The sequence below is a fragment of the Mesorhizobium sp. WSM4306 genome, assembly GCF_007003975.1.
Classification (GTDB): Bacteria; Pseudomonadota; Alphaproteobacteria; order Rhizobiales; family Rhizobiaceae; genus Mesorhizobium.
In genome coordinates this window covers 56,306-113,976 of sequence record NZ_VFTC01000003.1, presented here as the reverse complement: position 1 = coordinate 113,976, position 57,671 = coordinate 56,306, and the positions used below count along the sequence as shown (strand labels likewise).

Annotated in this window: 49 protein-coding genes (2 of these 49 running past the window's edge); 27 read left to right on the top strand and 22 right to left on the bottom strand. The window is 63.3% G+C overall.

All coding sequences use genetic code 11. The annotated features are described in order from the left end of the window. The 9 genes from flgA to FJV77_RS06080 form a co-directional block, all read right to left on the bottom strand. On the bottom strand, window positions 1–199 hold the 5' end (the start) of the coding sequence (gene flgA / locus FJV77_RS06125; protein ID WP_185970208.1) for a flagellar basal body P-ring formation chaperone FlgA. It extends 317 nt beyond the left edge of the window; the window shows 199 of its 516 coding nt (coding positions 1–199); the start codon lies at window positions 197–199; the stop codon falls past the left edge of the window. A 6-nt stretch (window positions 200–205) separates the two neighbouring features. Next, window positions 206–994 carry a flagellar basal-body rod protein FlgG gene (flgG, locus tag FJV77_RS06120; RefSeq protein WP_112559336.1) on the bottom strand — a complete coding sequence of 263 codons (789 nt, stop codon included), beginning with the start codon at window positions 992–994 and terminating at the stop codon, window positions 206–208. Window positions 995–1,005: 11 nt separating this feature from the next. After that, window positions 1,006–1,341: a flagellar hook-basal body complex protein FliE gene (locus FJV77_RS06115; RefSeq protein ID WP_142865958.1), complete on the bottom strand. Its 336-nt coding sequence runs from the start codon at window positions 1,339–1,341 to the stop codon at window positions 1,006–1,008. After that, window positions 1,341–1,757, bottom strand: coding sequence for a flagellar basal body rod protein FlgC (flgC, locus tag FJV77_RS06110; RefSeq protein WP_142865957.1), 417 nt, complete (start codon window positions 1,755–1,757; stop codon window positions 1,341–1,343). Before flgC ends, FJV77_RS06115 begins: the two co-directional genes overlap by 1 nt. A 2-nt stretch (window positions 1,758–1,759) precedes the next feature. Further along, window positions 1,760–2,140 (bottom strand): flagellar basal body rod protein FlgB, encoded by a 381-nt coding sequence (gene flgB, locus FJV77_RS06105; protein WP_142865956.1) that lies wholly within the window; start codon window positions 2,138–2,140, stop codon window positions 1,760–1,762. Window positions 2,141–2,231: 91 nt separating this feature from the next. Beyond that, complete coding sequence (locus tag FJV77_RS32790; protein WP_246691153.1) at window positions 2,232–3,422, bottom strand: hypothetical protein; 1,191 nt, start codon at window positions 3,420–3,422, stop codon at window positions 2,232–2,234. After that, on the bottom strand, window positions 3,409–4,830 hold the full coding sequence (gene fliI, locus FJV77_RS06090) for a flagellar protein export ATPase FliI (RefSeq protein ID WP_142865955.1): 1,422 nt from the start codon (window positions 4,828–4,830) through the stop codon (window positions 3,409–3,411). The genes FJV77_RS32790 and fliI overlap by 14 nt, the downstream gene beginning before the upstream one ends. Window positions 4,831–4,833: 3 nt before the next feature. Next, complete coding sequence (flgF, locus tag FJV77_RS06085) at window positions 4,834–5,559, bottom strand: flagellar basal-body rod protein FlgF (RefSeq protein ID WP_142865954.1); 726 nt, start codon at window positions 5,557–5,559, stop codon at window positions 4,834–4,836. A 7-nt stretch (window positions 5,560–5,566) separates the two neighbouring features. Continuing rightward, entirely contained in the window at window positions 5,567–7,378 is a 1,812-nt protein-coding gene (locus tag FJV77_RS06080; RefSeq protein WP_142865953.1) for a DUF1217 domain-containing protein, read from the bottom strand. 143 nt (window positions 7,379–7,521) lie between these two features. Between FJV77_RS06080 and motA the strand changes: the two genes are divergently transcribed. The 6 genes from motA to FJV77_RS06050 all read left to right on the top strand — a co-directional run bounded on the left by motA (window position 7,522) and on the right by FJV77_RS06050 (window position 12,447). Continuing rightward, complete coding sequence (gene motA, locus FJV77_RS06075; protein WP_112559342.1) at window positions 7,522–8,397, top strand: flagellar motor stator protein MotA; 876 nt, start codon at window positions 7,522–7,524, stop codon at window positions 8,395–8,397. 35 nt (window positions 8,398–8,432) lie between these two features. Continuing rightward, on the top strand, window positions 8,433–9,365 hold the full coding sequence (locus tag FJV77_RS06070) for a FliM/FliN family flagellar motor switch protein (RefSeq protein ID WP_142865952.1): 933 nt from the start codon (window positions 8,433–8,435) through the stop codon (window positions 9,363–9,365). Window positions 9,366–9,397: 32 nt separating this feature from the next. Beyond that, a complete protein-coding gene (fliN, locus tag FJV77_RS06065) occupies window positions 9,398–9,787 on the top strand; it encodes a flagellar motor switch protein FliN (protein ID WP_112559344.1) in 390 nt (129 codons plus the stop codon). Window positions 9,788–9,831: 44 nt separating this feature from the next. Beyond that, on the top strand, window positions 9,832–10,848 hold the full coding sequence (locus tag FJV77_RS06060; RefSeq protein WP_142865951.1) for a flagellar motor switch protein FliG: 1,017 nt from the start codon (window positions 9,832–9,834) through the stop codon (window positions 10,846–10,848). 82 nt (window positions 10,849–10,930) lie between these two features. Beyond that, a complete protein-coding gene (flhB, locus tag FJV77_RS06055) occupies window positions 10,931–12,013 on the top strand; it encodes a flagellar biosynthesis protein FlhB (protein WP_142865950.1) in 1,083 nt (360 codons plus the stop codon). After that, window positions 12,010–12,447: a hypothetical protein gene (locus FJV77_RS06050; protein WP_142865949.1), complete on the top strand. Its 438-nt coding sequence runs from the start codon at window positions 12,010–12,012 to the stop codon at window positions 12,445–12,447. Before flhB ends, FJV77_RS06050 begins: the two co-directional genes overlap by 4 nt. A gap of 53 nt (window positions 12,448–12,500) precedes the next feature. On the opposite strand, the gene FJV77_RS06045 is transcribed toward FJV77_RS06050, so the two are convergent. Both FJV77_RS06045 and FJV77_RS06040 read right to left on the bottom strand, forming a co-directional pair. Next, window positions 12,501–13,271 carry a helix-turn-helix transcriptional regulator gene (locus tag FJV77_RS06045; protein WP_142865948.1) on the bottom strand — a complete coding sequence of 257 codons (771 nt, stop codon included), beginning with the start codon at window positions 13,269–13,271 and terminating at the stop codon, window positions 12,501–12,503. Beyond that, window positions 13,268–13,978, bottom strand: a complete 711-nt coding sequence (locus FJV77_RS06040; protein WP_142865947.1) for a helix-turn-helix transcriptional regulator — start codon at window positions 13,976–13,978, stop codon at window positions 13,268–13,270. The genes FJV77_RS06045 and FJV77_RS06040 overlap by 4 nt, the downstream gene beginning before the upstream one ends. Window positions 13,979–14,506: 528 nt before the next feature. Between FJV77_RS06040 and FJV77_RS06035 the strand changes: the two genes are divergently transcribed. Beyond that, window positions 14,507–17,404 carry a pitrilysin family protein gene (locus tag FJV77_RS06035; protein ID WP_185970207.1) on the top strand — a complete coding sequence of 966 codons (2,898 nt, stop codon included), beginning with the start codon at window positions 14,507–14,509 and terminating at the stop codon, window positions 17,402–17,404. Window positions 17,405–17,467: 63 nt separating this feature from the next. Further along, window positions 17,468–18,661 carry a TMEM43 family protein gene (locus FJV77_RS06030; protein WP_142865945.1) on the top strand — a complete coding sequence of 398 codons (1,194 nt, stop codon included), beginning with the start codon at window positions 17,468–17,470 and terminating at the stop codon, window positions 18,659–18,661. Window positions 18,662–18,698: 37 nt separating this feature from the next. On the opposite strand, the gene FJV77_RS06025 is transcribed toward FJV77_RS06030, so the two are convergent. After that, window positions 18,699–19,730, bottom strand: a complete 1,032-nt coding sequence (locus FJV77_RS06025; protein WP_142865944.1) for a histone deacetylase family protein — start codon at window positions 19,728–19,730, stop codon at window positions 18,699–18,701. Between the two features lie 24 nt (window positions 19,731–19,754). Beyond that, entirely contained in the window at window positions 19,755–20,615 is an 861-nt protein-coding gene (locus tag FJV77_RS06020; RefSeq protein ID WP_246691152.1) for a TetR/AcrR family transcriptional regulator, read from the bottom strand. A gap of 44 nt (window positions 20,616–20,659) precedes the next feature. Between FJV77_RS06020 and FJV77_RS06015 the strand changes: the two genes are divergently transcribed. From FJV77_RS06015 to FJV77_RS05980, 8 genes are all read left to right on the top strand, one after another. Beyond that, the gene (locus FJV77_RS06015) at window positions 20,660–22,327 is read left to right on the top strand and encodes an amidohydrolase (RefSeq protein ID WP_142865943.1); all 1,668 of its coding nucleotides are present in this window, start codon (window positions 20,660–20,662) and stop codon (window positions 22,325–22,327) included. Between the two features lie 137 nt (window positions 22,328–22,464). Further along, window positions 22,465–23,565: an ABC transporter ATP-binding protein gene (locus FJV77_RS06010; protein WP_142865942.1), complete on the top strand. Its 1,101-nt coding sequence runs from the start codon at window positions 22,465–22,467 to the stop codon at window positions 23,563–23,565. A 2-nt stretch (window positions 23,566–23,567) separates the two neighbouring features. After that, window positions 23,568–24,488 carry an ABC transporter permease gene (locus tag FJV77_RS06005; protein WP_142865941.1) on the top strand — a complete coding sequence of 307 codons (921 nt, stop codon included), beginning with the start codon at window positions 23,568–23,570 and terminating at the stop codon, window positions 24,486–24,488. After that, window positions 24,481–25,281, top strand: a complete 801-nt coding sequence (locus FJV77_RS06000) for an ABC transporter permease (RefSeq protein ID WP_142865940.1) — start codon at window positions 24,481–24,483, stop codon at window positions 25,279–25,281. Before FJV77_RS06005 ends, FJV77_RS06000 begins: the two co-directional genes overlap by 8 nt. A gap of 23 nt (window positions 25,282–25,304) precedes the next feature. Next, complete coding sequence (locus tag FJV77_RS05995; protein WP_142865939.1) at window positions 25,305–26,339, top strand: extracellular solute-binding protein; 1,035 nt, start codon at window positions 25,305–25,307, stop codon at window positions 26,337–26,339. A 62-nt stretch (window positions 26,340–26,401) separates the two neighbouring features. Next, complete coding sequence (locus FJV77_RS05990; protein ID WP_142865938.1) at window positions 26,402–27,598, top strand: serine hydrolase; 1,197 nt, start codon at window positions 26,402–26,404, stop codon at window positions 27,596–27,598. 33 nt (window positions 27,599–27,631) lie between these two features. Further along, window positions 27,632–28,813: a serine hydrolase gene (locus FJV77_RS05985; protein ID WP_142865937.1), complete on the top strand. Its 1,182-nt coding sequence runs from the start codon at window positions 27,632–27,634 to the stop codon at window positions 28,811–28,813. Window positions 28,814–28,937: 124 nt separating this feature from the next. Next, window positions 28,938–31,259: a Tex family protein gene (locus FJV77_RS05980; protein WP_142865936.1), complete on the top strand. Its 2,322-nt coding sequence runs from the start codon at window positions 28,938–28,940 to the stop codon at window positions 31,257–31,259. Here the strand turns inward: FJV77_RS05980 and FJV77_RS05975 are convergent, their stop codons facing one another. After that, window positions 31,260–32,171 (bottom strand): LysR family transcriptional regulator, encoded by a 912-nt coding sequence (locus tag FJV77_RS05975; RefSeq protein WP_142865935.1) that lies wholly within the window; start codon window positions 32,169–32,171, stop codon window positions 31,260–31,262. 108 nt (window positions 32,172–32,279) lie between these two features. Between FJV77_RS05975 and FJV77_RS05970 the strand changes: the two genes are divergently transcribed. The 11 genes from FJV77_RS05970 (at window position 32,280) to FJV77_RS05920 (ending at window position 47,544) form a co-directional block, all read left to right on the top strand. Beyond that, the gene (locus FJV77_RS05970; RefSeq protein WP_142865934.1) at window positions 32,280–33,476 is read left to right on the top strand and encodes an acyl-CoA dehydrogenase; all 1,197 of its coding nucleotides are present in this window, start codon (window positions 32,280–32,282) and stop codon (window positions 33,474–33,476) included. A gap of 106 nt (window positions 33,477–33,582) precedes the next feature. Next, window positions 33,583–36,951 (top strand): transglutaminase family protein, encoded by a 3,369-nt coding sequence (locus FJV77_RS05965; RefSeq protein WP_142865933.1) that lies wholly within the window; start codon window positions 33,583–33,585, stop codon window positions 36,949–36,951. 6 nt (window positions 36,952–36,957) lie between these two features. Continuing rightward, entirely contained in the window at window positions 36,958–39,369 is a 2,412-nt protein-coding gene (locus tag FJV77_RS05960) for a circularly permuted type 2 ATP-grasp protein (protein WP_142865932.1), read from the top strand. 1 nt (window position 39,370) lies between these two features. Next, the gene (locus tag FJV77_RS05955) at window positions 39,371–40,255 is read left to right on the top strand and encodes a transglutaminase family protein (RefSeq protein ID WP_142865931.1); all 885 of its coding nucleotides are present in this window, start codon (window positions 39,371–39,373) and stop codon (window positions 40,253–40,255) included. A gap of 152 nt (window positions 40,256–40,407) precedes the next feature. After that, window positions 40,408–41,334 carry a glycosyltransferase family 2 protein gene (locus FJV77_RS05950; RefSeq protein WP_246691151.1) on the top strand — a complete coding sequence of 309 codons (927 nt, stop codon included), beginning with the start codon at window positions 40,408–40,410 and terminating at the stop codon, window positions 41,332–41,334. Next, entirely contained in the window at window positions 41,331–42,215 is an 885-nt protein-coding gene (locus FJV77_RS05945) for a glycosyltransferase family A protein (protein ID WP_142865929.1), read from the top strand. Before FJV77_RS05950 ends, FJV77_RS05945 begins: the two co-directional genes overlap by 4 nt. Beyond that, window positions 42,205–42,963, top strand: a complete 759-nt coding sequence (locus FJV77_RS05940) for a hypothetical protein (protein ID WP_142865928.1) — start codon at window positions 42,205–42,207, stop codon at window positions 42,961–42,963. The genes FJV77_RS05945 and FJV77_RS05940 overlap by 11 nt, the downstream gene beginning before the upstream one ends. Window positions 42,964–43,017: 54 nt before the next feature. Beyond that, entirely contained in the window at window positions 43,018–44,109 is a 1,092-nt protein-coding gene (locus FJV77_RS05935; protein WP_142865927.1) for a DNA topoisomerase IB, read from the top strand. Window positions 44,110–44,207: 98 nt separating this feature from the next. Continuing rightward, complete coding sequence (locus FJV77_RS05930; RefSeq protein WP_142865926.1) at window positions 44,208–44,582, top strand: YciI family protein; 375 nt, start codon at window positions 44,208–44,210, stop codon at window positions 44,580–44,582. Further along, entirely contained in the window at window positions 44,579–45,853 is a 1,275-nt protein-coding gene (locus FJV77_RS05925; RefSeq protein WP_142865925.1) for an RNA polymerase sigma factor, read from the top strand. The genes FJV77_RS05930 and FJV77_RS05925 overlap by 4 nt, the downstream gene beginning before the upstream one ends. Window positions 45,854–46,029: 176 nt before the next feature. Beyond that, window positions 46,030–47,544 (top strand): aldehyde dehydrogenase family protein, encoded by a 1,515-nt coding sequence (locus FJV77_RS05920; RefSeq protein WP_142865924.1) that lies wholly within the window; start codon window positions 46,030–46,032, stop codon window positions 47,542–47,544. Between the two features lie 250 nt (window positions 47,545–47,794). On the opposite strand, the gene FJV77_RS05915 is transcribed toward FJV77_RS05920, so the two are convergent. The 8 genes from FJV77_RS05915 to FJV77_RS05880 all read right to left on the bottom strand — a co-directional run. Further along, on the bottom strand, window positions 47,795–48,661 hold the full coding sequence (locus FJV77_RS05915) for a hypothetical protein (RefSeq protein ID WP_142865923.1): 867 nt from the start codon (window positions 48,659–48,661) through the stop codon (window positions 47,795–47,797). Between the two features lie 308 nt (window positions 48,662–48,969). Continuing rightward, window positions 48,970–49,482 carry an OmpA family protein gene (locus tag FJV77_RS05910; protein WP_142865922.1) on the bottom strand — a complete coding sequence of 171 codons (513 nt, stop codon included), beginning with the start codon at window positions 49,480–49,482 and terminating at the stop codon, window positions 48,970–48,972. Between the two features lie 11 nt (window positions 49,483–49,493). Further along, window positions 49,494–50,153, bottom strand: a complete 660-nt coding sequence (locus FJV77_RS05905) for a L,D-transpeptidase (RefSeq protein WP_142865921.1) — start codon at window positions 50,151–50,153, stop codon at window positions 49,494–49,496. 188 nt (window positions 50,154–50,341) lie between these two features. Further along, window positions 50,342–52,297, bottom strand: a complete 1,956-nt coding sequence (locus tag FJV77_RS05900; RefSeq protein ID WP_142865920.1) for an adenylate/guanylate cyclase domain-containing protein — start codon at window positions 52,295–52,297, stop codon at window positions 50,342–50,344. A 15-nt stretch (window positions 52,298–52,312) separates the two neighbouring features. After that, window positions 52,313–53,038: a FecR domain-containing protein gene (locus FJV77_RS05895; protein ID WP_185970206.1), complete on the bottom strand. Its 726-nt coding sequence runs from the start codon at window positions 53,036–53,038 to the stop codon at window positions 52,313–52,315. An 88-nt stretch (window positions 53,039–53,126) separates the two neighbouring features. Further along, entirely contained in the window at window positions 53,127–54,371 is a 1,245-nt protein-coding gene (locus FJV77_RS05890; protein WP_185970205.1) for a tetratricopeptide repeat protein, read from the bottom strand. A 493-nt stretch (window positions 54,372–54,864) separates the two neighbouring features. Further along, window positions 54,865–56,052, bottom strand: coding sequence for a magnesium transporter (locus tag FJV77_RS05885; protein WP_142865917.1), 1,188 nt, complete (start codon window positions 56,050–56,052; stop codon window positions 54,865–54,867). Between the two features lie 221 nt (window positions 56,053–56,273). After that, window positions 56,274–57,671, bottom strand: the 3' portion of a protein-coding gene (locus tag FJV77_RS05880) for an adenylate/guanylate cyclase domain-containing protein (RefSeq protein ID WP_246691150.1). Its footprint extends 735 nt past the window's final position; only the last 1,398 of its 2,133 coding nucleotides appear in the window; its start codon lies off the right edge, out of view — the gene reads right to left on this strand; the stop codon is at window positions 56,274–56,276.

Here is a 57,671-nt window from a genome sequence, read left to right as displayed (position 1 = left end):
CCGGTTTCAAGGCGCCAGTGTCGATCATCTCGCCGGGATAGATGACCCGATTGGGGATCAGCACGACTTCGCCGGCCGCCTGGTTGCTGGCGACCTGCGTGGTGGTCTGCTCCTGCGCAAAAGCCGGCACGCCGCCGGCCACCAGCGCCAGGATCAGCGCGGTGCGGCAAAGCGCGGAGCGGGAGGCCGGAGAGACCATCAGACCTTACCTGATGTTCTTGGACACGACCGAGGCCATGTCGTCGGCGGCCTGGATGACCTTGGAGTTCATCTCATAGGCGCGCTGCGCCGAGATCAGCTCGGTGATTTCCTTGACCGGGTCGACGTTGGACGCCTCGAGATAGCCTTGCTCGACCGTGGCGAAGCCGGGATCGCCGGGCACGCCGACATTGGCCGGGCCGGAGGCCGGTGTTTCCTGGAACAAATTGTCGCCGAGCGGCGCGAGGCCCGCTTCGTTGGCGAAGTTGGCGAGCTGCAGCTGGCCGAGAAGCTGGAGATCGGTCTGGCCGTCGATTCGGGCAAAGACCTGGCCGGTCTTGTTGACGACGACCTCGATGGCATCGACCGGTACGGTGATCGCCGGGATGACATTGGCGCCGTCTACGGTCACCAACTGGCCGGTGGCGTTGGTGTTGAAAGCGCCGGCGCGGCTGTAGAGCGTGCCGCCGTCGGCGCCCTCGATCTGGAACCAGCCGCGGCCGGTGAGCGCCATGTCGAAACTGTTGCCGGTCGAGGTCAACTCGCCCTGTGTATGGACGTTGCGCACCGCGGTCGTCTTGACGCCGAGGCCGATCGAGACGCCTTCCGGAACCAGCGAGGAATTGGAGCGGTTGGGCACGCCTTGCGTGCGGTCGACCTGGTAGAGCAGGTCGGAGAATTCGGCGCGCGCGCGCTTGTAGCCGGTGGTGTTGATGTTGGCGATGTTGTTGGCGATGACTTCCAGATTGGTCTGCTGGGCATTCATGCCGGTCGCTGCAATGGCGAGTGCTTTCACGGCAAGTCTCCTCAGATGCCCATACGGCTGATTTCGAGATAGGCGGAGACGACCTTGTCGCGGATGGCGATCGTGGTCTGCAGGGCCTGCTGGGCGCTCATGACGGCGTCGACGACCTGGCGGGTATCGGCGTCGCCCTTGAGCGCCTGGATCGAGACCTGCTCGGCATTCTGCAAGGTATTGACGGTCTTTGAAGCGGCCTGGCTCAGCGCCTCGGCGAAGGTGCCGGCGATTTCGCCGCCGGCCATTGGCGCCGTGGTGCCCTGAAACAGGTCGGTCGCGGCGTCGGCGCCGCCGATCTCCGGCTTGAGTGGAAGCGATCCGATACCGCCAATGCCGCTGATCATTACTGGTTCCTCATCAGGTCGATGGTCATGGAGATCAGATCACGCGCCTGCTTGATGACCTGAAGGTTGGCTTCGTAGGAACGGTTGGCTTCGCTCATGTCGGCCATCTCGACCAGCACGTTGACGTTGGGCATCTTGACGTAACCCTTGTCGTCGGCGGCCTCGTTGCCGGGCTGGAATTCGACGGGAAAGTCGCTGGGATCGCGGTCGATGGAGTTGACCTCCACCATCGTCCCGCCCGAGGCACGGTCGAGCTCGGAGACGAAGCTGATGGTCTTGCGGCGATAGGGGTCAGCGCCCGGCGTGTTGCCGGTCGACTGCGCGTTGGCAAGGTTTTCCGAGACCACGCGCAAACGATCCGACTGGGCGCCGAGGCCGGATGCGGCGATCTTGAGGGCTGCGGTGAGCGCGTCCATGGTCAGGTTTTAACCGCCATCATCATCATCGAATGGAAGGCCTTGACGATCGCCGTGTTGAGCTCGAAGGAGCGGCGGACCTCGCCGGCCTTCATCAGCTCGTTCTCGACCACCACGGTGTTCTTCGACGGCATGATGGCGCCGGTCGCCTCTTCGGGCTTGACCGTGAAGCCGGCATTGGTGGCGGCGGTGCCGAGATGCCCGGCCTGGGTGGCGGTCAGCGACACAGCGGTGCGGTCGAGCACCTTCTCGAACGGCTCGACATCACCGGCGGTGTAGCCCGGCGTGTTGACGTTGGCGATGTTACCGGCAATGGCGGACTGGCGCACGGACAGCCATTGCGACTGCTTGGCTGCAAGATCGAAAAGGTTGACGGGCTCCATGGGGATCTCCAGGCTGGTACGCACCAGACTAGGCCGCCAGTCTTGCGCGGACCTTGCGCGGCCCGGCCCGTGCCGTAGCTGTAGAGCGCGATTATTTGGAGAGTTCGATCACCTGGTCGGTGCTGGTGACCATGACCCACTTGCCGCCGCGCTGCTCGATCGACGAGACCACGCTTGAGTCTGGCAGCTTCGAGCCGCGCTGGACGATCCACAGGCCGGCATCGTCCTCGATCATGGCACGGCCATTGGCGACATGAACCATGCGGAATTTGGGATCCGCCGGAAAGGGCTGTTCGTCGACGCCGGCAGGCTGGGTCTTGTCGTCGGGGTCCTGCAGCGTACCGGTAGCGAACAGGTCGACATCGGGGACATCGTTTGCGGTCAGCGGCTGGCCGGAATTTTCCATTTGCGAGCCGCCGCTGACACGTCCGGCATTGGTGCCGCTGCCGCCGAACTTGATCGCCTGCACGCCGAACTGGTCCTGATTGAAGAAGATATACCAGGGAAACAGCGCGCAGATCAGGCCGAGCGTGATGCCGAGCGCAGCAAAGACGATATCACTGCGTCGGTCATCCTTCTTGTTCACCTTGGGAAACTGCGCCCTTGGCGGCTGCGGCCAATCGACGTCGGGAAAGAGCCCGTCGAGAAGCGAGTCACGGCTAGCCGCGATCGCCTCGTTGAGTTCGGCATGCGGAGCCTTCGGCAGTGAGGGCTTGGCGAAAGCGGGCGGAGCAGGTCTGGCCACCTCGGGGAAGGCAGGCTTGCTGACATCGCGCAATGCAGGTTCGACTGTTCTGATCGATACGGGTTTGGTCTCGCCGGTTGGAGCAGGCTTGGCCATGTTGCGCGAGGCGGACTTGGCCGCTTTGCGCGACGCCGCCTTGGACGCGCTGCTCGATATAAGTTTCGCGCTGCCCGATGCAAGCCTGGACACACCGCGCAACGCGGCCTTCGGTGCACCGACCAAGGCAAGCCTGAGCGCGCTGGGTGTGGATGGCTCGCCCATGCCGGGCAGGGCAAGGTTGGCTACGCTCGGCAAGGCAGCTTCGGGCGAGCCGAACAGGGCAGGTTCGGGCACGCTGCGCAACGCAGGCTGGACCAGTCTCGGCAAGGGTGGCTTGGCCGCCCTCGCCAATGCGGCCTCGGTTTTGGCTGCCTTGGCGCGATCAGCTTTCGCCTTGGCTGCCCTTGCTTCGTCAGCCCTGGCTTCCTCGGCGGCGGTGGCCTCGGCCAGCATCTCGCGCAAAAGCCGCTCGGTGTATTGGCGCTCAGTCTCCGGCATCGACACTTTGCTTGCCTTTCAGATGACGGGCGAGGTCGGAGAACGCGTCGCTCGAGGCACGGTCCTTCGGCGACTGCGTCAGCGCCTCATAGATCAGCGGCACCTGGCGAACCGCAATGTCGAGTTCGGCATCGGCGCCGCCTTGGTAGGCGCCTAGCAGGCGAATATCGCGCGTGTCCTCGAAGCGCGAGATCATCGACTTCAGCCTGGTCACCAGCATGCGCTGTTCGGGGCTCCATGCCTTGTCGGCAAGGCGTGAGATCGACGACAGCGGATTGACCGGCGGATAGCGGCCCTGTTCGGCAATGGCGCGGTCGAGCACGACGTGGCCGTCGAGAATGCCGCGCACCGAATCGGCGACGGGGTCGTTGTGGTCGTCGCCGTCGACCAGCACCGAGATGATGGCGGTGATGGATCCTTGTCCCTTAACCCCTGGGCCTTCAGCGCCGGGTCCGGCGCGCTCGAGCAGCTTCGGCAGGTCGGTGAAAACCGAAGCGGGGTAGCCGCGCGCGACCGGCGGTTCGCCGGTGCCGGTCGCCACTTCGCGCAGCGCATGGGCAAAGCGGGTGATCGAATCCAGCACCAGAAGCACGCGGTGGCCCTGGTCGCGAAAATGTTCGGCGACGCGCATGGCGGTGTCGGGCGCGCGCCGCCGCATCATGGCGCTCTCATCGCTGGTGGCGACGACGGCGACCGTCTTGGCCATGCTTTGCGCGCCGATCGTGTCTTCGAGGAATTCGCGCACCTCGCGGCCGCGTTCGCCGATCAGCGCCACCACCACCGTATCGAAAGCATCGGCGCCGGCCAGCATGGCTAGCAGCGTTGACTTGCCGACGCCGGAACCGGCAAAGACGCCAAGGCGCTGGCCGAAGCAGAGCGGCGTGAAGATGTCTATGACCTTGACCCCGGTGGTGAAGGCGGTGCCGACACGCTGCCGCGCCATGGCGCCGGGCGTGGTGCCGTCGCCGCTTGCCGCCTCGCCGTTCCTGGTCAGCGGCGGACCGCCATCAATGGCGCGGGTCAGCGCGTCGATAGCGCGTCCGCGCCAGGAAGCGTGTGGCGTCACCACCAGCGGACCTCGGCGAAACACAGCGTCGCCGATGCCTGCATCGGCGCTGCGCTCGAAGGGCGCGATGACGACCTCGTCGCGGCCGATCCTGACGATCTCGCCGCGGCGCGTGCCGGCTTGGCCTCGTTGCTCGACGAGGTCGCCCAGCCTGGCGATTTCGGAAAGGCCGCGCACCTTGTAGTGCGTCGGCGAAACCTCGGCGACGCGACCGCCGCGCCGCAGCAGTGTCTCGGTGTCATCGAACCGGCGCCAGATACGCTCCAGCGCAGCCAGCCGGTTTTCCGTTTCTGCTTCCGGCTGCCGTTCAAGCGCACGTATCGATGATTGCGAGCTCGACATGCGCTACGACTTGGAGCCGAGCGTCTTGATGGCGTCGTCGGTCGAGGCATCGGTCTGGCGCATCAATGCTGCCGTGTTCTCGAAGGCGCGCTGGACCATGATCAGGCGCGTCATCTCCAGTACCGGATTGACGTTGGATTCCTCGACGAAGCCTTGCGCGACACCGAGATCCGAGCGATCGGTGACCGGCTCCGGCGTGCGCGAGGGAACGATGCCCGAATTGCCGTAGCGGACGAAATTCGTGCCGGGGTCGAAATTGAACAGGCCGATGGCGCCGACAAGCTTGTCGCCCTGGCGCAGCGAGCCGTCGGCGCCCGCCTTGGGCGGGCCGTCGCGCGGGTCGAGTTGGATCGGCGCACCGCCGGCGTCGAGCACGGGATGGCCTTCGAGCGACATCAGCTCGCCGTTCTCGTTCATCGAAAAACGTCCGTCGCGCGTCATCACGGTGCCGGCCGGGGTGTCGATGCCGAACCAGGCATCGCCCTGGACGGCGAAGTCGAACGGATTGCCGGTTTGCGTCATCGCGCCATGCGCGCCGGACAGATAGGTCTTGCCGGAGGAGGCGAAGGACACCGATTTGGGGCCGCTGCCGGAGACGATATCCTCGAACTTCACGCCGGTGGCGCGAAAGCCGATGGTCGAGGCGTTGGCGACATTGTCGGCGATGGTATCGAGACGGCGCTCGAGCGCGATCTGCGAGGAAAGGGCGACGTAAAGGCTGTCCTGCATGGTGCTCTCAGAATTTCAGTTTCTGCATGGCCATCATCAGATCGGTCGAGATGCCGACGGTGGTCGGTTGGGCAAACAGCACTCCGATCGATGTCTGGGCGGTCGAAGTCGGATGATTTATTTCCCAGAGGCTGGTGAAGCGGGTCAGGAATTTGTCGAGCTTGGCCGGGTCGGTGAAGTCGGTGAGGTCGAGCTTTGCCTCGAAGGCCTGCGCCTGCTTGTCGATGTCGGCGGTGGCGAAGGAATCGGGCAGGCCGATCGCGGTGCGTACCGCGCTGGCCAGGGCTGTGTCGGCCAGCACGTCGTACCAGTTGGTGATCGTCGGCGCCTTGCGCTCGAAATAGAGCGCCAGCCGCACGCCCTCATTGGTCTTGCCGGCATCCTCTTCCAGCGTCTGGCGCATGTATTTGTCGACGACCGGCTGCTGCGACGGGTTGCGGGTCGTCGCCGCTTCGCCGTAAGCCTCGAAATTCAACGAAGTAGCGAGCCTGGCATAAGCCTTGTTGGAGAGCTTGTTGGCGATGCTGTTCGGGTCGCTGACGCCGCCCTCCAGAACATCGCGGACAAGATCCTTGTTGGTGGTTGCCGGATCGAGACCGCTGGCTGACAGCGCATAATTGTACAGCCGGCTGTCGGCCATCAGATCGTCGATCGACTTCACCTTGGTGATGTTGGCGAGGTAGTAGCTGGTCTCGGCCTGGACAGCATCCGCATTCGGCTTGATGAGACCAAGACTGGACTCGGTCGTGTAAAGCTTCGGCGTGGTCTTCAGCACGGCGTCGCGCGTGGTCGTCTGATCGCCATATTGGGCGAAGTCGAAGGCGCTGACGAAGTTGGCGTAGCTTTTGTCGGTCAACAGGTTGGCGGGGCTGAACGGATCGGTGACGCCGCCGTTGACCATCGTGCGGATCTGCTTCGCCGTCTGGGTCGATGCATCCAGCCCATAGGCAGCCATAGCGAAGGTCAGCAGGCGCTTGTCCTTCAAAAGGTCTTCGATCGACTTCACCTTGGAGATGTTGGCCGCGTAGTAGTCGGCCTCGCCCTTGATGTATTGCGCGGTCGGCTTGACCAGCACCAGCCCGGTTCCCGCCATGACGGCTTTGGGAACCGCCTGCTGGACGGCGTCGCGCGCCGTTGCCTGGTCGCCATATTGTGCGAAGTCGAAGGCGGCGACGAAGGCCGCATAACCCTTGTTGGTCGACGTGTTCGCCGGGCTGTTCGGGTCGGTGACGCCGCCTTCCAGCATGGCGCGGACGGTCGCAGGTGCTTCGGCGTCTGCATCGAGGCCGAAGGCGGCCATCGCATAGGTGAGCAGGCGGTCGTTGCCCATAAGGTCGTCGATCGATTTGACGTTGGAGATGTTGCTAATGAAGTAGGAGGTCTCGCCCTTGTAGTAGTCGAACCCGTTCTGCAAGGCGCCGAGCCCAATTTGGGCCGTATAGTTCTTCGTCACGCCTTGCTGCGCGGGATTGTAGCTGGTGGCATCCGTGCCCAACGCTGCGAAATTGAAGGCCGAGACGAACTCGGCATAGCGCTTGTCGGTCAATTTGTTAGCGAAGCTGTCGGGATCGGAGACACCTTCCTTCAGGGCTTTGACCATGAAAGCCTTGGCATAAGCCATGTCGCCAAGCCCAAAGGCCTTCATGGCATAGGTGAACAGACGGGTGTTCTTGACGAAATCGTCTATCGATTTCACGCTGCCGATGTTGGCGAGATAGTAGTCGGTGTCGCGCTTGTTGATCGGGTCCGCCTCGATGCGGTCGATCGCCTTGGGAATATCCCTGGCGATGAGCTGATAGCTGGTAAAAGTGCTCAACACGACATGCCTCCGGTCGCAGCTTCAGTGACAGAGTATGCGGACTTGCTTGCGCGAGGCTGAATCGGTTCGCCATGCGTGATTCAAGCCTCACACAAGGCACGGGGGCTATCGGTTAGGTCTGACGTGACGTGGAAGGATCTGGCGTGGGCATTCTGATCGGACTGGTGGTGACGCTCGGCTGTGTTCTCGGCGGCTTCATGGCCATGGGCGGCCATCTGCATGTGCTGATGCAGCCCTGGGAAGCGGTGGTCATCTGCGGCGCCGCACTTGGCACCTTCCTCGTCGCCAACCCGATGAAGACCGTCAAGGACACCGGCAAGGGCATCCTCGAAGCCTTCAAGCAGGCGGTGCCGAAGGAGCGCGACTATCTGGAGACGCTGGGCGTCCTCCACAGCCTGATGCGCGAACTGCGCTCGAAATCCCGCAGCGAGGTCGAGGCGCATATCGACAACCCCGAGGAATCAGCAATCTTCCAGGCGTTCCCGACCGTGCTCAAGAATCACGATCTGACGCACTTCATCTGCGACTATTGCCGCATCATCATCATCGGCAATGCGCGCTCGCACGAGATCGAGGCCCTGATGGACGAGGAAATCCAGACCATCAAGTCCGACAAGATGAAGGCCTATCACGCGCTGGTGGCGGTGGGCGACGGTCTGCCGGCGCTCGGCATCGTCGCCGCCGTGCTCGGCGTGGTCAAGGCGATGGGCGCGCTCGACCAGTCGCCGGAAATCCTCGGCGGTCTGATCGGCGCCGCCCTTGTCGGGACCTTTCTCGGCATCTTTCTGTCCTACGCCGTGGTCGGGCCGGTCGCTACCAAGATCAAGACGGTGCGCGAGAAGAAGAACCGCCTCTACATCATCGTCAAGCAGACGCTGCTCGCCTACATGAACGGCGCCCTGCCGCAGGTGGCGATTGAGTTCGGCCGCAAGACCATCTCGTCCTATGAGCGGCCGACGATCGACGCCGTCGAGCAGAGCACGATGAACACAGCCTCCGCCGAGAAGAAAGCGGCCTGAGCCATGCATGACGACAGACAGGACCGCACGCCGTCATGACAAGTCCTGGCAGCCCCTCGCAAGCCCGCTCGCTGATCATCGAGCGTCTGGTCGGTGACAGCGGCGAAGCCGCTCATGTCATCGGCACCGGGCGCTCGATGGGCGAGCGCGCGCTGCCGCTGTTGCAGAAGAGCCTGGCTGGCGAGCTCGGCGCTCCGGTGACCGTCGACCTGCGCGCGGTCGAGATCAGCCGTGTTCCCGATGCCCGCACGCATGCCGGCGATGCCTTTGCCATGACCATCATAGCATCACCGACATCCTCGGATGCGATGACCCTGGTGGCTGATGCGCCGGCCATCGCGGTGATGGTCTGCGCGCTGTTTGGCGGTGATCCGGATCAGCCGGTTTCGCCGATCGAGCGCGCTCTGTCGCAGATCGAAACCGATGTGGCGACCACGGTGTTCCAGGAGGTTGCGCAGGCGCTGAACGGTTCCGGGCGGCGTTCGCTCGAACTGCGACTGCCGGTGCCGCGGGCGCTTTCGGGCAGTGAAGCCAAGCGCCGCGTGCTGCGCGATGGCGCTGCGGTGCGCATCGTCTTCGGCATCTCAACGCCAACCGACAGCGGCACGGTCACGGTGATGATCCCGCAGCGCATCCTGCTCGCGACCCGCGGTATCGCCGATGTCCACGACAGCGAAGGCACAACCTCCGACTGGCGGGCACGGTTTTCGGAAGAGGTGATGCGCTCGACGGTGACGCTCGAAGCGACCATGCCGCTCGCTCGCCTGACGCTCGGCGACCTCGCCGGCTTCGAGCCGGGCCAGGTCATCGAATTCGAGGAAACGGCGCAGTCGCACGCAAAGCTGAGCGCGCGCGACAAGACGCTGTTTGTGTGCGAGTTCGGCAAACTCGGGCAGAATTACACCGTCCGGATCAGGCACCCTTACGATGCCGGTCTGGATTTTATCGATGGGCTCATGCCGGGCTGACGCCGGGCAAGCCCAAGCATTGGAGACGACTCATGGCCAAGACCAAGGTGGAAGCCAATATCGACCAGCCGGACGAACAGCTCGATCGCGCCATCGAGGAATTGCGCGGCGTCCTCCAGGAGGAGGAAAAGCGCCCCGACGCCGCCTTGCGGGCCGCCATGTCCGGCAGCAATTCGAACATCATCATGAGCATCCCGGTCGACGTGCAGATCATCCTCGGCAGCACGGAAATGCCGGTGTCGGACCTGATGGCGCTGCAGAAGGGCTCGACGGTGGCGCTGAACCGGCGCATCGGCGAACCGGTCGACGTCGTGGTCAACGGCCGCAAGATCGCGCGCGGCGAGATCACCGTGCTGGAAAGCGATCCGTCGCGCTTCGGCATCAGGCTGACCGAAATCATCGCTGCCACCAAGAGCGCCTGAGGTATGGACGACATGCGGTCTCAGCAGCGATCGGAGCTTATGCCATGACGATGCCGGTCACGCTCACGCGCCCGCAAAAGGCCGCCGCCATCCTGGTGGCGATGGGCAAGCCATCGGCCAGCCGCCTGCTGAAATTCTTCAAGCAGGAAGAGCTGAAGGCGCTGATCGAAGGGGCGCGTCTGTTGCGCACCATTCCGCAGAGCGATCTCGAACGCATCGTCGCCGAATTCGAGGCCGAATTCACCGAGGGTGCCGGCCTGCTCGATTCCGCCGACCGGATGGACACCATCCTCAATGAATCGCTGTCGCCTGAAGAGATGAGCGCCATCATGGGCGACAAGCGCTTCGAGGTTGCGCCGGAGGGGCCGCCTCCGATCTGGCCGGAGCTGGAAAAGCTCGAGCCGACGCGGCTCGGCACATTCCTCGCCGCCGAACATCCGCAGACCGCGGCGATGGTGCTGTCGAAGCTTGCGCCGCAGGCTGCCGCCAACATCCTGCTGACCATGGAAAAGCCGATGCGCAGCGAGATCATCAAGCGCATGGTGACGATGGCGACCATTCCCGACGCGGCCACCAGGATTATCGAGAACCAACTGCGCGCCAGCGTGCTGGCGCAGACCGCGACCAAAGACATATCGGCGGGACAGGCGCGCGTTGCCAGCGTGCTCAACGAGATGGACAAGCCGCAGCTGGAAGAGGTCATGCAGGATCTGGAAGCGGCCGGCACGCCGGACCTCGGCGGCGTCCGCTCCAGGCTGTTTGCCTTCGACGATCTGCCGCTGCTGACGCAGAAGGCGAGGGTGCTTCTGTTCGACGGCCTGTCGACCGAACTGATCACGCTGGCGCTGCGTGGTGCGCCGCCCGCATTGACGGAATCGGTGCTGTCGGCGATCGGCGCCCGGTCGCGGCGCATGATCGAGTCCGAGCTCGGACAGGGCTCGGAAGGCATCCAGCTTGCCGACATCATGGCGGCGCGCAAGAACATTGCAGTGGCGACAATCCGGCTTTCGCGAGAGGGGGCTTTCGAACTCCCCTCGTCGCAGCAGAGCGAAGCGGCTTAAAGCTCTATCTCTTTTTTCACGCAATTCCGGACGGAAAACCGCTCACACTTTTCCTGGAATTGCTCAAGGCGGCTGACACCAAATGGCTGAAGCGGCGGACAAAGACTCCAAAACCGAAGACGCGACGGAAAAGAAGATCCGCGACACCATCGAACAGGGCAAGCTGCCGCATTCGCGGGAAGCTGCCCTTCTGGCGTCCTTCGTCGCCATATTGGTGTTCACCGTCTTCTACGCCAAGGACGCCGTCGTTGATCTCGGCATGTTCCTGTCCATGTTCCTGGAAAAGCCCGAGGCGTGGCCGATGGACACCGAGACCGACGTCATCGCGCTTTATAAGACCGTGTTGATGGAAATCGGCCGTGCCGTCGTCAGCCTGCTGGTGCTGCTGGTGGTGGCCGGCATCGGCGCCTCGGTGCTGCAGAACATGCCGCAATTCGTCGGCGAGCGGATCCGGCCGCAGTTATCACGCATCTCGATAGCCAAGGGCTGGACCAGGACGTTCGGTATTCAGGGCTGGGTCGAATTTCTGAAATCGCTGGGCAAGCTCGGCTTCGCCAGTATCGTGCTCTACTTCACGCTATCGCAGGACTACCGCCAACTCCTGGCCGGCATGATCACCAACCCCGTCGCTTTCGGCCTCGTCATCAAAAGCATCACCGTCGACATATTGGTGGCGATCGTCTTCGTCATGGGGCTGATCGCGGCTGTCGACGTGGTCTGGTCGCGCTTCCACTGGAAGCAGGATCTGCGCATGACCAAGCAGGAGGTCAAGGACGAGTTCAAGCAGTCCGAGGGCGACCCGATCATCAAGTCGCGGCTGCGCTCGCTGGCGCGCGACCGGGCGCGCAAGCGGATGATGACGGCGGTGCCGCGCGCGACGCTGATCATCGCCAATCCGACGCACTTCTCCATCGCGCTCCGATATGTCCGCGACGAGGATTCAGCACCGCTGGTGCTGGCCAAGGGCCAGGACCTGGTGGCGCTCAAGATTCGCGAGATCGCCAAGGAGCACAACATCCCGATCTTCGAGGACGTGGCGCTCGCCCGCTCCATGTACAAGCAAGTTTCGGTTGATAGCGTGATCCCGTCGCAATTCTACCAGGCCGTCGCCGAACTGGTGCGGATCGTCTACTCGAAAAAGGCTGAGCGGAGACAAATTTCATGAACCGCCAACCGCACGCAAAATCCCGCGAACTCATCGTCGCCAAGGCCATCGAGCAGGTGGTGGACGAGTTGCGGCTGATCGATGTCGCCGACTACATCGCCTTCATCCGGCTCGAGCATTTCGCTTGCCTGTCGGACCTGGTGGATTCGGCGGTGGAGCTTTATTTCCTGCCGGGTACGCTCAGACTCGGCCATGGCGGCGAAGCGCATGTCGACTGGAGCGGCAGCCCGCGCATCGTGCTCGATCTCGAGCTCAGGCCGCCCGGCGTCACCGTCTATTTCCAGCTGACGCTGAGCGAGGAGAGATCTTCAGTCGCCGTAAACTATGTGTCGTTCGAGAAACCCGGCGAGGATCCCGAGCACAACACGGTCTTGCTGGAGACGGTGATCGAAGAGGCACGCATCCGCCGGACCGAGCCGCTCGCCTATCGCTGATTTTGTCCGTTATCCCAATCGTCTGAGCATGCCAGCCTGAAGGCAGGCCTTCATCACTCGATCAGTCCCAGCCGCAACGCCTTGGCCACCGCCTGGTTGCGGTTGACCGCGTTGAGCTTCTGCGTCGACTGGGTGAGATACTGGTTGGCGGTGTGGACCGACAGCTTCAACAGCCTTGCGATCTCTTCGCTGGTGTTGCCATTGGCGGTCAGCTTCAGGCACTCCAGCTCGCGCTTGGAAATCGATCGCATCCGGCCGGCATCGTTGGGACGAATGCGGGCGACGGCGGCGAACAGCGAGAAACAACGGGCGTGGATTTCGTAGAGCGTGTCCTCCGGCAGAGCGATCGTCGAGCCGAGGAACACCACCAGCCCGCAATGGCCGCGGTCGGCATGGACGGGAAAGGCAATGCCGTTGGTGCCCGGCGCCAGGGGGGCTGCGCGTTCTGCCCAGGCGAGATTCTGGAAGACGGCGTCCGAGTCGGCGATGCCGTCATCGGCCCACCAGCGCGGCGCCGTGGAAGTGCCGCTGTGGCGCACCATCTCCTCGCCATTGGCGCCGGCGATGAACTTGGTCGCCACAGCGGTAGCGGGATAGTCGGAATCGAAGCTCGGTACCAGGCGCGCCCGCTCCGGCGAAGGGCTGACGAAGTAGAGGCCGAAGGCCGACGCGTTGATGTCGACGGCGATCCAGCGGCAGCGGCGCACCGCGTCGGGAATCGTGACGGCATGATGCGTCTCGGAACTGATGGAGAAGGCGCCGAACGGATTGCGCTGCTCGTTGAAAAGGGCTTCGGCGGCCGCCTTGATGTCAGCGTGTTTCAAATGATGCCGCTCCTGATCGCCGTGGCGATGGCCATCGCGCGGTTCGAGGCCGCGAATTTCTGGATGGCGTGGGTGATGTAGCTGTTGACGGTGTTGGAGGAGACGCCGAGGATCACCGCCACCTCATCGGTGGTCTTGCCTTCCGACACCCAGAACAGACATTCGCGCTCGCGGTCGGACAGCGGGTCCTGCATGGCGGCAGCGGCGATCAATTGCGGGATGGTCGACAGCGCATAGCAGCATTTCAGCTGCGCTTTCATCAGCGCCGGCTGGTCGATCTTGCCGGCCTCGGCTGCCGAAAACAGCGCGAACAGCCGCTGGCGGCCGACATTGAGCCGCAGCGAATAGACTTCGGCGTGGCCGAGCACGTCGAGCAGGCGCGCCTCTTCACCGGTGATCAACCCCTGGGCGCCGGGTGCGGCCGCGGCGACCAGCGGCTTCGGGCGAATGCCGGGCGCTACGGTCAGCGGTCCCTGGGCGAGGCCAGCGATCAGCCGCTTGCCGATGAGTTCGATGGCGTCGAAGATCCAGTTGGATGAGACGATGCGGGCGTCGTTGCGGTCCTGGTCGTGAACGATGGCGACGAGCATGTAGCTGTCGGCGCCGATCTCGGCGGCAAGCTGCATGAAAAAGGTGGTGAGATCGCCGCGCGATGCCAGGCGCGAGCCTAAACTATCGGATTGGAGAAGCGCGGCGGGACTGCTCATTTCATGCTTCGGTTGTATGTCATGACCGGAATCTTTTCTTGAGCCCGGAAGCTGGTTCCCCAGCGGCCGAACTTGGATACGCATCACGTTTACGAAGCACTCACACGGCGCGGCGGTCGCGCTAATCGGACGGAATCCATTCAGGGAACGCGAAGCCGTCCGCGTCTGGCACCGGGCAAGACCCGGAACTTGAGACTTTGGGTGGTCGCCGCGCCCCCCAAGGACCGGCTGATTCGGGTCTAATCTACCTGCAGATGAATCCGACATCAAACGCGATTTGACAAAATCGTTTTTTTTGGACTCGGGCGACTCAGGGGCGGCTGGCGGGCCTGTTTTATTGTTGCAGAGCATCAGGCCTGCCGACATGAACCCGACACGAAAAAGCCGGACGGTGTTGCGATCCTGCCGTATCGAGGGCCGATCGATTCCGATAGGTTCGCGGCGGCCGGCGGGGATGGGCGTCCTTGTCTGGTTTTATAAAAAAGCAGGATCGGCGGCGCTTCGCGGCCATCAGCATCGGGGGTCATGATGAAGCAGGTTTTCCTGGCATTCACGGTAGTGCTTGCGGTTTTTGCGGGTGCGTCCGCCAAGGCCGAGCCCATCGTCACCTATGCGCTCGACAACGGGCTGCAGGTGGTGCTGGTACCGGACCATCGAGCGCCGAAGGTGGTGATGAACCTGCGCTACCGCGTCGGATCGATGAATGAACCCGCCGGACGCTCGGGCTTTGCGCATCTGTTCGAACATCTGATGTTTTCCGGCACGCCGGCCTGGCCGAACGTGTTCGGTGCGCATGCCGCACTCGGCAATGAGATCAATGCGTGGACCACCGAGGATGGCACGGTTTATTACGTCGACGGGCTGTCGTCGTCGCTGCCGATGATCCTGTCGCTGGAAGCCGACCGCATGGCCAATCTCGGCCGTTCGGTAACGCAGGCCAAGCTCGACCTGCAGCCCTCGGTGGTCAAGAACGAGATGCGCCAGAACGTGCTCGACAAGGCCGGTGCCTCCGGCTGGGAAGCCTTCTGGTCCGGACTGTTCCCGAAGCCGCATCCCTACAGCCGCATGGTCATCGGCTCGGTCGCCGACCTCGATGCGGCGACGCTCGACGATGTCCGAGGTTTCTTCAACAGCTACTATCTGCCCAACAATGCGGTGCTGGTGCTTGTCGGCGACTTGGAGATCGACGACACCAAGGCGCTGATTGCCGACACGTTCGGCAAGGTGGCGCGCGGCGCCGATGTGGCGCGGCCCGTTGTGCCGGAGCCGACGCAGGCCAAGCTCAAGCTGGTGCTCGAGGATCGCGTGCCGAGCGCGATCGTCGTGGTCGGCTTCAGTGGCCCGGTGGCGCAGTCGCCCGACAATGGCGCGCTCAGCATTGCCGCCGAACTGCTCGGCAATAGGGAGTATGGATTCCTGCGCAACCGGCTGGTTTCGCAACTGGCTATCGCCACCTATGCCAGTGCGAACTGGACCGGCGGCCTGCTCGGCGGCCGCTTCACCTTCGAGGCGGGCGCGGCGGAAGGTGTTAAGCCGGAAGCGCTGGAAAGCGCCATGAAAACGGCGTTCGCGGATTTTCTGAAGACGCCGCTCGATCCGGCCGATGTCGAGCGCGCGCGCACGGGCCTGATGCAGGCCGCGCGGCTCGGCAATGAAGGGCTGAAGGATCGGGCCGGCACCGTCTCCTACAATGCCGACGTGCTCGGCGATGCGCAGAGCGCGCTGGTCGACGATCCGCGGGTCAAGGATGCCAGCACGGCGGACGTCGAAGCGACGATGAAGCGGCTGTTGAAGCCGGAAGACGCCAGCGTGCTGGTGCTGAAGCCCGGCCCGCGCGGCGGCTATCCCGACGCGCTGATCGGCTCGTCGGGCACGCCGCAGCCGTTCACGGCGCCGGAGCGGGCAGCGATCGACATCCCCAAACATCCGGCCGGCGAAGCGCCTTCGGCGACATTGCCCGTCATGGAAACGGCTACGCTGTCCAACGGCATCAAGCTCGTGCACTACACGATGCCGGAAGCGCCGATGGTCTATGTCGCGGCCAGTGCCCAAGGCGGCTGGAACAGCGTGCCGGAAGGCAAGGAAGGGCTGTTCGAGCTTGCCGCAAGCATGGCGATGCGGGGTGCGGCCGATCGCGGCTCTGCCGACTTCGCCAAGGCGGTGAGCGACATCGGCGCGGGCGTCGGCTACCAGGCCGGCGCGCTGACCACGGCGATGACGCTTGGCGTGCCGCCGGAAAAGCTAGACCAGGGTCTCGGCCTGCTTGCCGACGCGGTGCTGAGACCGCGTTTCGACAAGACCGAATGGACCGTGCTGATGGCGCAGCGGGTCGACTGGCTGAACGGCCGCGAGGCCGATCTGCCAGGCGTTGCCGGCCGCGTGGCGAAAGCAGCGCTTATCCCGCAAATGCCGGGCAAGGCCGCGGTCGACTGGTCGGCAAAGGCGCTGGCCTCGATCTCGCTCGACGAGGCGAAAGCAGCCTTCAAGGCCGAGTTCACGCCGAAGGCGGTGACCTTCTACAGCGTCGGCCCGATGCCGGTCGCAACCGTCGCCGCCGGGCTTGAAAAAGCATTCGGCGGCTGGACAAACGACGCCGCCGGATATGCCGTCGAGCAAGCGCCGGCGGCGCATTTCAACGGCGGCCAGAAGGTGCTGCTGGTGCCCGAACCCGGCGCCAGCCAGTCGGCGCTGTTCGTGGCACGACCGGCGCCCGGCACCGATGAAAGCGAGCGCGCCGAATCGACCGCGGTCTCCAACCTCCTCGGCGCCGATTTCTCCAGCCGGCTGAATTCGGTGATCCGCGAGGAGAAGGGCTATTCCTACGGCGTGTCGAGCTATCTCATGAGCCCGATGAAAGCCGGCTCGGGGCTGGTCGTGGCAACCACCGTCGAGCGCGCCAACACCGGCCCGGCGATCACCGAAATCCTCAAGGGCTTTGCCGGCCTGACCACCTTGCCGGTGGCGCAGGACGAGGTCGACCGCACGGTCACCGTCTATCGCCGGGCGCTGGCCGGATCGGCGGAAACTTCGGCCGGCCTGTTCTCCTCGCTGATTGGCGCGGTTGGCAGCGGCTCGACGCTGGAGGACCAGCAAGGCCGCATGGCTGCGCGCACCCGGCTGACGCTGGATGCGGTGCAGAAACAGGCGTTGGCGTTGTCGTCGCTCGATCCGTCGCTGATCGTGGTGGCGGGCGACCCCGATGTGGTGATGCCGCAGCTTGCAGCGATCGGCCTTAAAGATGTGCAGGTCGTCAAACGGGAAGAGACGAAGGAGCAGACCGCGATGCGGGCGCTTGACCTTCTCGGCAACAAGAGGCAAGCGCCCCTGTCGGCATCGCCATGGCGTGTTGGTGACGGCGGTACGACACGAGCGGTGCACGCCTGCGCCGGTAACAGGGATTGCGGCGCGCAGATCCACGCCGATTAATGGGTTTAACGCGCGGCCGCCGGCCGCGTTGAAATTTTGGGCAACCTTGTTTCGGGGGAAACGATGAGCGATTCATTTCGGGAAGTAACGTCCGTCTCGTGGTTCGGGCGGATCAAGCGCGCGGTCGGTGGGGTCATCTTCGGCCTCATCCTGATCGTGCTGATGGTGATCGGGCTGTTCTGGAACGAGGGCCGCGCCGTGCAGACGGCGCGCTCGTTGGCCGAAGGGTCGGGCGCGGTCATTTCCGTCGGCGTCGACAGCGTCGATGCCGCCAATGACGGCAAGCTGGTGCATGTCAGCGGACCGGTGACAGCCGATAGCGGCCTGGCGGATCCGGATTTCGGCATTGCGGCGCAGGGGCTGCGGCTGTCGCGCAGCGTCGAGATGTATCAGTGGAAGGAAGAGTCCAAGTCGGAAACGACGAAGAAGCTCGGCGGCGGCGAAGAGACGGTGACGACGTACAGTTATTCCAAGGTGTGGGACGACAGCCAGATCGACTCGTCTGACTTCAAGAAGCCGGACGGCCATCAGAATCCGTCAATGGCGATCCACAGCCGCACTTTCCAGATCCCGCAGGGCAAGCTCATCGCCTTCGATCTGGATACGCCGGTGCTGGATCGCATCGAGGGCGACAAGGACTATTCGCTGTCGACCGATCAGTCGGCGGCGATAAAGGGCGCCTATACCGGAACGAAACCGCTGAGCATCGTCGATGGCAAGCTCTATCTCGGCAATGACAACACGGCACCTGCGTTGGGCGACTACCGCATCGGCTATGAACTGGCGCCGCTCGGCGTCGTCAGCATCGTCGCGCGTCAGGCCGGCAGCCGTTTCGAACCCTACCAGACGCAAGCGGGCGATGCGCTGCTGATGGTCGATACCGGCAACGTGCCGGCCGAAAAGATGTTCGCCGACGCGGTCAGCGCCAACACGCTGATTACGTGGCTTCTGCGCGGTGCCGGCCTGCTTTTGCTGACCATCGGCTTTGCGCTGTTCCTCAGCCCGATCGGCGTAATCCTCGACGTCATTCCCTTCCTCGGCAGCATGGCGCGGATGGGAACCGGCATCATCGCCTTCGTCCTGGCGATCCTGGTCGGGACGACGACGATCGCGATTGCCTGGTTCTGGTACAGGCCCCTGCTGGCGGTCGCCATCCTGGCGGCGGGCGTGATCGCGGCGGTGATTGTCTACAGGATCGGCCGGTCGCGAAAGCCGGCCGTTCCAGTGGTCGCGCCGAACCCGGGCGTTGCTGCATAGTTGCAACTATGGGGCGGCCGGGGCCGCTCCATAGGGGCTACCGATCCTCGAAGCCGGTCAGCACGCCGACGGCGTTGATGCCGATCTCCTCGACGGCGTAACCGCCTTCCATGACGAACAGCGTCGGCAGGCCGAGCTTGGCGATGCGGCGGCCGATCTTCGGATAGTCCGGGCTCTTCAGCTTGAACTGGCTGATCGGGTCCTTCTCGAACGTGTCGACGCCGAGCGAGACGATGACGATATCTGGCGCGTAGGCGGCAAGCTTGGCGCAGGCATCTTCCAGCGAGGCGTTCCAGGCGTCCCAGTTGGTGCCGAACGGCATGGGATAATTGACGTTGAAGCCTTCACCGGCGCCCGTGCCGCGCTCGTCAGCATGGCCGAGGAAGAACGGGTATTCGACCATCGGATCGCCATGCAGGTTAAGAACCTGGACGTCGGCGCGGTCATAGAAGATTTCCTGCGTGCCATTGCCATGATGATAATCGACATCGAGGATCGAGACGCGTTTGGCGCCTTGGTCGCGGAACCACTGGGCGGCGACGGCAGCGTTGTTGATGAAGCAATAACCGCCCATGAAGGCAGCGCCGGCGTGATGGCCGGGCGGGCGGCAGAGCGCGAAGGCCGAGCGCTCGCCGCCCTTGACCAAAGCGGCTGCTGTCAGCGCCACGTCATAGGACGACTTGATCGCGGTCCATGTGCCTTCGACGAAGGTGGCGCCGGCGTCGAAGGAATAATAGCCGAGCAAGGCGTCGACGCGCTTGGGCGGCACGTCGCCGCGCAGGCCGCGCGTCGGCCAGGTGAAGGGCATCGCCGTACCCTCGAAGCCGGCGGCCTTCCATGCCGGCCAGACGGTCGGCAGGAAGTCGATATAGTCCGACCGGTGGATGCGTTTGGCGGCGGTGAGATCGTGCTCGACCGGTCCGATAATCGGCCCCAGCTTTTCGCTCTCCACCCGCGCCTTGATGAACTCGGCCCGCGACGGCTTTTCGAAACCGGGCACGATGGCTGATGTGACCAGTTCCATCTGGCCGGAATGGCCGGCGTGAAGCGGCGAATAGACAGTCTTCATGAAATTCCTCTCGAAATAGCGAAATCAGTCAAGGTTGAGATAGGGGGTCACCAAAGCGAGCCACATTCTTTCCACATCGTCCTCGATGAGGTCGTATGTCTTGCGATCCCGCTTCAACCCCACAAGCCGGCAGGCGTGCCCGACATCCATCATCAGCACGCCGAGCCGGCTGGCGATCTTGTCTTCAAGGGCCGGGTTCACATGCTGCAGCCACGCGGCATATAGGGCGATGATCTGCTCGTCATATTCGTCCTGGATCGGTCTGAGATCGGCATTGCCGGAGATGGCTTCAATCACCGGCATCAGGGTGGCGTTTTCGAGATATATTTTGGAGGTATCGATGAAGAGCTTGCGCACTTCCTGGCGAAACTCGTCGCGGTTGGTGGGCGGGGTCACCTCGATGCGCCTGGCGATCACCTCGGGAAAGGATGACAGCCAGCGGCGGGCGAGGTCGAGAAGAATGGCTTCCTTGTTGGGAAAGTATTGGTAGAGCGATCCGACCGACAGGCCGGCGCGCTGCGCAATGGCAAGCGTCGTAGGGGTCTTGGTTCCTTGCTCCCGCGTCAAGGTCAGCGCCGCGTCGAGGATCCGGTCGACCACCTTGCTCGACCGTTCCTGCCGCGGCTGCTTGCGCGGTTCGAGCGCCATCCTGGTTTCGCGGCTGAGATTGCGCTTCACGTCCCGATGCCCTCGTTCGCCCGTCCCAAGCGCCGGATGCTGTCCACAATACATTCGAAATTCGGCACGTTGACAAACGCGAATAATTAGTCGCATTCTTTTATCCACGCTGTTTTCGGAGATCACAAGGGGAATTTCAAAACAGCGCACCGGCATCAGTTTTCGTCCGATAGCGCCGCTCCAGCGGAGTGGAAGCTTGTCGGACAAGAGGGTTGTCGGTCTCAGTCAGTCGTCAAAAGCGCGGAGTCGCGATGTCTGCCACGGGTGCTGATCTGATCGTCATCAATGGTCGCGTGCAGACCATGGACGATGACAATCCTGCCGCCGAGGCCATTGCCGTCAAGGACGGCGCCATCATCGCCCTCGGCAGCCGCGCTACCATCGAACAGCTCAAGGGATCGGCCACCAAAGTTATCGACGCCAAGGGCGGTTCGGTTCTGCCCGGTTTCATCGAAGCCCACATGCATCTGTTTTCGGGAGGGGCCGAGCTCGCGCATCTTCAGCTTGGCGGTATCCATGGCTTCGAGGCGCTGCAAAAAGCGATCCGCGATTATGCGTCGACACGGCCCGAGGCGAAGATGCTGGTCGCGCAGGGCGTCGACTACACCGTGCTCGGCGCCGAACGGGTGACGCGCCATCATCTCGACGCCATCCTGCCGGATCGCCCTTTCTGCATGGCAGCGCCCGACCATCACACGATGTGGGCCAACACCAAAGCGCTGGAGATGGCCGGCATCCTGCAGGGACGCACGCTTGGTCCGGGCAATGAGATCGTCATGGGCGAGGACGGGCTGGCCGCCGGCGAATTGCGCGAAGGCGAGGCCTTTGGCCCGGTTCTCGATCTTGCTGGCGAAAGCCGGGTGCGGCTGGGGCTGTCGACCGGCGGCGAGCCCGATCCGATGCCGTCTGCCGCCGAACGAGCCGCCGACCGTGACATCATGCGGCGCGGGCTTGCCTGGTGCGCCCGCCACGGCTTCACCTCGATCCAGAATATGGACGGAAATCTCTACCAGCTCGAACTGCTGGCCGAGATCGAGGCCGAGGAAGGCTTGCCCTGCCGCGTCAAGATCCCGTTCCACTACAAGAATTTCATGACCCTCGACATGCTCGAGAAGGCCTCTGATATGGCCGAGCGCTACCACAGCGAATGGCTGTCGTCGGGCATGGTCAAGGTGTTCTATGACGGCGTGCTTGATTCCTGGACGGCGGTGATGGTCGAGCCTTATGCCGATCGTCCGGACTGGGTCGGCGAGCCACTGTTCACGCCGCAGCAGTTCATCGATCTCGCCGTGGCCATCGACAAACGGGGGCTGCAGATCGCCGTGCATTCGATCGGCGACGGCGCGGTGCGCGCAGTGCTCGACGGTTACCAGGCGGCCCAGAAGGCCAATGGCAAGCGCGACAGCCGGCACCGGGTCGAACATATCGAGGTCACAACCGCTGCCGACGTGCCGCGTTTCGCCGAACTCGGCGTCATCGCCTCGATGCAGCCGCCGCATCCGCCCGGGGCCATGGATTTTCCGCTGGAGCCGACCGTATCGCGCATCGGGCGGGCCCGCTGGCCACTGAGCTATGCCTGGCGCACGCTGAAGGATGCGGGCGCGCATGTTGTGTTCGCCTCGGATTGGCCGGTGGCGGCGATCGATCCGATCCTGGGCATTCAGGCGGCATTGCTGCGCAAACCATGGGCAGAAAGCGACCCGGACCAGAGCTTTTCGCTGCAGGAGGCGATTGCAGCCTACACGGTCGAGGGCGCCTATGCCGAATTCGCCGAGCATCGCAAAGGCGTGCTGAAGCCGGGCTATGTGGCGGATCTGGTGGTTTTGTCGGCTGATATCGAGAAGACGGCTCCGGCCGAATTGCACAAAGTGCGCCCGGTGACGACGGTCTGCGGTGGCAAGGTCACCTACCAGGCATGACATGGCATGCGGCTTGCGAGCCGATGACTGACTGAGCTGTGATTCAATGGCGGACTTGCCAACCTACCGGCCGTGTGGTCACATCGAACAGGGGAAAAACTCCGCCGAAAAGAGCGGGGTCAACAGTGAGGCGTATCGTGCCGGACAAACCGGATCGGAATGCAATTGAAGTCGTAAACGTCAGCAAAATTTTCGGATCAGGAGACGGGCAGGTCGCTGCCCTCGACACGGTCTCGGTATCCATCCGCGAGAACGAGTTCTTCACGCTGCTGGGACCATCCGGCTGCGGCAAGACCACATTGCTGCGGCTGATTGCCGGCTTCGACTTTCCAACCGCCGGCGAAATCCTGCTTTACGGCCAGGACATTGCGCTGCTGCCGCCGTTCAAGCGGCCGGTCAACACCGTCTTCCAGTCCTACGCGCTGTTCCCGCACATGACGGTCGCCGACAATATCGGCTTTGGCCTCGAAATGCTGGGCAAGCCGAAGGCCGAGATCAAGGCGCGCGTCGCCGAGATGCTCAAGCTGGTCAAGATGGAGGCGCTGGCGGGTCGCCGCACCAGCCAGATCTCCGGCGGCCAGCAGCAGCGCGTGGCACTCGCCCGGGCGCTGGCGCCACAGCCCAAGGTGCTATTGCTCGACGAGCCGCTCTCGGCGCTCGATTACAAGCTGCGCAAGGAGATGCAGATCGAGTTGAAGCGGCTGCAGCACGAGACCGGCATCACCTTCATCTTCGTCACCCACGACCAGGAAGAAGCGCTGACCATGTCGGACCGCATCGCGGTGATGTCGTCGGGCAAGATCCTGCAGGTCGGCTCGCCGCGCGACATCTACGACCGGCCGGCCGAGCGCTTCGTCGCCGACTTCATCGGCGAATCGAACTTCCTCAAGGCGGATGTGGTAGGCGTGTCCGGTGGTCGTGCGACGGTGAAGCTGTCGTCGGGAACGGAAATCCCGGCCTCGCTGCCGGACGGTTTCAGCCCCAGCGGGAAGGTCACCATTGTCGTGCGTCCCGAGCATGCGCAGCTGGGCGGGGCGAGTCCCAGCGCTTCGCTGTCAGGCACCGTCGAGAACATCGTCTATCTCGGCACCGACACGCACTTCCATCTGCGCCTTGCCGGTGGCGAACCGTTCATCGTGCGGCGCCAGAACAGCCGCGGCGCCGGCGACGGCATCGTGCAGGGCGGCCAGATCGGCATCATGATCGGCAGCGACGCCGCGCAAGTGCTGAAGGACTGATCATGGCGACCGCGGAAGAAGTCGCCAAGGCAGCGGAGCGGCGCGATGTGCGCGACCGCTGGCTGCTGTCAGCGCCAGCATTGCTGGTGATTTTCCTCGCTGCGACCGGCCCGTTGCTGATCGTGCTGATCTACTCGTTCCTGACGCCCGGCCCCTATGGCGACGTGAAGTGGCAGTTTTCGCCCGATGCCTGGCTGTCGGTGTTCATGGAACGCGACATTTTCGACGATACGCTCTCGCTCGCGGCGGCGCATGTCACCATCTTCTGGCGCTCGATCAAACTTGCGGTGGTAACGACCATCGCCACTTTGACACTCGGTTTTCCAACCGCCTATTTCATGGCGACGCGCAGCGAGAAGACCAGGGATCTCTGGCTGTTCCTGATCACCATCCCGTTCTGGACCAACCTTCTGATCCGCACCTTTGCCGTGCTGCAGATCATCCGCAACGAAGGCATCATCAACACCATCCTCATCAAGCTCGGCATCGTCTCGACGCCGGTGCAGATCCTCTACACCGACACGGCGATCCTGATCGGCATGGCCTATGTCTACCTGCCGCTGATGGTGCTGCCGATCTATGCCAGCATGGAGAAGCTCGATTTCCGGCTGGTCGAGGCGGGCTACGATCTCTACGCGACACGCTTCAAGGTGCTGCGCAAGATCATCTTTCCGCTGGTCAAACCCGGCGTCATCGCCGGCTCCATCCTGGTCTTCATCCCGGCCCTCGGCGCCTATGTGACCCCAAGCGTGCTTGGCGGCGGCAAGAACATGATGCTGTCCAACCTGATCGAATTGCAGTTCGGGCAGGGCCGCAACTGGCCGCTCGGCTCGGCGCTGTCGATCACGGTGATGATCATCGTCATGGTGGCGCTGCTTGCCTATGTGCGCAATGCCGGCAAGTCGGGGGTGCGGCATGGCTAGCAACTTTTCGATCAAGCACCAGCCGGGCTTCACGGCGATCGCCGCGACCTGTTTCGTCGTGCTCTATCTGCCGATCATCGTGCTGGTCGCTTACGCCTTCAATGCGGCGAACTCGACGTCCGAATGGGGCGGTTTTTCGATGCGATGGTTCCAGTCGGCGGGGCAGAACGTGCAGGTCATCGACGCGACCCTGCGCTCGTTCCAGATCGGCGCTGTCGCGGCGGTGCTGTCGACGATCTTTGCCACCATGGCCGCGCTCGCCACCACGCGCACGGCGCCCTATCCCGGCCTTACCTTCAAATATGCGGCGATCAACCAGCCGCTGATGGTGCCCGAGATCGTCACCGGCGTGGCGCTGCTGATCTTCTTCTCGCGCATCAAAATCTTCACCGGCTATTCCGGCCTTGGCTATTTGATCGCCGCGCACACGGCGTTCTGCATTCCGTTCGCCTATTTGCCGATCCGGGCGCGGCTGGAAAACATGGACCTGACGCTGGAGCGCGCCGCGGCCGATCTCTACGCGACGCCATGGAAGACTTTTCGGCGCATCACGCTGCCGCTTTTGTGGCCAGGCATCCTGGCCGGGCTGATGCTGGCCTTCGTCATCTCGCTCGACGACGTCGTCATCACCGAGTTCGTCAAATCCGGCGGCCAGGACACGCTGCCCACCTACATGCTCGGCCAGATCCGCCGCGGCATCACGCCTGAGATCAACGCGATATCGACCGCCTTCCTGCTGCTTTCGGTCGCGATCGTCACGTTGTTTTTCTTCGTCAGCAGGAAACGAGACTGAACCGACAAATGGGAGTTAAAACCATGAACTGGAAGACAATGACAGCCGCCATGGGGTTGGCGCTGCTCGCAACGACGGGCCTGGCCCGCGCCGATGGCGAGCTGAACATCTACAATTGGGGCAACTACACCAGCCCCGACGTGATCAAGAAGTTCGAGGCCAAATACAACGTCAAGGTGACCATCACCGACTACGATTCCAACGACACGGCGCTCGCCAAGGTGCGCCAGGGCGGCACCGGTTTCGACATTGCGGTTCCGTCGCAGACCTATGTGCCGATCTGGATCAAGGAAGGCCTCGTCCAGGAGACCGACCCGGGCAAGATGGAAAACTTCAAGAATGTCGCGCCCGAATGGGCCAATCCTGACTTCGACCCGGGCCGCAAATATTCGGTGCCGTGGGCGCTGGGCACCGTCGGTGTCGTCGTCAACACCGATGCCTACAAGGGACCAGCCGACTCGTGGGGCATCATCTTCAACACGCCGGACGAGTTGAAGGGCAAGACCAATGTCGTTCCCGAGATGAATGACGTTATCTTCGCGGCGATCAAATATGTCGGCGGCCAGCAATGCACCGATGACAAGACGGTGCTGAAGAAGGTGCGCGATACGCTTGTCGCAGCCAAGCCGAACTGGATCGCGATGGAATACAACACCATCGAGAAGATGGGCGCCGGCGACTTCAAGGCGACCAGCGACTGGAACGGTTCGGCGCTGCGCCAGCGGCTGGCCAATCCGGCCATCCACTACAATTATCCGAAGGAAGGCTACGGCCTGTGGAGCGACAACGTTGTCGTTCTCAAGGAAGCCAAGAATGTCGAGAACGCCAAGCTGTTCCAGAACTTCATCATGGATCCGGAAAACGCGGCCGGCCTCTCGGCCTTCCACCGCTACGCCAATGCCATCACCGGCTCGGACAAATACATGCCGGCCGATATGAAGGACGCGCCGGAAGTCGTCATTCCGGAGGCTGCGAAGGCACAGGGCGAATTCCAGAAGATGTGCGCGCCTGAGATCCAGGACATCTACACCAAGATCTGGACCGAACTGCAGAAGTAACCGCTTCTTGAGAGATCCGGCGGTTTTTCCCGCCGGATCTCTTCTTTTCCGGAATGGCTTTCATGGACTCCTATCGCAACAGCGATCCGCGGCCGCCGATCATGCAGGGTTCGCCGCCGCAAATGGTATTGCCGAAGCTCGATTGGGACCGGCCGCCATGGAACCGCTGGGCCTTCCAGCACATCCGTGAATTCCTGCCGACCATCGAGGTCTGGCGCGGCAATGGCCATCGCCATCGTCTCGAACGGGCAGAGACCGATCTCGCTGCGCTGCCGGTCGAGGACAGTGAGGGTCGCCCGACAACGCTCGCCGGCCTGCTCGACGAGACCTATGCGGACGGCTTTCTTGTACTGAAGAACGGCAAGGTCGCCTATGAGCGCTATTTCAACGGCATGGACGAGCGCACGCTGCACCTGTCGCAGTCGATGGCGAAGTCGATAACCGGCACAGTGTTCGGCATACTGGTCGGGCGTGGACTGATCGATCCGGCCAAACCGGTGACCGCCTATCTGCCGGAACTCGGCGAGACCGGCTGGGCCGGCGCCAGCGTGCAGCATGTGCTCGACATGACCACCGGCGTGCGCTTTTCCGAGGAATATACCGACCGGTATTCCGACATCGGCCAGGTCGATGTCGCCACCGGCTGGAAGCCTGTGCCGCCGGGCAGCGATCCCGCTTTCCAATGGCCGTCGCATCTGTTCGAACTGATCCTGCGGCTGAAGGACAAGGTGCGGCCGCATGGCGCCGCGTTCGAGTACCGCTCGATCGAAACCGATGTGCTGGCCTTCATCATGGAACGGGTGACCGGCAAGCGGCTGGCGCAGCTGGTCTCGGAGGAACTCTGGCAAAAGCTTGGCGCCGACGAGAGCGCCTGCTTCACCGTCGACAGCGCCGGCTATGCGCTGGCCGATGGCGGTTTCAACGCGACGCTGCGCGACTACGCCCGCTTCGGCCAGCTGATCCTCGACAATGGCCGCGGCATCGTGCCGGCCGACTGGATCGAGGCGACGCGCAACGGCAGGCATGGGCCGGACTTCAATCCGAGCCTGCCGGAAGGCAGCTACCGCAACCAGTTCTGGATCGAGAATCCGCGCTCGCGCGCGCTGATGTGCCGGGGCGTGTTCGGGCAAATGATCCATATCGACTGGGACACCAGCATGGTCGTGGTCAAGCTTTCGACCTATCCGGATTTCAGCAACGTCGCCTATTCGGTGGCGACGCTGAAGGCCGTGCACGCCATAGCCAAGGCGCTTGGCTGAAACCACACAAACCATCCCTTCGAGGAAACGTTCATGACCGGCAAGACCGCGTTCGAGACCCGCTACGGCTTTGCCCGCAACGAGGTGCTGCTTTCCAACTGGCGGGAAAATCCGTTCAACCGCTGGTCGTTCCAGAATCTCGGCGAACTGGTGCCGACCGCTCCCGTGGCGGCGACGCCTGGAAGCGTCGAGGCGCCGGTGCGGGACATGAGCGGCCTGCTTGGCGAAAAGGTCTCCGTCGCCGGCGCGGCGGAGACGGTGGCTGAATTCCTGGCGCGCTCGAGCAGCGACGCGCTCACGGTGATGAAGGGCGGCAAGGTGATCGGCGACTGGTTCGCGCCCAATATGGAGTTCAGCGCTCGCCACATCATCTTTTCGATCAGCAAGTCGGTTACCGCCATCATCGCCGGCATATTGGAAGGCGAGAGCGTATTCGATCCGGAAGCGCCGGTGACGGCCTACATTCCAGAGGCCAGCGGTTCGGCCTATGCCGATGCGAGTTGCCGGCATGTGCTCGACATGAGCGTCAGCCTCGATTTCGAGGAGGCATATCTCGATCCCGAAAGCGCTTTTGCCCGTTATCGCCGCGCGACGCTGTGGAATCCCGGCGGCGGCACGGAAAGCCTGCGTGAATTCATCCTGACCTTGCAGCGGCTGGCGGAGCCGCATGGCGAAACCTTCCGCTATCGCTCGCCCAATTCCGATCTGCTCGGCATCCTGCTGGAGCGCGCTTCGGGACAGCGTTTCCCCGACCTGATGCGCGAGAAACTGTGGCTGCCTCTGGGTGCCGTCAGCGAAGCCTCGATCGGCGTCGACATGGAAGGCACGGCGCGCAGCGCCGGCGGTATTTCGGTGACGCCGCGCGATCTGGCGCGGATCGGTGAAATGATGCGGCAAGGCGGAACGGCCAATGGCCGGCGCATCGTGCCGGAGACCTGGGTGCGCGATACGACCGTTACCGGCGGCAGCGCGGAGGCCTGGCAGCGCGGCACCATGGTGCACCTGTTCCCGAAGGGCCGGTATCGCAACAAATGGTACCAGACGGGGCACGAAAACGGCGCCTTCTGTGGCATAGGCATCCATGGCCAGTGGCTGTACGTGAACCCCAAGACCGAAGTGGTGATCGCAAAAATGGGGTCGCAGCCAGTGCCGGAGGAGCCTGCGCTCGAACGCGAGATCGTTGCCTTCTTCGAGGCGCTGAGCGGGCTGGTTTAGCCCATCCCGGCCATCCGAACTGCTGTGCGCTTTCCTGTGGACCTCGCGCGCTGGTGAAGACGCGACGGTTGGCGGCGCTGCCATCTGCGCCTATGGTCGCCGCTCTTTTGCGACAAGGACCAGCATGGCATCGGACAGCAAGCGCATCGCAGCAATCATCGCGGCCGAGATCGGCGCGCGGCCCGAACAGGCGGCCGCAGCCATCGGGCTGCTCGACGAGGGGGCCACCGTGCCGTTCGTGGCCCGCTACCGCAAGGAGGTCACCGGCGGGCTCGACGACACGCAATTGCGCGACCTTGCCGAGCGGCTGGCCTATCTGCGAGAGCTCGATGCGCGGCGCGATACGATCCTCGGTTCGATCCGCGAACAGGGCAAGCTGACCGAGGAGCTTGAAGCCAAGATCGTAGCTGCCGTCACCAAGGCGGAGCTGGAAGACATCTATCTGCCCTACAAGCCCAAGCGCCGCACCAAAGCGGAGATCGCGCGGGAGCGCGGGCTTGGGCCGCTGGCCGAAGCTATCCTGGCCAACCGTTCACTTGTGCCTGCCGAGGCGGCGCTGGCCTATGTGACCCAGGAGGTAGCCGACGCCAAGGCTGCACTCGAAGGTGCGCGCGACATACTGTCGGAGCAATTCGCGGAAGATGCCGATCTGGTCGGCAAATTGCGCAGCTACATGAAGGAACGCGCCTTCATGCGTGCCCGTGTCGTCGACGGCAAGCAGGAGGCCGGGGCGAAGTTTTCCGACTATTTCGGCCACGTCGAGCGCTGGGCCAATGTGCCGAGCCATCGTGCGCTGGCGATGCTGCGCGGCCGCAACGAAGAGGTGCTGTCGCTCGACATCGAGGTCGATGCCGATGACACCTCGCCGGTGAAGCCGGTCGAGCGGATGATCGCCAATGCCTACGCCATCGGCTCCAGTCTGCCGGGTGACCGCTGGCTGATGGAGGTCGCCGGCTGGACCTGGCGCATAAAACTGTCGCTGCACCTGACGCTCGACCTGATGCGCGATCTGCGCGAGCGGGCGGAGGAAGAGGCAATCCACGTCTTTGCCCGCAATCTGAAAGATCTGCTGCTGGCAGCACCCGCCGGCTCGCGGCCGACCATGGGGCTCGACCCCGGCATCCGCACCGGCGTCAAGGTGGCGGTGGTCGACGGCACCGGTAAGCTGGTGGCGACGACGACGGTCTATCCGTTCCCGCCAAGAAACGATGTGCGCGGCACGCAGGCCGAACTCGCGGCACTCATCCGCCAGCACAAGGTCGAGCTGATCTCGATCGGCAACGGCACCGGCAGCCGCGAGACGGAGAAGCTGGTCGCCGACATGCTGTCCGACCTGCCGGCCGGTGCAGGTCCCAAGCCGCTCAAGGTGATCGTCAGCGAGGCCGGCGCCTCGGTCTATTCGGCTTCGGCCACCGCGGCAGCCGAATTCCCAGGCCTCGACGTGTCGTTGCGCGGTGCGGTATCGATCGCAAGGCGCTTGCAGGATCCGCTCGCCGAACTGGTCAAGATCGAGCCGAAGTCGATCGGCGTCGGGCAATACCAGCACGATGTCGACCAGTACCGGCTCGGCCGGTCGCTGGAAGCGGTGGTCGAGGACGCGGTCAACGCCGTCGGCGTCGATCTCAACACCGCCTCGGCGCCGCTTTTGGCGCGCGTTTCAGGGCTTGGAGCGTCGCTCGCCGATGCCATCGTCGCGCATCGCGATGCGACCGGACCGTTTGCCAGCCGCAAGGATTTGCTGAAGGTGGCGCGGCTTGGGCCGCGCGCGTTCGAACAATCCGCCGGCTTCCTGCGCATTGCCAATGGCAGCGAGCCGCTCGATGCCTCGTCGGTGCATCCGGAAGCCTATGGCGTGGCGAAGAAGATCGTCGCCGCCTGCGGCCGCGATGTGCGTTCGCTGATGGGCGACAGCGCTGCGCTGAAGGCGCTCGACCCACGCGTCTTCGTCGACGAGCGCTTCGGCCTGCCGACCGTGCGCGACATCATTGCCGAACTGGAGAAGCCCGGCCGCGATCCGCGTCCTGGTTTCAAGACGGCGACCTTTGCCGACGGCGTCGACGACATCAAGGATCTGAAACCCGGCATGCTGCTGGAAGGCACCGTGACCAATGTCGCTGCCTTCGGCGCCTTCGTCGATATCGGCGTGCACCAGGACGGGCTGGTGCATGTCTCGCAACTGGCCGACCGGTTCATCAAGGACGCGCATGAGGTGGTGAAGGCCGGCGATGTCGTGAAGGTGCGCGTGGTCGATGTCGACATCAAGCGCAAGCGCATCGCGCTGTCGATGCGCAAGGATGGCGGCGAGGGCGGCGCCTCGAAAGGACCGCGCGACAATGGCGGCGGCAGGCCGGCGCCACGTGGGCCGGCGCCGCAGCGCCAGCCCGAGAGGCCTTCGCAACAAGGCGCGTTCGGCGCAGCGTTGGCCGAGGCGCTGAAGCGGAAGTAGCTACCAGGCCAGAACAGCCGGCTCCTTCTCAACCTGGCCCAGCAGCCAGTCGCGAAAGCTGGCGACCGGCGGATGGCCGCGTTTGTCGTGCGGCACGACGAGGTAGTAGGCGCTGCGGCTCTGCATCGGCTGTCCGGGCGTCGCCACGAGCTGGCCGCGCTGCAACTCGCCCGATATGAGAACCTGCGGCAGCAGCGCGACGCCAAGTCCCGCCATGCAGGCCTGGGCGACGGTGCCGAATTGCTCGAACTGCATGCCAGGCCCGGTCGGCGCACTTAGGCCCTGTTCCTCGAACCATTCGCTCCAGGCGCCCGGACGCGTCGCCATGTGCAGCAGCGGCAGGCGGCTGATGTCGGCCGCAGTAGTGATGGCGCGGCTGGCCAGGAATTCGGGGGAAACCACCGGCATCACGGTTTCGCGCATCAGCAATGTGGAGTCGGCGTCTGGCCAGTCCGGCTGGCCGTGGTGGATGGCGGCGTCGAGCCGCTCACGGGCGAAATCGAAACGGCCGATGCGCGTGACGAAATTGATGGTGATGTCGGGGTTCTTCGTGACGAAATCCGGGATCAGCGGCATCAGCCAGCGCGTGCCGAAGGTTGGCAATATAGCAAGGTTCAGCATGCCACTATGCCGATTGCTCATCAATCCGAGCGCTGCGTCGCGCAACTGGCCGAGCGCTGAACGCACCGCCTCGGCGTAGATTTCTCCCGCCGTTGACAGCCGGACATTGCGGCTGTCGCGCTCGAACAGCTTGCGGCCGAATTGTTCTTCCAGAAGTGCTATCTGCCGGCTGACGGCGCCCTGGGTCAGGTCAAGTTCCTGGGCAGCAGCGGTGAAGGAGCCGAGGCGAGCCACCGCCTCAAAGGCGGCAAGGGCGCTGGTGCTCGGTAAAAGGCGACGCTGGACGTTCATGATTCATTACTATCTCTCATTGATCGGTGATGCAATTTCGTTTGATTTTTTCAAGGTGGAGGCGGATAAGCCCGGCAATTAATATTTTGCTGGGAGAGACAGAGAGCCATGGCCGCCGACAAGAACGCGTTCGTCTGGGAAGACCCTTTCCTGATCGAGAACCAGCTTTCCGAGGACGAGCGCATGGTGCGCGATGGCGCGGCGGCGTTCGCCGCCGACAAGCTCGCGCCGCGTATCGAGGAGGCCTATCTCGAGGAAAAGACCGATGCCGGAATCTTTCGCGAGATGGGCGAGGCTGGCCTGCTCGGCATCACCATTCCCGAGGAGTATGGCGGGCTCGGCGCCAATTACGTGACCTACGGGCTGGTCGCGCGGGAGGTCGAGCGCGTCGATTCCGGTTATCGCTCGATGATGTCGGTGCAATCGTCGCTGGTGATGTATCCGATCCATGCCTATGGCTCGGAAGAACAGCGCAAGAAATATCTGCCGAAGCTGGCCTCGGGTGAATCGATCGGCTGCTTTGGCCTGACCGAACCGGATGCCGGCTCCGACCCCGGTGGCATGAAGACGCGGGCCGAGAAGACCGCGAACGGCTACAAGCTGTCGGGCTCGAAAATGTGGATCTCCAACGCGCCGATCGCCGATGTGTTCGTCGTCTGGGCGAAGCTCAAGGGCGACAACGGCAAGGACGAAATCCGCGGCTTCGTGCTGGAAAAGGGCATGAAGGGGCTGTCGGCGCCGAAGATCGGTGGCAAGCTGTCGCTGCGCGCGTCGATCACCGGTGAGGTGGTGATGGAAGGCGTGGAAGTGGGCGAAGATGCGCTGCTGCCCAACGCCAAGGGCCTCGGCGGCCCGTTCGGCTGCCTCAACCGGGCGCGTTACGGCATTTCCTGGGGCGCCATGGGTGCGGCCGAGGATTGCTGGCGCCGTGCCCGGCAATACGGACTAGACCGCAAGCAGTTCGGCAAGCCGCTGGCCGGTACGCAGCTGTTCCAGAAGAAGCTCGCCGACATGCAGACGGAGATCGCCTTGGGTCTGCAAGGCTCGCTGCGCGTCGGGCGGCTGATGGACGAGGGCAAGATGGCCCCGGAAATGATCTCGATCGTCAAGCGCAACAATTGCGGCAAGGCGCTCGACATCGCCCGCCAGGCCCGCGACATGCATGGCGGCAACGGCATCCAGATCGGCTACCACGTCATGCGCCACGCGCAGAATCTGGAGACGGTCAACACCTATGAAGGCACGCATGACGTGCACGCGCTGATCCTGGGCCGGGCGCAGACGGGAATACAAGCGTTCTTCTGAGCCGGCTTCGGCTGCTTAAATTGGGTGCACCGCAACATCTGTGCTTGGAGAATGCCCAGCAGATGTGTCAGGGTTCGGCGAGTTAAACGCCGATCTCCGGGGCCCCATGGCAATTCTGGCAGCCGTCTACCACCTGACCCACTACAAATATGACCGGCCTGTGGTTCTCGGGCCCCAGGTCATCAGGCTGCAGCCGGCGCCGCATTCCCGCACCAAGGTGCTCAGCCATTCGCTGAAGGTCGGGCCGGCAAACCACTTCGTCAATCTGCAGCAGGATCCTTACGGCAATTTCCTTGCCCGGTTCGTCTTTCCCGAACCGGTCACGGAGCTGAAGATCGAGGTCGACCTCGTCGCCGACATGACGGTCTACAATCCGTTCGATTTCTTCGTCGAGCCTGCGGCCGAGACCTTCCCGTTCGAGTACCCGGAAGAGATCAGGGACGATCTCGCCATCTACCGCACGCCGGAGCCGGCCGGACCGCTGCTGTCGGCTTTTCTCGCAACGATCGACCGCAACTCAACCAACACCGTCAATTTCGTCGTGGACCTCAATGCGCGGCTGCAGCGCGAGATCGCCTATATCGTGCGAATGGAAACCGGTGTCTTCTCGCCGGAGGAGACGCTGGCCGCGAAAAAAGGCTCGTGCCGGGATTCGAGCTGGCTGCTGGTGCAAATCCTGCGCAACCTCGGCATCGCCGCGCGCTTTGTCTCCGGCTATCTGATCCAGTTGAAGCCCGATCTGGTGTCCCTTGATGGCCCGGCCGGGACTGCTGTCGACTTCACCGACCTGCATGCCTGGTGCGAGGTCTATCTGCCGGGCGCCGGCTGGATCGGCTTCGACCCAACCTCGGGCCTGCTCACCGGCGAAAGCCATGTGCCGCTGGCAGCGACGCCGCATTTCCGCAACGCGGCGCCCATTTCCGGCATGGCGAGCTTCGCCAATGTCGAGTTCGGCTTCGACATGCGGGTCGACCGCATCGCCGAACATCCGCGCATCACCAAGCCATTCTCCGATGAAAGCTGGCAGGCGCTGGATGCGCTGGGCAACAAGGTCGATGCAGCGCTTCAGGCAGGCGATGTCAGGCTGACCATGGGCGGCGAGCCGACCTTCGTCTCCATCGACGATTTCGAGTCGGCCGAGTGGAACACCGCCGCCGTCGGCCCGACCAAGCGCGAAAAGGCGGATGCGCTGATCAGAAAGCTGCGCGAACGTTTCGCCCCGGGCGGCTTCCTCCATTACGGCCAGGGCAAATGGTATCCGGGCGAAAGCCTGCCGCGCTGGACCTTCTCGCTCTACTGGCGCACCGATGGCCAGCCGGTGTGGAGCGATCCGTCGCTGATCGCACGCGAAAAGAGCGATGCGAAGGTCGGACCGCAGCAGGCCGAAAGCCTGCTGACGGCGATCGCCGGAGAACTCGGCATCGACAGGGCGATGGTCAGCGAAGCCTATGAAGACCCGGCCGAATGGCTGCTCAAGGAAGGCAAGCTGCCCGACAATGTCGACCCGTCCAACTCCAAGCTGGAAGACCCGGAAGAACGCAGCCGCATGACAAAAGTCTTCGAGCGCGGGTTGACCAAACCGTCGGGCTATGTGCTGCCGGTGCAGCGCTGGAACAGCCAGGCTTCGGCTTCGGAGCCGCGCTGGCGTTCGGAGAAATGGAAGACGCGGCGCGGCCGGCTGTTCCTGGTGCCGGGCGATTCACCGGTCGGCTACCGTCTGCCGCTGGGCACGCTGCCTTACGTGCCGCCGGCACAGTTCCCCTATATCGTGCCAGTCGATCCATCGCTGCCGCGCGGTGCCTTGCCGGCGCGGGAAGCGATCCTGCCTGCTGCTGCTGCTCCGGCAGAATTGGAAGGCGCCGACGAAATGGCGCGGCGCCAGCAGGCAGTCTCCTTCACCGCCGCCACCGGGCAGCAGGACCGGGTCGAGCAGGAGATCACCGAGATCGGCGGCGCGGTGCGCACCGCACTTTCGGTCGAGCCGCGCGACGGGCGGCTCTGCGTATTCATGCCGCCGGTCGAGGCGCTGGAAGACTATCTCGAACTGGTGGCAGCCGCCGAAAACGCGGCCAAGGCGATCGGCTTGCCCGTGCATATCGAAGGCTATGGCCCGCCGCACGATCCGCGCCTCAACGTCATTCGCGTCGCGCCCGATCCCGGTGTCATTGAGGTCAACATCCATCCGGCCGCCAATTGGCAAGACTGTGTGGCGACGACGACGGCGATCTACGAAGAGGCGCGGCAGACGCGGCTTGGCGCCGACAAGTTCATGATCGATGGCCGCCACACCGGTACCGGCGGCGGCAACCATGTCGTCGTCGGCGGTGCGACGCCAAATGACAGCCCGTTCCTGCGCCGGCCTGATTTGTTGAAGAGCCTGGTGCTGCAATGGCAGCGGCGGCCGTCGCTGTCCTATCTGTTTTCCGGCCTGTTCATCGGCCCGACCAGCCAGGCGCCGCGCTTCGACGAGGCGCGCCACGACTCGCTCTACGAGCTTGAGATTGCGATGGCGCAGGTGCCGCACCCGGACCAGGGCAATGCACCCTTGCCATGGCTGGTCGACCGGCTGTTCCGCAATCTGTTGACCGACGTCACCGGCAACACGCACCGTTCGGAAATCTGCATCGACAAGCTGTTCTCGCCCGATGGTCCAACCGGGCGGCTCGGCCTGGTCGAGTTCCGCGGCTTCGAGATGCCGCCCAATGCGCGCATGAGCCTGGCGCAGCAGCTTCTGGTCCGCGCCATTATCGCCCGCGCCTGGAAGAACCCGCTCGACGGTCGCTTCGTGCGCTGGGGCACATCGCTGCATGACCGTTTCATGCTGCCGCATTATGTCTGGGCGGACTTCCTCGATGTGCTCGACGACCTAAAGCTCAACGGTTTCGAGTTCCGTCCCGAATGGTTCGACGCCCAGCTCGAATTCCGCTTTCCCTTCTGCGGCGAAGTCCAGCATGCCGGCATCAAGCTGGAGCTCAGGCAAGCGCTGGAGCCGTGGCACGTCATGGGCGAGCAGGGCGTCATTGGCGGCACCGTGCGCTTCGTCGATTCCTCGGTCGAACGGCTGCAGGTCAGGACCGAAGGCCTCAACCCGGAACGCCACGCGATCGTCTGCAACGGCCGCGTCGTGCCGATGAAGGTGACCGAAAACCGCGAGGTCGCGGTGGCAGGCGTACGCTTCAAGGCCTGGCAGCCGGCGTCGGGCCTGCATCCGGCGCTGCCGGTCAACACGCCGCTGGTCTTCGACATCTACGACCGTTGGTCGGGCAGGGCGGTCGGCGGCTGCGTCTACCATGTCGCGCATCCCGGCGGGCGCAGCTACGACACCTTCCCGGTCAACGGCAATGAGGCCGAGGCGCGGCGGCTTGCCCGCTTCGAGCCGCGCGGCCACACGCCGTCGGCCTATGTGCTGCGCAACGAAGAACCCCCTGAAGACTTCCCGATGACCCTTGACCTCAGGCGGCCACCCAGACTCTGATCAGCAATGGCAAAGGGGAATCAGAAAAAGATACGCGGCAAGCCGCTGAGGCACAGTCTGCTGGAGCACTACCAGCCGATTGACGGCGTCGTCGACGAGATGGTCGATGCAGCAGGCAATCCGCGTCCGGCCTGGGCTCCTTTCATCGAGGCGCTGGAGGAACTGGGCCCCGAAAAGCTCGGCCAGCGCTTCGCCCGCGCCGACCAGTATCTGCGCGATGCCGGCGTCTATTACCGCGTCTATGACAAGGCCGGCGCCAATGAGCGCGAATGGCCGCTGGCGCACATCCCGCTGCTGATCGAGGACAAGGAATGGGCCGAGATCAGCGCCGGCCTCGTCCAGCGGGCCGATCTGTTCGAGGAGATCGTCGCCGATATCTATGGGCCGAACCGGCTGATCGACAAGGGCATCCTGCCGGCGGGCCTAATCGCGGCGAGCCCGGAATATTTGCGGCCCGTCGCCGGCACCAGGCCGGCCAGCGGCCATTTCCTGCATTTTTGCGCCTTCGAGCTCGGCCGCGGACCGGACGGAAGCTGGTGGGTGCTGGGCGACCGAACGCAGGCGCCGTCGGGCGCCGGTTTTGCGCTTGAAAACCGCGTCGCCACGACGCGCGCGCTGTCCGACATCTATGGCGAGATGCATGTGCATCGCCTGGCCGGCTTCTTCCGCCGCTTCCGCGATGCGCTGATCGGCATGGCAAAGGAGAATGACGGCCGCGTCGCCATCCTGACCCCGGGGCCGCTCAACGAGACCTATTACGAGCACGCCTATATCGCCCGCTATCTCGGCATCATGCTGCTCGAGGGGGAGGACCTGACCGTTTCCGGCGGCAAACTGATGGTGCGCACGGTTTCCGGGCTGATGCCGATCAGCGTGCTGTGGCGACGGCTCGATGCCGCCTTCGCCGATCCGCTGGAACTCAGACCAGACTCGCAGATCGGCACGCCGGGACTGGTCGAGGCGATCCGCCGCGGCGCTATTTCGACGGTCAATGCGTTGGGTTCGGGCCTGATGGAAACGCGGGCGCTGCTCGCCTTCCTGCCGAAAATTTCGCGCGCACTGCGCGGCGAAGAGCTTTTGTTGCCGAGCGTCGCCACCTGGTGGTGCGGGCAGGACAGCGAGCGCCGGCATGTGCTTGCCAATCTCGACCGCATGGTGATCGGTCCGGCGCTGTCGACGCGCCTTGCCTTCGAGGACGATGATCAGACCAGGCTCGGTTCGGCGCTGACGCCTGAGGAACGCACTGCGTTGATTGCGCGCATCGAGATCGACGGCGGCGGTTTCGTTGGCCAGGAAGCGGTAACGCTGTCGACGACGCCGGTCTATGTCGGCGGCTGGCTGGAACCACGGCCGGCCAGCCTGCGCGTCTATCTGGCGCGCACGCCGGAGGGCTGGACGGTGATGCCGGGTGGATTCGCCCGCGTTGGCCTCTCGCTCGACCCGACGGCTATCGCCATGCAGCGCGGCGGCCAGGCCGCCGACGTCTGGGTGGTCAGCGACAAGCCCGTCGAGCGCGAGACGCTGCTGCCGCAGGAGCATGACAGCTTTGCCCGCACCATGCCGGGCAGCCTGCCAAGCCGTGCGGCCGAAAACCTGACCTGGCTCGGCCGCTACATCGAGCGCTCGGAAGACACGGTGCGCATCCTGCGCGCCTATCATGTGCGGCTGGCCGAGACCTCCGATCCGGACATGCCGCTGCTCGCCGATGTCAGGGACTATCTCGAGCCGTTCGGCATCGACCTCGAAGCGGCCATTCCGCCCGGATTGATCGGCACGCTGGACAGCGCCGTCTACAGCGCCGGACAGATTCGCGACCGGTTTTCGCCCGATGGCTGGCTGGCGTTGAAGGATCTGTCGAAGACGATCCACCAATTCGCAACGACAGTGGCGCCCGGCGACGATGCGACACGTGCGATGACGGTCATGTTGCGCAAGCTCGCCGGCTTTTCCGGCCTGCTGCATGAGAACATGTACCGTTTCACCGGCTGGCGTTTCCTCGAGATCGGCCGGCGGATCGAGCGCGGCATCCAGATCGCCCGCACCCTTGCCCGTCTCACCCGAGCCAGTGCGCCGGACGGCTCGCTCGACATGATGCTGGAGATCGGCGACAGCGTCATGACCCACCGCCGGCAGTATCCGGTGCGGGCCGGGCGCCGAACGGTGATCGACCTTTTGGCGCTCGACCCGCTCAACCCGCGCTCGATCCTGTTCCAGCTCGAGCGGCTGAAGGCGGAGATCGGCCTGCTGCCGTCGCTTGGTCCGGAGGGGCACATGTCGGTGGCGGCCAAGGAAATCCTGCAGCTCAACACGGCAATTGCCGTCATGGAGCCATCGGAGATGTCGGCGGAGGTGCTGGACGATTTCGCCACCGAGATCGGCAACCTCTACAGCAGCCTCGCCAAAGCGTACTTCGGTTAACATGCTGTACGATATCAGGCTTCATCTCAGCTACGATTATGACGCCGCGGCCGGTGGCAGCCGGCATCAGGTGCGTGTTTTGCCGCAGACCATTGCTGGCGTGCAGCGTGTGGTCGCCGCCTCGCTGTCGTTTGTGCCGACCCCGTCCGAGCGGACGGATTTTGCCGATTTCTTCGGTAACAATGTTACCGCGATCGCCTTTCGCGATGTCCATGACGGGCTCGACATCCGAATGAGCGCGCGCGTGTCGGTGTCGCGGCCGGAGCCTGGGCTCGACGTGTCGCCCGACTTGCAGCGGCTGAGGGAAGAACTCGGTGCGGTGCGGTCACTGGCGCCTGACGCACCGCATCACTTTCTCACGGCCAGCGACCATGCCGGCATCGATGCAGCGATCACCGCCTATGCACACGGCAGCGCCAGCGGCTCGACGGTCGGCACGGCCATCGATCTGTGCAACCGCATCCACCGTGACTTCACCTATGATGGTGAGGCGACCACCGTTCATACCAGGGCCAGCGACGCCTTCCGTTTGAAGCGCGGCGTGTGCCAGGATTTTTCGCATATCATGATCGCCGGCTTGCGCGGGTTGGGCATTCCCGCCGGCTATGTCAGCGGCTTCCTGCGCACCATTCCGCCGAAGGGCAAGCCGCGGCTCGAAGGCGCCGATGCCATGCATGCCTGGGTCAAGGTGTGGTGCGGGCGCGATGCCGGCTGGCAGGAATTCGACCCGACCAACGGCATGCGGGCCAGCAACGACCACATCACCGTCGGCTACGGCCGCGACTATTCCGACGTGGCGCCGATCGTCGGCGTGCTGAAGACCACCGGCGGTCAGGTCGGCGACCAGGCCGTCGACGTCATTCCGGTTGCGCTGGAAAAGGCCTGAGTGCCCTAATTTGCCAGCCGCTTCGCCGCCGGCGATGCTGGTAAATGCCACTTCTCAAACCGCATTGCCGCGGTTAGCTTGGTTCTGTTTTCAAGACGTTTTTTGTCGCTTGATCGCGAGATTTGCAATTGCGGGGTCTACAGTTGACACGGGTGAGCGTCGTCATTCCCGCCCACAATGCGGCGGAAACAATTCTGGAGACGCTGGCCTCGCTCAGCACGGAAGCCGCGATCATCGGCGAAATACTCATGGTCGATGATGCATCGACTGACGATACGGCGGGAGCGGCGCAGCGGATCGCGGCAAAATTTGCTCTCCCGTTGCGCGTGTTGCCCGCTAATTGCCGCGATGCTGGGGCTGCCCGAAATGTTGCCCTTCAGCAGGTGGCATGCCCTTGGGTTTATCTGATCGACGCCGATGATCTGCATCTTGAAGGCGGTTTGCGCGCTTTGCTCCGTCGGGCGACACGCCAGCCAAAGGCGGACATGGTCGCGGGCGCCTACAAACGTCTTGTCGACGGCCAGGACCGATCGTTCAAGGTGCCTGAAGGCTACAAGGCAGACTGTCTGGCCAACGCTGCCGCCTATCTGAAAGGCGATCTGCGGTCGGCGGCCGTGGGTAGCGTGCTGGCTTCACGCGATCTGATAGGGGAGACGCGTTTTGCGGTCAGCCTTGCCTATGACGAGGATACGCTTTTCTGGGGGCGGCTGATGAGCCGAGCGGCAATGGCCATCATCCCCGACCCTGTTATGATCTACAAAGTTTCAAGCGAGCGGTCCGACAATCGCTTCGTGAGCAATCCGGTGCGGCGGTTCCTGGACTGGCGCAGGGAGCTGCGCAAGCTCGCCGATTGCCACATCCCGCTCTCGGCGCTCAAGACCCGTGAGGGGCTTGTAAGCCTCAAGATCGCCCGTGTTCATTATGCTCGCGGCGACCTCGACAAAGCGTCGCGCTTTCTGGATGTGGCCGCAGCAGCGCCGAAGCGGTGGACAGACGCCTGGCGCGTCGTCCGCTACAGGGTCAAGATTGCTTCCAGGCGCATCTCGGCGTCGACGTCGCGAATGCAGAGCACCGCATGACAGCCTCGCCGAGCCTGGCCGTCATCGTGATTGGGTTGCGGGCACCAGCAAAGCTGGTGGACGCTGTCAGATCTCTGACGAGGCAGGATACGCCTTTGGAAATCGTGGTGGTCAATTCCGGCGGCGGTGACGCCAAGGCCTTGCTTTCGGGTGCTGGGGTCGATGTGCCGGTCATCGAGGTTTCTCATCAGGTGTTCGTTGGAGCCGCGCGCAACATCGGAATTGCGGCCACGAAAGCACCGTTCGTTGCTTTCCTTGCCGACGATTGTCTGGCTTGCCCCGGATGGGCCGATGCTCGAATTCGTCATCACACCGCTGGTGCCGCAACCGTTGCCAGCGCCATTTCGAACAGTCATCCTGAAAGCCTGGTGGCTTGTGCGGCGTATCTAGCACTTTTTGCACGACGGCTTCCCGGCCTTCCCGCCGAATTGGCGCTTCGATACGGCGTGTCGTTCGACCGCAGTCTGTTCGACAGGTTCGGTCTCTTCGACGAAAACATCGCGTCGGCGGAGGATACGGATTTTCTCGACAGGCTGCCTTCAGAACTTACACCCATCTGGGACCCGGCGATCAAAACCATCCATAGCAATGAAACGCGATTGGTCCGCCTGGTTGTCGACCAGTTCAAGCGAGGTTATCGCGGCGGAGCGTATCGCGCCGCAACGACGACAACTCCACCGCTTCGATTGGCTCGTGGCACCTTCAGCGATCGACGGCAAATCAGGAAATTGGCGCGGACAGGTCTCCTCGGACCTGAACTGGACCTTGTAATTCGTTCCATGCCGCTAATGGTCCTTGCCGTTTTCGCCAAATCCATCGGCGTCTATTTCGGTGCCCGGCATCACTTGAAGAAGGCTCGGCTGACTTGCAATGATCACTAGTCAACTGAAACCAGCACGTTGGCGACGTAGTCGAATATTCTGGACCCGTCAAAGGACGATTGCGGTCTTCAGCTATCGATACGATGCGCATCTGGTTCCCGCCCTGCTTGCCAATCTGGATCCGATCGTCGACGGCTGGATAGGTTTCGATGACCGACAGGCCGAAGGCATTTTCAGCAGTGAAATCCAACGTCGCCAGCTATTGCTGAAGGCAGCTTATGATGCGCGCGCGGACTGGATCCTCGCAATAGATCCCGATGAAAGGTTGGAACACGGCGCTGCAGGGCAGATTGGAAGGCTGACAAGTCGCCGAGGGCGTCTAGCCTGGGGGTTTCATCTCCGGGAGATGTACTCGCCAAAAGATTACCGCATAGACGGAGTCTGGGGCTCGAAAATGCAACATCGGCTTTTTCGGGCCTATGATCCCTCGCGGTATCATTCAAAGGATTTGCATGGGCAATGGTATCCTCCCGACTTTGGCTTTCGGGAGAAGAACAGCGGTCTCAATCTCTATCATTTGAAAATGATCGAGCCGCGTCGTCGGTCTGGCCGCAGGGCACTCTACCAGCACCTCGATCCCAAAAACGCCATGCAGGACACGGGCTACGACTATCTGGCCGATGAGACTGGCGCCCGTTTTGAGACAATCGCACCCGGTCGCGACTACCATCCGCCCCATATCGACGATGGCGGAATCTGGATGGCCAGTCCGACCGCCAACGGCAAAAACCGGCTTCCAGACGTTTGACCGGAACCCATTCGCCGCCTGACGCTTATCACCTGGATCATCGATGGAGCAGGCATGCTGGGCAGGCGGGGTGCAATTTCGGTTGATGCTGCCGAGGGCATCGGGAATGGGCAGGCGCGCGGCCAAGTCTTCGCCGATCAGGCCTCGCTTACCTATGTCAGCGACAGCGAGCCGGGTATTCGCCGTCTGAAGGCAGGCGAGGGATTTTCCTACAAAGGCGCGAAAGGCCAGGCCGTCGGTGCATCGGCCATCGCCCGCATCAAGGCGCTGGCCATTCCGCCGGCGTGGACGGATGTGTGGATCTCGCCCGATCCCGCCGGCCATATCCAGGCGACCGGCCGCGACCAGCGCGGGCGCAAGCAGTATCGTTACCATCCGCTGTGGGCCGCGGAGCGTGACGGTGCCAAATATTCGAGCCTCGTCGCCTTTGCTGAAAGCCTGCCGGAGCTGCGCCGCCGCATCGACGCCGATCTGCGCCGCCACGGCCTGCCGGCCGAGCGCGTCATGGCGGCAATCGTGTGGCTGCTCGACAACACGATGATCCGTGTCGGCAATGCAGCCTATGCACGCGACAACAAGAGTTTTGGGCTGACGACCCTGCGCGACCGCCATGTCGATATCAAGGGATCGAGCCTGCGCTTTGCCTTCAAGGGCAAATCCGGCAAGGAATGGAAACTCAAGCTGGTCGACCGCCGCATCGCTCGGGTCGTGCGCGGCGCGCAGGATATACCGGGGCAAAAACTGTTCCAGTATCTGGACGAGGACGGGGCGAGGCATCCGGTGCGCTCCGACGACGTCAACCGCTACATACGCGATGCTGTGGGAGAAGACTTCAGCTCCAAGCATTTCCGCACCTGGGGCGGCACCATCCACGCCGCGTCGCTGTTTGCACAGACGGAACTTCCCGAAAGCCAGGCCGGGGTGAAGCGGGTGATGAATGCCGTCATCGACAAGGTGGCCGAGCGGCTCGGCAACACGCGCGCCGTCTGCCGCAAATGCTACATCCATCCGCAGGTCTTCGAATCCTGGGCGCAGGGGCGGCTGCTCAGCGAAATGACTGAAGCCAACAAACGCAAGCGATCCATAGATGGCCTCGACGACGAGGAGGCGCTGGTGCTGCGGTGGCTGAAGTCGAGCGAAGATTGAAGGCGGGCGAAGGCTGAGAAATAGCCCTAACTTTTTTGTCGACGCCATGTCGGCATAAGCCCTACTGTTTCGTCCTTTGATACAGAAAAGGACGTCCCATGCTCTACGCTATCCTCTGCTATGCCTCCGAAGATGTCGTCTCCTCCTGGAGCAAGGCACAGGATGACGATGTGATGGCGAAGCTGCTCAATGTGCAGCAAAAATATGCTGACGCCGGCCGGCTTGGCCCGGTGGCACGGCTTCTGCCCACCACCGCAGCGACGACGCTGCGCCAGGTCAAGGGCGAATCGGTGGTCATCGACGGCCCGTTTGCCGAGACCAAGGAACAGTTCCTCGGCTTCTACACGCTCGAATGCGCCGATCTCGATGAGGCCGTCGACTTCGCGCGCGAGCTTTCCGAGGTCAATCCCAGCGGTGGATCCTATGAGATCCGACCGGTTTCCATCTTCGACCCAACCAGAGTTTTGAAATGACCGACCTTTCCTGGATCAGCTCTGCGATCTCAGCCGCCCGCCCACAGGCGATGGGCGCGCTGCTGCGCTATTTCCGCGATCTCGATACGGCGGAAGAGGCTTTCCAGGACGCGTGTCTCAGGGCACTCAAGAACTGGCCGCAGAACGGGCCGCCGCGCGATCCGGCGGCCTGGCTGATCTTTGTCGGCCGCAACAGCGGCATCGACGCGGTGCGCAAGCGCGCCAAGCAGGCGCCGATGCCGGAAGAGGACCAGATCTCGGACCTTGAGGATGCCGAGAGCGATATCGCCGAGCGGCTGGACGGCGCGCATTACCGCGACGATATATTGCGGCTGCTTTTCATCTGCTGCCATCCCGACCTGCCGGCAACGCAGCAGATTGCGGTGGCGCTGCGCATCGTCTCCGGCCTCACCGTCAAGCAGATCGCGCGCGCCTTCCTGGTTGGCGAAAGCGCCATGGAGCAGCGCATCACCCGCGCCAAGGCGCGCATTGCCGACGCCGGCGTGCCGTTCGAGACGCCGGGCGCGGTCGAGCGCTCAGAGCGGCTCGCAGCCGTTGCGGCCATGGTCTATCTGATCTTCAACGAGGGCTATTCGACCAACAGTGGCGAGGCGCCGGCGCGCGCGCCGCTCTGCGAAGAGGCGATCCGGCTGGCGCGCCTGCTGCTCAGGCTGTTCCAGACCGAGCCTGAGATCATGGGGCTGACGGCGCTGCTGCTGCTGCAGCATGCGCGTGCACCGGCGCGTTTCGACGAGAACGGCGAGATCGTGCTGCTCGACGACCAGGACCGCTCGCTGTGGAGCCGGAAGATGATCGACGAGGGGCTGGCGCTGGTCGACAAGGCGCTGCGCCACCAGAAGCCCGGCCCCTACCAGGTGCAGGCGGCGATTGCGGCACTGCATGCGCGGGCGGCAACGCCCGAGGAAACCGACTGGACCGAGATCGATCTGCTCTACAGCCTGCTGGAAAGGATGCAGCCATCGCCGGTGGTGACGCTGAACCGGGCGGTTGCGGTCGCCAAGGTGCGTGGTCCGGAAGCCGCCCTTGCCATGATCGAGCCGCTTGGCGAAAGGCTGTCCGGTTATTTCCACTTCTTTGGCCTCAAGGGCGGGTTGCTGATGCAACTTGACCGTGGCGATGAGGCGCGTGTTGCCTTTGACCGTGCGATTGCCTTGGCCAACACGGCGGCGGAAGCCGCCCATATCCGCATGCATATCGACCGGTTGATGAGAGACGGCGCCGTGAAGGCGCCGGCGAAAACAGCGCACTGAAGACTGCTGGCTCAATCGTGCAGTCCCGGCTTGGACCATGCCGGGGTGGCGATTTTCCCCTGAAACGAGTAATGCCACGCCATGACAGCGCCCGACGTGCCCGCGGCACGCAGGCGACGTGGCGCGAAGGCTCGACCGCCGCCATATTATGGCGAGCGGATCTGAAAGGGATAAAAATGACGATAGCGAAGGAAACGGCTGAACTTCTGGCGAAACTGGGCGTGGCCAAGGACGCGCTTAGCGGCGGCGACCTCATCGTGCGCAGCCCGGTGACGGGGGAGCAGATCGCGGCGCTTAAGACGATTTCACCGGCCGAGGCGGCCAAGGCCATCGATGCCGCGCACAAGGCGTTCCAGGCCTGGCGGATGGTGCCGGGCCCCCGGCGCGGCGAACTGGTGCGGCTGCTCGGCGAGGAATTGCGCGCGCACAAGGCCGAGCTTGGCCGGCTGGTGTCGATCGAGGTCGGCAAGATCCCGTCTGAAGGCCTCGGCGAAGTCCAGGAAATGATCGACATCTGCGATTTCGCCGTCGGCCTGTCCCGCCAGCTCTACGGCCTGACCATCGCCACCGAGCGTCCGGGACACCGCATGATGGAAACCTGGCATCCGCTGGGCGTCGTCGGCGTCATTTCGGCCTTCAACTTCCCGGTCGCGGTGTGGTCGTGGAATGCAGCACTTGCGCTGGTCTGCGGCGATGCCGTGGTGTGGAAGCCGTCGGAAAAGACGCCGCTGACGGCGCTCGCCTGCGAGGCGATTTTTGCGCGCGCGGTCAAGCGCTTCGGCGCTGACGCGCCGCAGGGCTTGGCGCAGGTGCTGATCGGCGACCGCGCTGTCGGCGAGATCCTCGTCGATCATCCCAGGGTGCCGCTGGTTTCGGCCACAGGCTCGACGCGCATGGGCCGAGATGTCGGCCCAAGGCTGGCCAAGCGCTTTGCCCGCGCCGTGCTGGAACTCGGCGGCAACAATGCCGGCATCGTCTGCCCAACCGCCGATCTCGATATGGCGCTGCGCGCCATCGCCTTCGGCGCCATGGGCACCGCCGGCCAGCGCTGCACGACGCTGCGGCGTCTCTTCGTGCATGACAGCGTCTATGACGCGCTGCTGCCGCGGCTGAAGAAGGCCTATGAGAGCGTCTCGGTCGGCAACCCGCTGGAGACCTCCTCGCTGGTCGGTCCGCTGATCGACAAGGCGGCGTTCGACGCCATGCAGAAAGCGCTCAAAGAAGCCACCGCTCACGGCGGCAAGGTGACCGGCGGCACGCGGGTGGAGAACGGCCATCCCGACGCCTACTACGTGCATCCGGCGCTGGTCGAAATGCCGAAGCAGGTGTCTCCGGTCACCGAAGAGACCTTCGCGCCGATCCTCTATGTGATGAAATACTCCGATTTCGACGCCGTGCTCGACGAGCACAATGCTGTCGGCGCCGGTCTGTCGTCGTCGATCTTCACCCGCGACCTGCAGGAATCCGAGCGCTTCCTCGGCGTCGACGGTTCGGATTGCGGTATCGCCAACGTCAACATCGGCACATCGGGTGCCGAGATCGGAGGCGCCTTCGGTGGCGAGAAGGAGACCGGCGGCGGACGCGAGAGCGGTTCGGACGCCTGGAAGGCCTATATGCGCCGCGCCACCAACACGGTGAACTACTCCAAGGCGCTGCCGCTGGCACAGGGCGTGTCGTTCGACATCGATTGATGCGGTGCGCCGGCTTCCCTGACCCGTTGATCCATCCCGTTTCAGTCGGGATGGATCGCTATAGTTCAGCCTGGATCGTTCCGCTTGTCGATGTCGGAAACGGTGCCGCGTAAGCAGCATCGATGATGGCGAGCTTGAAGGCCTGCGCGCTCATATATTCCTGGTAGAAGCTGTTCGAGACCACATTGCCGCCTGCCAGGTCTTGGCAATTGGTATGATTACCTTTCCCAAGAGTTGTGAGCGTGGAGGTTCAGCCAGCCTTTTGCATCGGGCGACAGGCCTCGAAAGCGGCATCGATGACCGCAAGTTTGGCGGCCTGAACGGTCATGTATTCCTGATAGAAGCTGTTCGAGACCCACATTACCGAATGCCCGCGCCGGCCCATCCAGCCGACGCTGCCGAGCTTTTCTGCGTCGCGCAACTTGCGCGCCAGATGGGTGCGCGAGAGTTTTAACCACCTGGCGAATTCTCCGACCGAAACCACGCTGGTCGGGATCTGGTCGAGACCGGCATTGTCAGGATCGATGCCGGACATCAGCCAATCCATGACGATGCCGCCATTGTTGAGCCAGATAAACAGCGAAAAGGTCTGTTTGGGTTCGCGCACCGGGTTGGAGGAGAGCAGGCCTTCCGCAACCAGCGGCTGCAGCCTGGCAATCATGCCGGGCTGCTCGAGAAACAAAGCGAGGCGATTCCCGCCGTCGAGGCCGTCGAGTGTGCGCAGATGCGCAAACACCCAGCCATCGAATTCCTTCAGCGTCGCTGTCGTCACCTGAAAGGGATGGGCGCGTCCGTCACCGGTGTGCGGCAGGTATTCGATGATGTGATAGTGCAGCATCTCCTTGATGAAGGCCTCGGCCGTGTTGCGGCTGGCGACGGAATAGCGGAGCACGGCATCGATGAAGCGGGCGAGAGTAAGTTCCGTGCGGGGATCGCGCGGGTCGCGGGCGAAATGCATGGCAAGGCCGGTGTGAGCCAGCAGCCAGCGCTGTTGCGTGGCGAACACGGCGGCCAGGCGCGGGCTCGTTTCATAGATGTGCAGCAGCGCCTTCGACTGCGCCTGGACATAACGATGCAGCGCCGGATGGCCGGCAATATATTCGAAATTCAGCGCCATCCTCCTCGTCCTCCGGCCAGCCCCGGCAGCGAAGACGCAATCACATTTCCAGCCTTAGCCGCCCGTGTCCAGCCATGCCAACCCGGACAAAAGGCCTAGAGCTGTCAATCGTTCCACGGACCTCGCGGCGCTGAGGAAGCTGATGCCATGTCAGCAATTGGTGCAATCAAGACGTCCGGCCCTGCCGCTGGCCACGTCTGCTTTCAGGCAGCGTTAAGCCAATCTCTTCGCCCGACATGAGGCGTAAAGCAGCCATGCCGCCGTCGCGTTGTGAGGCTCTGATTTGGTGACAAGCAAAACAGCAGCCCCTACGACTCGTCCCTCTCATCGCGCAGATTGGACACAACGCGGCGGTTCTGCGACCTGCAGGCGTTGTCGGGGCAGTCGCGGACGAGCCTGTCCTTGCCGTAGCCCTTGGCCCACATGCGGTTGCGGTCTATGCCGCCGGCGGCGAGGTAGTTCATCACCGCATCGGCGCGCTGCTGCGACAGCGCTGTTTCGCTTGCGCCGGGATCGTCGGCGAAACCCTGCAGCTTGAGCAGCCAGCGCGGATACTTTGACAACCAGGCGATCTGGGTGTCGAGGGTGGTCTTGGCGACAGAATCGAGCGCGGCCGAACCTTTCGTGAAATAGGTGCGGCGGCCGACATTGAGGATAAAATCCTCCTCGCTGCCCGGCTGCACGTTCTGGAAGCCGGCAATCTCGGCGTTGGTGACGTCGGGCGTGGGCGGGGTCAGCGTGTTGCTCGTCGAGCAGGATGCGGTCAGCACCAGCAGGCTGGCGGCGAGCAGCCGGCGCGTGTTTTCAATCATGCGGTTCATGATCCGCCCAATCATTCGACAGTGGTGGAAGGGGGCGCCTGGTCGGCGATGTGCGGCAGGACCTCCACCGCGGTGCCGATCGGGCACCGCTGGTAGAGGTCGATGATGTCTTCCGGGAACATGCGGATGCAGCCGCTGGAAGCGTCGGTGCCGATGCTCCATGGCTCCAGCGTGCCATGCAGGCGGTAGCCGATGTCGGCGCCGTCGCGGTACAGATAGAGCGCGCGCGGCCCGAGCGGATTGTTGGGCGCGCCGCCTGCGACCATGGGCGGCAGCTCCGGCCTGCGCTTACGCATTTCGGGGGGCGGGACCCATTGCGGCCACAGCGCGCGGCGGTCGATCGTCGCGCGGCCGTACCATTTGAAGCCTTCCTTGCCTACGCCGACGCCGTAGCGGATGGCGGTCTTGTTTTCCATGATGAGGTAGAGGAAGTGGTGGCGGGTATCGACCACGACGGTGCCGACCGGCTCGCTGCTGAAATACTTGACGATCTGGCGATGCCATCTCTTGTCGATCTTGGCGAAGTTGGTCTTGCGATAGACAAAACTGTTGTCGCTGGCGGTACCGGCGAAAAAAGACTTTGCCGCCGCGGCTTGAACAATAGTGCCACTTGCACCGACCGCGACCAGCGCCAAGCCACCGATCACGACACCCCTACGTGATAAAACCATCGGCAATCCCCCATGCCTTAAGCGTGGCGGATCATAGTTGGGAATTATTTCGCCTCAAAGCGGAAAATGCTGCAGTTAGCCGGAAGCGGACCGGTCAGAGTGTGCTTGGGGTTCGGGGTGCAAGATTAGGCGGTGCCATTTGCACAGATGGCGGCGAACGAACCACCCCGGCAGGGGCGCCAGATTGCTCACCGCGTTGGTTCGCTACTTCGCGGCTCGGCAGCTTGCATCTCCGAAACGGTGAAAACCGGTACCTCGCCCTTGAAACCCTGGAGCTCAAAGGCGCCCGCCTGGACAACCGGCATCGATGCTCCTGCCGCAAAGCCGGGTCCAAGCACCAGGGGGATGCCCAGCTTCTTGGTCGTCGATTCGAGCCGTGCCGCGCGGTTCACCGGGGAGCCGATCGCGGTGTAATCGAAGCGCCGTTCGGACCCGAAATTGCCTACCGAGCAGATGCCGGTCTCGATGGCGACGCCAATTTCGATGGAGCGATGGCCATCCGCGGTGAAGGCGGCGTTTTCGAGCTTCACCCGCTCGATCAGGGCAAGGCCCGCCTCGAGCGCACGCTCGCGATGATCGGGTTGATCAAGCGGTGCGTTCCAGAAGGCCAGCACCGCATCGCCCATGAACTTGTCGATGGTGCCGTCGCGCGTGAGGATCTCATCGGTGGCAATGCCAAGGAAATGGTTGACCACCTTGGCGATTTCTTGGGTGTCGAGCTGTTCGCTCATCGTCGTGAAACCGCGTATGTCGCTGAGCAGGATTGTGATCTCGCGCTTCTCGCCGGACAGGATTGCCTCTGTATCCGAGCTTGCGAGGCGCTGCACCACGGAGGGCGACAGATATTGGGAGAACTGTCGCGTCAGGGTGGACCGGCGCTGCTCGCTGCGCCTGTATAGGACATAGCCTTCGAAGCCCGCAACCATGATCGTTGCAAGCGCCGGCTGCAGCGGGTCGTAGAGTGCACCCTGCAGGCTGTACTCGAGAGCGCCGAACACGAACGGGGTGACGGCGAGCAGCGTCAGGGCGAGGGCGCCAACCACGACACGCCCGGCGAGCACTCCGGAAAGCCCGATGAAAACGACGGCACTGAGGAGAAACCAGAGCCGCTCGAGCATTCGTGCGTGCGCTGGCTCTGCCAGGTAGCGCCCCGCAAGCATCTGGGCGATCGCGTCGGCGTGGATATCCGCGCCTGGTCGCGTTGGATGCGTCGGCGTGGGCAGGTACTGCGTCAGTCCCACAGCCGACAACTCGACAATGGCGATAGCGTTCTGTAGCCGCGGATCGCCATGGCCCGAAAGGATGGTGCTGGCAGACAGGCGGGGCGTATCGGTGGCAGTTTCCCAGAGGCGGATGCCGCCCTCCGGCTCGAGCGGCACAATGGCGCCGGCCATCCTAAGCGCGTCGAACCCGGCTGTATTCATCCGGGCTATGTAACCCTCCTGTCCGGCGTAAAGGCGAAGGAGCTCGAGTGAGAAGGACGGCCACAATTGCACGCCTTGAGCGGTGTTGCGAATCCAGAGCAGCGGCACATGGCGCAGTACGCCGTCGGGATCGGGCAAGGTGCGAATCACGCCGAGGCCCACGGCCGCGTTCGAGAATTCGGCAAGCGAGCCGGTCAGGCCGGTGAAGCCGGGAAGTGTATCCGGGACTTGCCCGACGATCGACCAGCCGGCTTTGGGTTCTGCTTCTGAAACCGTCGCCTCGTTGCCCAGGCTGACGGCAAGCGCCGTCCGATTTTTGGCCAGCGCCGCAGCCAGTCGCTTGTCTCCGGCGATGCCCTCAGGCGAGGTGTCGGCTTCGGGGAGTACCAGTGCAAGCCCGACCACCGACGCGCCGGATTGGGTGATGCCATCGACCAGATCGGCCAGGAGGCCACGGTTCCAGGGCCATCGCCCATGTGCGTTGAGGCTGGCGTCGTCTATCGAGACGATCACGACAGGATTGCTCGTCGCCGGGCGCGGGGCGAGAAACTGGTAGAAGTCGTACGTGCGTTCGCGCAGGCGCGACAGCGGCCCCTCGAAAGCCAAATGGCAAGCGAGCAGCAAAAGAATGAGCACGAAACCGGATATCTTGCGCCTCACGGTCCAGCGCCAATCAGCCCAAAGCCGATCAGCCCAGCGCCAATCGGCAAAGGGGCTCATACCAGGCGCCCGGGCTTAATTGCAGAAGCGGGAGCAGCCATCGCCCTCGCCATCGTCCCTGCGCCCCCCGCTGCCCACAGGCGGCGTTGGGCTGTCTGGGAATTCCATGACCACTCCTGGCAATGCGCCGTCCGTGGAGTCGCAGACTTTAAGCGAGCCGCCGAGCGCCGACGCACAAATTGCGCTTACGTCCAATCCAGGACCTGGTGCGCCTGGCAGGCCGGTACCGGCTATCCGGTCGATACTGTCCAATATCGGGAAGGTGTCGATTCCGCCGTAGCCGGCCAGCAGCTTGCCATCTTCCGATGTGCAGGCGTAGCCTGGGTTTGTGATGACTAACCGTTTGCCATTGATCGTGCAGGTCATACGGCCGGCGCGCAGTATGCCGACGGTCTGGCCGGCTGCCACCAGCACTTCGATGATGCCGCCCCTCGCGCCGAGCACCATATGCGGCGTCGCAACCTGCATGACGCCCCGTTTCGAAACCTGGCCGCCATAAAAACGGGCCAGGCCACTGTTCATGCCGATGTCGATCTTTCCCGATCCGGAGCCCGGATTATAGACGAATTCATCGATCGTCAGGCTGGTGTTCGGACCTATCTTGGCGCTCGATTCATCCCGGAACACCAGCATTCCAAGACCGGTGGGATCGCTGCGCAACTGGTCGCCCAGTTCGACGCCGGCACCAACGTTCATTGTCCCACCGTTATTGCGGACGATGTTGGTCTGATAGGCTGTCATCGACCCGACCGTCTCAGCGGCGGAGGGTGCCGCGAAGGCAAGGCAAGCGATAAAAATCGCGATCGGACGGTACCTCATCGCGGCCCTTTCAATTGAGCGTCAACGTATAGCTCATGAGCATTTCGAACGATTTTCGGTCGCGGTTGGCGATGGCGAAGTTGGTTTCTCGATAGGCGAGATCAACGCTGATCTTATGGGCTTCCGTCACCTGAAAATCGCTTTCCGAGGCAATGCGCCAGAAGTCGCTCTTGATATTTGTGCCGATGCCGACAGACAGATCGGGAGTGTCGCTGTGGCCGGCCGAGAAGGCGATCTGGTGCGACCATGCGAAAAAATCCGGTACGGTCATCAACAGGCCGCCATAGCGGACCTCGCCCGTGTAGCTGCGGCCGATTTCGCCAGATCCTGAAGCGAAGTCATTCGAGCCGACAAAGCGCAGTCCGAGCGCCTGGCCATTGCGGAAGCGGTAGCTGCCGCCTGCCTCATAGAAGACCCTGCTATCCGCGAAAATGCCTTGCGAGGCGCTTAGATCGATGTAGCCGCCACCGGCGAAGAGGGTCGTCTCGACCGTCGGGCGAACGAGGAATCGTCCACTGACGCCGACGCCGGTTTCGTGGATTTCGCTGTCGAAACGATCGGTAACGGTAAACGCGGAAAGCAGCAGGCGAAGCGAATCGATCCCACTGTTGGGCAGCCCCTTGTCCCAGGTAATCGCTGCGTTGCCGTGGACAAAAGTCTTCTCGCTACCCGGAACCGACAGGTCGTCCGTGAAAAAACGCTCTGTCGCCGTCAACGAGCCCGAAAGAACGAGGGCGTCAGCACTTGGCGTGCCGAGGTCCCACCGAACAAAGCCGTCGGCCCGCCCATAGGGCGAGACGAAGCTGTCGTCGTCCTGCGTCCCGCCTGGCTCAAAATCGGTGAATGCGCTGAATACGCCTCCAGTCAGGGCGAGTTCCCAGGTGACGCCACGCAACGCGCGCTCGATGCGAGCCAGCAAGCGAACAGCTTCCTGCTGCTCACTTGCGGTCAGACCGCCGACTTCGATGCCGTACTGCACCTGCCGCCGGGCCAATTCATAGGACCCGACATGATAATACAACCGGCTGGCCGCAAGCCGGGCGCGCGCATCGCGGGGGTATTTGATCAGATACTGCTCGATTGAGGAGATCGCCTGATCGTATTGTCCCGCGTTGACCGCGACCGTGACGAATTGGGCGAGCGTTCCATTGTCGGCCGGACTGGCGATGCGGGCCGAAAACGCATCGTCATAGACCGTAAAAAGACCTTGTGCGCCGGCCGGCAACACGCCGCCAAAAAGCAGCGCTGCGGCCAAGCCGAAGATCGTTCGAGCCGAAGATAGCATGCCGAGAACCCACCCGAACCCGACTAGTGCGAAGGATTTAGCACGATCACAAGAAAAAAAGGCGACGGGACTGTCACCAGACCATGCGAGCTTCAGCAGCTGTTGCAGCTGCGCAACAAATTTTTGGGTTCATTCCTATTCCGGCTACGCCGTTTGCCAAAACATCTTGTCAGCGTTGCTGAACGTAATTGGAGTATCCGGCACTAGTGGCAAATAATTCAAACCCCTAAATGGGACAAGATCTATATTGTTTGCACATTTCTGCGCGTATCCGGTCACCGAATGAGGCTTCAGGTCACTCACTGATTATCCAAAGGTCTTTCGTCGCGTTGCGCAAGGAGTCGAAATGCTGAGGTGTTCCTCACGATGTGTGCGCTAGCCGGGCTCTCGCAATTTCTCCGAAGGCGACGAGGTCAGCTCATTGCCCCCAAATTCCCAGGGACGCGTCACTGGACGCGCCTTGCTACAGCACGAGCATCGTGGCCAGCCACAGCATCAGGCCCATGCCTACAATGTCAGTCAAGGTGGTGAGGAAGATCGCCGAAGCGACCGCCGGATCGGCGCCGACCCGGCGCAGGCCCAACGGGATCAGCACGCCAGAGATTCCGGACAAGAGGCACGCTCCGGACATGGCAAGCAGGATCACAAGTGCCAGCATGGGCGCTTGGGCCGCCGACTCCGGCTGCCTCGAGGCGTAGAACCACATCGCCGCAGCCGCAAGAAGGCCGACGAGCAAGCCGTTAGCGATCCCGAGCGCGCCCTCTCTCATCACCAAGTGCAGCTTCGGTCGTTTGTCCACATCCCCCAGGGCAAGGCCACGCAGCGTCATAGCCAGTGCCTGGCAGCCGGTGTTTCCGCTCTGCCCGGCCAAGACCGGAAGGAACGCCGCCAGGGCGACGATCTTCTCGATCGTGCCGGTGAACGAACTGACCACGAATGCGGCCAGGAAGGCCGTCAGGAGGTTCAACTGCAGCCACGGATGACGCTTCAAGAAGGCTGAAAACAGCGGCGTAAAAGAGCGCTCCTCCTTCTGGACACCTACCATCTGGCCAGACTGGGCGGAAATCTCAATGATTTGCTGCTCGAACAAGCGCCAACCGCGAACCTGCCCGAGCAGCCGGTTCTCGGCGTCCACCACCGGGTAGACAGGGTAGTGACGCCGTACCGCTGCCTCGCATGCGTTGCTCAAAGGGAGATCGACATTAAGAGCAAACGGCCTGGGCAGCATGATCTGATCGACAATGGCGGCTGGTTCGCTCAGCATCAGATCGCGCAGGACCACCAGGCCAACCAGTTTATTGCCCTCGTCCGTGACGTAGAGATAAGTGAGCTCGGTCGGCACTTGGGCGCGTCTGACAGCTTCAACCGCGGCAGCAACGGTCGTCCCGACAGGAACGCTGGCGGAAATCGGGTCCATCAACTCGATGAGCGACTCGGGCATAGCGACAACCTCGCCGCCGCCATGAGATCCGATGGGCCGCATATGCAGTGGCAAATGCTCGGCCACCTTGCGGGCGTGCCCGTCCGGCAACAGCTTTAGTGTGTCGCGGATGAACTCGGGAGACTCTCTGGCGAGCAACTCAGCTGCGTCATCGGGTGCTCGGGCACGCAGCGTGCGCACCAACTTCTGAACGCCGGTCTCTTCTTTCATTTGCTATAGCCCCCAATTGAAGGTCACATAGTATGTAAAGTACGGGATCGCACCAGTGCGGAATACGACACCTTCTTGCGGCCCCGGCAGTCCGCCTTGTGGTTCTCGAAGTTATTGCGGGCTGAGGCGCTAAGCGGGTCCCCTCAGGACGCCCAAGTCGCGCCTGCGGCGAAAGCCATTGACGCCGAACAGGTAGAGGGCATCGGAGCTGCCCCCGCAAACTAAAATCTCAACACCCAGGCTTCCACTTTTCCCTTGCCTTTGACTTCGATAGCGCCGCGCGGCTCGAAGACGAATTGGTCCTTGAGCTGTTCGTAGACGGGGCGCGTCACCTGAACAGAGTCGGGAACTCCACCAGACTCCATGCGGCTCGCCAAATTCACTGTGTCACCCCATAAATCATAGATGTACTTGCTCTTGCCAATGACGCCGGCGACCACTGGCCCGCTATTGACGCCAACCCTGAGCTTCATCGAGACGTTGTGTTCCATCGCGTGCTCGCGGGTAATGTGGACCATGCGGATGGCCATGCGGACCATGCGCTCGGCGTGGTTGGCCACCGGCACGAGTAGGCCGCACACCGCCATATAGGAGTCGCCCACCGTCTTGATCTTCTCGATGCCGAGATCGTTGGCGGCAACGTCGAAGCGCGTGAAGAGTCCGTTGAGAAACATCACGACGTCGTGCGGCGGCATTTCCGATGTCAGTGCCGTGAAGCCGACCAGATCTGCGAAGGCGACCGTGACGTCGGCGAAGCCGTCGGCGATCCTCTCCTCGCCAGCGCGCAGCCGATTGGCGATCGGTGCCGGCAGGACGTTGAGCAGCAGCTGCTCGTTCTCGCGGTTCTTGTTCTCGATCACGACATTCTTCTGGTGCAGATCCTCAACCATGCCATTGAAGGCCGAGCAGAGTTCGCCAATCTCGTCGCGCGTGCGGACGGGCACGCTGGTCGCATAGTCGCCAGCAGAGAAGCGTTTCACCCCGGCAGTCAGATCGCGGAGCGGTCCGAGCAGCGCGCGCGAAAGCCAGGCGGCGGTGGCGGCGACCACGAGCATCGCCAGTCCTCCGACGAGCAACAGATCCTGGCGGAGTTCGGCGATCGGTGCGAAGGCCTCGGCGCTGTCGATCTTGGCGACGAGAGCCCACTTTACATCGGAAATCGCAAGCGGTCCCCATGAAGCGAGCGTCGGGACGCCACGGTATCCGATGATCTCGCCCGTGCCCTCGACACCGGCGAGCGCGGCACGGGAGGCCTTGGTGTCGATGCGCTGATGCAGCACTGGTGTCCCGTAACGCTGAATGGCGGCGATCTCCTGGTCCGAAGTACCCACGGATTTGAGGTCGGCGAAGAAGTTATCCCGGTTCTCGTAGAACGCCCGCGGGCCAGAGCGCACCAGATAATCGGGTCCGACGAGATAGGCCTCACCCGTGTCGCCGAACCCTTCCTGCCGCCAGCGGCGGTTACCGGTGACGACGTTGTCGATCTCATGATTCGACAATTGCGCGACCAGCACGCCGATGACGACGCCCTGGGCAATCACCGGTGCTGCCATGAAGGCGATCGGCGCGCCGCCTGATGGCGCATAAGAGGCGAAATCTACGAGGCAGATGGCCGACGG

Coding starts and splice junctions, on each gene's coding strand:
- FJV77_RS06115 (WP_142865958.1), bottom strand. CDS start 1,341: ATGATCAGCGGCATTGGCGGTATCGGATCGCTTCCACTCAAGCCGGAG.
- flgC (WP_142865957.1), bottom strand. CDS start 1,757: ATGGACGCGCTCACCGCAGCCCTCAAGATCGCCGCATCCGGCCTCGGC.
- flgB (WP_142865956.1), bottom strand. CDS start 2,140: ATGGAGCCCGTCAACCTTTTCGATCTTGCAGCCAAGCAGTCGCAATGG.
- FJV77_RS32790 (WP_246691153.1), bottom strand. CDS start 3,422: ATGCCGGAGACTGAGCGCCAATACACCGAGCGGCTTTTGCGCGAGATG.
- fliI (WP_142865955.1), bottom strand. CDS start 4,830: ATGTCGAGCTCGCAATCATCGATACGTGCGCTTGAACGGCAGCCGGAA.
- flgF (WP_142865954.1), bottom strand. CDS start 5,559: ATGCAGGACAGCCTTTACGTCGCCCTTTCCTCGCAGATCGCGCTCGAG.
- FJV77_RS06070 (WP_142865952.1), top strand. CDS start 8,433: ATGACAAGTCCTGGCAGCCCCTCGCAAGCCCGCTCGCTGATCATCGAG.
- fliN (WP_112559344.1), top strand. CDS start 9,398: ATGGCCAAGACCAAGGTGGAAGCCAATATCGACCAGCCGGACGAACAG.
- FJV77_RS06060 (WP_142865951.1), top strand. CDS start 9,832: ATGACGATGCCGGTCACGCTCACGCGCCCGCAAAAGGCCGCCGCCATC.
- flhB (WP_142865950.1), top strand. CDS start 10,931: ATGGCTGAAGCGGCGGACAAAGACTCCAAAACCGAAGACGCGACGGAA.
- FJV77_RS06050 (WP_142865949.1), top strand. CDS start 12,010: ATGAACCGCCAACCGCACGCAAAATCCCGCGAACTCATCGTCGCCAAG.
- FJV77_RS06040 (WP_142865947.1), bottom strand. CDS start 13,978: ATGAGCAGTCCCGCCGCGCTTCTCCAATCCGATAGTTTAGGCTCGCGC.
- FJV77_RS06035 (WP_185970207.1), top strand. CDS start 14,507: ATGAAGCAGGTTTTCCTGGCATTCACGGTAGTGCTTGCGGTTTTTGCG.
- FJV77_RS06030 (WP_142865945.1), top strand. CDS start 17,468: ATGAGCGATTCATTTCGGGAAGTAACGTCCGTCTCGTGGTTCGGGCGG.
- FJV77_RS06025 (WP_142865944.1), bottom strand. CDS start 19,730: ATGAAGACTGTCTATTCGCCGCTTCACGCCGGCCATTCCGGCCAGATG.
- FJV77_RS06015 (WP_142865943.1), top strand. CDS start 20,660: ATGTCTGCCACGGGTGCTGATCTGATCGTCATCAATGGTCGCGTGCAG.
- FJV77_RS06005 (WP_142865941.1), top strand. CDS start 23,568: ATGGCGACCGCGGAAGAAGTCGCCAAGGCAGCGGAGCGGCGCGATGTG.
- FJV77_RS06000 (WP_142865940.1), top strand. CDS start 24,481: ATGGCTAGCAACTTTTCGATCAAGCACCAGCCGGGCTTCACGGCGATC.
- FJV77_RS05995 (WP_142865939.1), top strand. CDS start 25,305: ATGAACTGGAAGACAATGACAGCCGCCATGGGGTTGGCGCTGCTCGCA.
- FJV77_RS05990 (WP_142865938.1), top strand. CDS start 26,402: ATGGACTCCTATCGCAACAGCGATCCGCGGCCGCCGATCATGCAGGGT.
- FJV77_RS05985 (WP_142865937.1), top strand. CDS start 27,632: ATGACCGGCAAGACCGCGTTCGAGACCCGCTACGGCTTTGCCCGCAAC.
- FJV77_RS05980 (WP_142865936.1), top strand. CDS start 28,938: ATGGCATCGGACAGCAAGCGCATCGCAGCAATCATCGCGGCCGAGATC.
- FJV77_RS05975 (WP_142865935.1), bottom strand. CDS start 32,171: ATGAACGTCCAGCGTCGCCTTTTACCGAGCACCAGCGCCCTTGCCGCC.
- FJV77_RS05970 (WP_142865934.1), top strand. CDS start 32,280: ATGGCCGCCGACAAGAACGCGTTCGTCTGGGAAGACCCTTTCCTGATC.
- FJV77_RS05965 (WP_142865933.1), top strand. CDS start 33,583: ATGGCAATTCTGGCAGCCGTCTACCACCTGACCCACTACAAATATGAC.
- FJV77_RS05960 (WP_142865932.1), top strand. CDS start 36,958: ATGGCAAAGGGGAATCAGAAAAAGATACGCGGCAAGCCGCTGAGGCAC.
- FJV77_RS05955 (WP_142865931.1), top strand. CDS start 39,371: ATGCTGTACGATATCAGGCTTCATCTCAGCTACGATTATGACGCCGCG.
- FJV77_RS05945 (WP_142865929.1), top strand. CDS start 41,331: ATGACAGCCTCGCCGAGCCTGGCCGTCATCGTGATTGGGTTGCGGGCA.
- FJV77_RS05940 (WP_142865928.1), top strand. CDS start 42,205: ATGATCACTAGTCAACTGAAACCAGCACGTTGGCGACGTAGTCGAATA.
- FJV77_RS05935 (WP_142865927.1), top strand. CDS start 43,018: ATGCTGGGCAGGCGGGGTGCAATTTCGGTTGATGCTGCCGAGGGCATC.
- FJV77_RS05930 (WP_142865926.1), top strand. CDS start 44,208: ATGCTCTACGCTATCCTCTGCTATGCCTCCGAAGATGTCGTCTCCTCC.
- FJV77_RS05925 (WP_142865925.1), top strand. CDS start 44,579: ATGACCGACCTTTCCTGGATCAGCTCTGCGATCTCAGCCGCCCGCCCA.
- FJV77_RS05920 (WP_142865924.1), top strand. CDS start 46,030: ATGACGATAGCGAAGGAAACGGCTGAACTTCTGGCGAAACTGGGCGTG.
- FJV77_RS05915 (WP_142865923.1), bottom strand. CDS start 48,661: ATGGCGCTGAATTTCGAATATATTGCCGGCCATCCGGCGCTGCATCGT.
- FJV77_RS05910 (WP_142865922.1), bottom strand. CDS start 49,482: ATGAACCGCATGATTGAAAACACGCGCCGGCTGCTCGCCGCCAGCCTG.
- FJV77_RS05905 (WP_142865921.1), bottom strand. CDS start 50,153: ATGGTTTTATCACGTAGGGGTGTCGTGATCGGTGGCTTGGCGCTGGTC.
- FJV77_RS05900 (WP_142865920.1), bottom strand. CDS start 52,297: ATGAGCCCCTTTGCCGATTGGCGCTGGGCTGATCGGCTTTGGGCTGAT.
- FJV77_RS05895 (WP_185970206.1), bottom strand. CDS start 53,038: ATGACAGCCTATCAGACCAACATCGTCCGCAATAACGGTGGGACAATG.
- FJV77_RS05885 (WP_142865917.1), bottom strand. CDS start 56,052: ATGAAAGAAGAGACCGGCGTTCAGAAGTTGGTGCGCACGCTGCGTGCC.